Annotated in this window: 56 protein-coding genes and 1 pseudogene (2 of these 57 cut by a window edge); 36 read left to right on the top strand and 21 right to left on the bottom strand. The window is 57.8% G+C overall.

The window, feature by feature from the left end:
- The 20 genes and pseudogenes from DSL70_RS22935 to fliQ form a co-directional block, all read left to right on the top strand.
- A pseudogene (locus DSL70_RS22935) lies at positions 1-352 on the top strand (hypothetical protein); its annotated part reaches 74 nt to the left of the window's first position; the annotation flags it as partial.
- 70 nt (positions 353-422) lie between these two features.
- Positions 423-857 carry a hypothetical protein gene (locus DSL70_RS16020; RefSeq protein ID WP_119308966.1) on the top strand — a complete coding sequence of 145 codons (435 nt, stop codon included), beginning with the start codon at positions 423-425 and terminating at the stop codon, positions 855-857.
- A gap of 6 nt (positions 858-863) precedes the next feature.
- Positions 864-1,319, top strand: coding sequence for a hypothetical protein (locus DSL70_RS16015; RefSeq protein ID WP_119308965.1), 456 nt, complete (start codon positions 864-866; stop codon positions 1,317-1,319).
- Between the two features lie 138 nt (positions 1,320-1,457).
- Positions 1,458-3,551 (top strand): flagellar biosynthesis protein FlhA, encoded by a 2,094-nt coding sequence (gene flhA / locus DSL70_RS16010; protein ID WP_119308964.1) that lies wholly within the window; start codon positions 1,458-1,460, stop codon positions 3,549-3,551.
- Between the two features lie 6 nt (positions 3,552-3,557).
- Complete coding sequence (locus DSL70_RS16005; RefSeq protein ID WP_119308963.1) at positions 3,558-4,310, top strand: flagellar biosynthetic protein FliR; 753 nt, start codon at positions 3,558-3,560, stop codon at positions 4,308-4,310.
- A gap of 13 nt (positions 4,311-4,323) precedes the next feature.
- Positions 4,324-4,722 carry a hypothetical protein gene (locus tag DSL70_RS16000; RefSeq protein ID WP_119308962.1) on the top strand — a complete coding sequence of 133 codons (399 nt, stop codon included), beginning with the start codon at positions 4,324-4,326 and terminating at the stop codon, positions 4,720-4,722.
- A gap of 276 nt (positions 4,723-4,998) precedes the next feature.
- Positions 4,999-5,916 carry a flagellin N-terminal helical domain-containing protein gene (locus DSL70_RS15995; RefSeq protein WP_119308961.1) on the top strand — a complete coding sequence of 306 codons (918 nt, stop codon included), beginning with the start codon at positions 4,999-5,001 and terminating at the stop codon, positions 5,914-5,916.
- Between the two features lie 222 nt (positions 5,917-6,138).
- Positions 6,139-7,749: a flagellar basal-body MS-ring/collar protein FliF gene (gene fliF, locus DSL70_RS15990; protein WP_425359365.1), complete on the top strand. Its 1,611-nt coding sequence runs from the start codon at positions 6,139-6,141 to the stop codon at positions 7,747-7,749.
- Entirely contained in the window at positions 7,746-8,558 is an 813-nt protein-coding gene (locus tag DSL70_RS15985) for a hypothetical protein (protein WP_119308959.1), read from the top strand. The genes fliF and DSL70_RS15985 overlap by 4 nt, the downstream gene beginning before the upstream one ends.
- Positions 8,551-10,065 carry a MotB family protein gene (locus tag DSL70_RS15980; RefSeq protein WP_119308958.1) on the top strand — a complete coding sequence of 505 codons (1,515 nt, stop codon included), beginning with the start codon at positions 8,551-8,553 and terminating at the stop codon, positions 10,063-10,065. Before DSL70_RS15985 ends, DSL70_RS15980 begins: the two co-directional genes overlap by 8 nt.
- Positions 10,062-11,549: a chemotaxis protein gene (locus DSL70_RS15975; RefSeq protein WP_119308957.1), complete on the top strand. Its 1,488-nt coding sequence runs from the start codon at positions 10,062-10,064 to the stop codon at positions 11,547-11,549. The genes DSL70_RS15980 and DSL70_RS15975 overlap by 4 nt, the downstream gene beginning before the upstream one ends.
- A 5-nt stretch (positions 11,550-11,554) precedes the next feature.
- Positions 11,555-13,003 carry a flagellar hook-length control protein FliK gene (locus DSL70_RS15970; protein WP_119308956.1) on the top strand — a complete coding sequence of 483 codons (1,449 nt, stop codon included), beginning with the start codon at positions 11,555-11,557 and terminating at the stop codon, positions 13,001-13,003.
- Positions 12,957-13,544: a transglycosylase SLT domain-containing protein gene (locus DSL70_RS15965; RefSeq protein ID WP_162916784.1), complete on the top strand. Its 588-nt coding sequence runs from the start codon at positions 12,957-12,959 to the stop codon at positions 13,542-13,544. The genes DSL70_RS15970 and DSL70_RS15965 overlap by 47 nt, the downstream gene beginning before the upstream one ends.
- A gap of 266 nt (positions 13,545-13,810) precedes the next feature.
- Positions 13,811-15,115 carry a flagellar hook protein FlgE gene (locus DSL70_RS15960; RefSeq protein ID WP_119308955.1) on the top strand — a complete coding sequence of 435 codons (1,305 nt, stop codon included), beginning with the start codon at positions 13,811-13,813 and terminating at the stop codon, positions 15,113-15,115.
- Positions 15,116-15,199: 84 nt separating this feature from the next.
- On the top strand, positions 15,200-16,630 hold the full coding sequence (flgK, locus tag DSL70_RS15955; protein WP_119308954.1) for a flagellar hook-associated protein FlgK: 1,431 nt from the start codon (positions 15,200-15,202) through the stop codon (positions 16,628-16,630).
- 3 nt (positions 16,631-16,633) lie between these two features.
- Positions 16,634-17,674: a flagellar hook-associated family protein gene (locus DSL70_RS15950; protein WP_119308953.1), complete on the top strand. Its 1,041-nt coding sequence runs from the start codon at positions 16,634-16,636 to the stop codon at positions 17,672-17,674.
- 145 nt (positions 17,675-17,819) lie between these two features.
- Positions 17,820-18,170, top strand: a complete 351-nt coding sequence (locus tag DSL70_RS15945) for a flagellar biosynthesis regulator FlaF (protein WP_119308952.1) — start codon at positions 17,820-17,822, stop codon at positions 18,168-18,170.
- Positions 18,167-18,631, top strand: coding sequence for a flagellar biosynthesis repressor FlbT (gene flbT / locus DSL70_RS15940; RefSeq protein ID WP_119308951.1), 465 nt, complete (start codon positions 18,167-18,169; stop codon positions 18,629-18,631). The genes DSL70_RS15945 and flbT overlap by 4 nt, the downstream gene beginning before the upstream one ends.
- 70 nt (positions 18,632-18,701) lie before the next feature.
- Positions 18,702-19,121: a flagellar hook assembly protein FlgD gene (gene flgD, locus DSL70_RS15935; RefSeq protein WP_119308950.1), complete on the top strand. Its 420-nt coding sequence runs from the start codon at positions 18,702-18,704 to the stop codon at positions 19,119-19,121.
- On the top strand, positions 19,121-19,387 hold the full coding sequence (gene fliQ / locus DSL70_RS15930; RefSeq protein ID WP_119308949.1) for a flagellar biosynthesis protein FliQ: 267 nt from the start codon (positions 19,121-19,123) through the stop codon (positions 19,385-19,387). Before flgD ends, fliQ begins: the two co-directional genes overlap by 1 nt.
- An 813-nt stretch (positions 19,388-20,200) precedes the next feature.
- Here the strand turns inward: fliQ and DSL70_RS15925 are convergent.
- The 11 genes from DSL70_RS15925 to DSL70_RS15875 form a co-directional block, all read right to left on the bottom strand.
- On the bottom strand, positions 20,201-20,890 hold the full coding sequence (locus DSL70_RS15925) for a response regulator transcription factor (RefSeq protein ID WP_119308948.1): 690 nt from the start codon (positions 20,888-20,890) through the stop codon (positions 20,201-20,203).
- Positions 20,891-21,699: 809 nt separating this feature from the next.
- On the bottom strand, positions 21,700-22,812 hold the full coding sequence (gene flgI / locus DSL70_RS15920; protein ID WP_119308947.1) for a flagellar basal body P-ring protein FlgI: 1,113 nt from the start codon (positions 22,810-22,812) through the stop codon (positions 21,700-21,702).
- A gap of 1 nt (position 22,813) precedes the next feature.
- Positions 22,814-23,329: a flagellar basal body P-ring formation chaperone FlgA gene (flgA, locus tag DSL70_RS15915; protein ID WP_119308946.1), complete on the bottom strand. Its 516-nt coding sequence runs from the start codon at positions 23,327-23,329 to the stop codon at positions 22,814-22,816.
- A complete protein-coding gene (gene flgG, locus DSL70_RS15910) occupies positions 23,329-24,117 on the bottom strand; it encodes a flagellar basal-body rod protein FlgG (RefSeq protein WP_119308945.1) in 789 nt (262 codons plus the stop codon). Before flgG ends, flgA begins: the two co-directional genes overlap by 1 nt.
- Before the next feature lie 65 nt (positions 24,118-24,182).
- Positions 24,183-24,530, bottom strand: coding sequence for a flagellar hook-basal body complex protein FliE (fliE, locus tag DSL70_RS15905; RefSeq protein ID WP_119308944.1), 348 nt, complete (start codon positions 24,528-24,530; stop codon positions 24,183-24,185).
- 2 nt (positions 24,531-24,532) lie between these two features.
- A complete protein-coding gene (gene flgC / locus DSL70_RS15900) occupies positions 24,533-24,949 on the bottom strand; it encodes a flagellar basal body rod protein FlgC (RefSeq protein WP_119308943.1) in 417 nt (138 codons plus the stop codon).
- A complete protein-coding gene (gene flgB, locus DSL70_RS15895; RefSeq protein ID WP_119308942.1) occupies positions 24,949-25,332 on the bottom strand; it encodes a flagellar basal body rod protein FlgB in 384 nt (127 codons plus the stop codon). The genes flgC and flgB overlap by 1 nt, the downstream gene beginning before the upstream one ends.
- A gap of 264 nt (positions 25,333-25,596) precedes the next feature.
- On the bottom strand, positions 25,597-26,340 hold the full coding sequence (gene fliP, locus DSL70_RS15890) for a flagellar type III secretion system pore protein FliP (protein WP_205563294.1): 744 nt from the start codon (positions 26,338-26,340) through the stop codon (positions 25,597-25,599).
- Entirely contained in the window at positions 26,337-26,843 is a 507-nt protein-coding gene (locus tag DSL70_RS15885; protein WP_119308941.1) for a flagellar basal body-associated FliL family protein, read from the bottom strand. Before DSL70_RS15885 ends, fliP begins: the two co-directional genes overlap by 4 nt.
- Before the next feature lie 115 nt (positions 26,844-26,958).
- Positions 26,959-27,693 carry a flagellar basal body L-ring protein FlgH gene (gene flgH / locus DSL70_RS15880; protein ID WP_119308940.1) on the bottom strand — a complete coding sequence of 245 codons (735 nt, stop codon included), beginning with the start codon at positions 27,691-27,693 and terminating at the stop codon, positions 26,959-26,961.
- On the bottom strand, positions 27,690-28,268 hold the full coding sequence (locus tag DSL70_RS15875) for a MotE family protein (protein ID WP_119308939.1): 579 nt from the start codon (positions 28,266-28,268) through the stop codon (positions 27,690-27,692). Before DSL70_RS15875 ends, flgH begins: the two co-directional genes overlap by 4 nt.
- A 427-nt stretch (positions 28,269-28,695) precedes the next feature.
- On the opposite strand from DSL70_RS15875, the gene DSL70_RS15870 reads away from it, so the two are divergent.
- The 6 genes from DSL70_RS15870 (at position 28,696) to cydC (ending at position 35,646) form a co-directional block, all read left to right on the top strand.
- Positions 28,696-29,106 carry a hypothetical protein gene (locus tag DSL70_RS15870; RefSeq protein WP_119308938.1) on the top strand — a complete coding sequence of 137 codons (411 nt, stop codon included), beginning with the start codon at positions 28,696-28,698 and terminating at the stop codon, positions 29,104-29,106.
- A 117-nt stretch (positions 29,107-29,223) separates the two neighbouring features.
- On the top strand, positions 29,224-30,810 hold the full coding sequence (locus tag DSL70_RS15865) for a cytochrome ubiquinol oxidase subunit I (protein WP_119308937.1): 1,587 nt from the start codon (positions 29,224-29,226) through the stop codon (positions 30,808-30,810).
- 23 nt (positions 30,811-30,833) lie between these two features.
- Positions 30,834-31,991, top strand: a complete 1,158-nt coding sequence (gene cydB / locus DSL70_RS15860) for a cytochrome d ubiquinol oxidase subunit II (protein WP_119308936.1) — start codon at positions 30,834-30,836, stop codon at positions 31,989-31,991.
- A gap of 22 nt (positions 31,992-32,013) precedes the next feature.
- Positions 32,014-32,121: a cytochrome bd-I oxidase subunit CydX gene (gene cydX / locus DSL70_RS15855; RefSeq protein WP_119308935.1), complete on the top strand. Its 108-nt coding sequence runs from the start codon at positions 32,014-32,016 to the stop codon at positions 32,119-32,121.
- Between the two features lie 95 nt (positions 32,122-32,216).
- The gene (gene cydD, locus DSL70_RS15850) at positions 32,217-33,989 is read left to right on the top strand and encodes a thiol reductant ABC exporter subunit CydD (RefSeq protein WP_119308934.1); all 1,773 of its coding nucleotides are present in this window, start codon (positions 32,217-32,219) and stop codon (positions 33,987-33,989) included.
- The gene (gene cydC / locus DSL70_RS15845; protein WP_162916782.1) at positions 33,982-35,646 is read left to right on the top strand and encodes a thiol reductant ABC exporter subunit CydC; all 1,665 of its coding nucleotides are present in this window, start codon (positions 33,982-33,984) and stop codon (positions 35,644-35,646) included. Before cydD ends, cydC begins: the two co-directional genes overlap by 8 nt.
- Before the next feature lie 91 nt (positions 35,647-35,737).
- Here cydC and DSL70_RS15840 read toward each other — a convergent pair whose 3' ends face one another.
- From DSL70_RS15840 to DSL70_RS15825, 4 genes are all read right to left on the bottom strand, one after another.
- The gene (locus tag DSL70_RS15840) at positions 35,738-36,829 is read right to left on the bottom strand and encodes a DUF1513 domain-containing protein (protein ID WP_119308932.1); all 1,092 of its coding nucleotides are present in this window, start codon (positions 36,827-36,829) and stop codon (positions 35,738-35,740) included.
- Between the two features lies 1 nt (position 36,830).
- Complete coding sequence (locus tag DSL70_RS15835) at positions 36,831-37,832, bottom strand: imelysin family protein (protein WP_119308931.1); 1,002 nt, start codon at positions 37,830-37,832, stop codon at positions 36,831-36,833.
- Between the two features lie 2 nt (positions 37,833-37,834).
- Positions 37,835-39,349 carry a di-heme oxidoreductase family protein gene (locus DSL70_RS15830; RefSeq protein ID WP_245418239.1) on the bottom strand — a complete coding sequence of 505 codons (1,515 nt, stop codon included), beginning with the start codon at positions 39,347-39,349 and terminating at the stop codon, positions 37,835-37,837.
- 79 nt (positions 39,350-39,428) lie between these two features.
- Complete coding sequence (locus tag DSL70_RS15825) at positions 39,429-40,706, bottom strand: imelysin family protein (protein ID WP_119308930.1); 1,278 nt, start codon at positions 40,704-40,706, stop codon at positions 39,429-39,431.
- A gap of 347 nt (positions 40,707-41,053) precedes the next feature.
- Between DSL70_RS15825 and DSL70_RS15820 the strand changes: the two genes are divergently transcribed.
- The 5 genes from DSL70_RS15820 to DSL70_RS15800 all read left to right on the top strand — a co-directional run bounded on the left by DSL70_RS15820 (position 41,054) and on the right by DSL70_RS15800 (position 45,461).
- Positions 41,054-41,782, top strand: a complete 729-nt coding sequence (locus DSL70_RS15820; RefSeq protein ID WP_119308929.1) for a VIT1/CCC1 transporter family protein — start codon at positions 41,054-41,056, stop codon at positions 41,780-41,782.
- A 140-nt stretch (positions 41,783-41,922) separates the two neighbouring features.
- Positions 41,923-42,111, top strand: a complete 189-nt coding sequence (locus DSL70_RS15815; protein WP_162916752.1) for a DUF3329 domain-containing protein — start codon at positions 41,923-41,925, stop codon at positions 42,109-42,111.
- A gap of 174 nt (positions 42,112-42,285) precedes the next feature.
- A complete protein-coding gene (locus DSL70_RS15810) occupies positions 42,286-43,269 on the top strand; it encodes a threonine ammonia-lyase (protein WP_119308927.1) in 984 nt (327 codons plus the stop codon).
- Positions 43,270-43,654: 385 nt separating this feature from the next.
- Positions 43,655-44,662, top strand: a complete 1,008-nt coding sequence (locus DSL70_RS15805; RefSeq protein ID WP_162916780.1) for a LacI family transcriptional regulator — start codon at positions 43,655-43,657, stop codon at positions 44,660-44,662.
- An 85-nt stretch (positions 44,663-44,747) separates the two neighbouring features.
- Entirely contained in the window at positions 44,748-45,461 is a 714-nt protein-coding gene (locus tag DSL70_RS15800) for an HAD family hydrolase (RefSeq protein ID WP_162916778.1), read from the top strand.
- Between the two features lie 84 nt (positions 45,462-45,545).
- Here DSL70_RS15800 and mntR read toward each other — a convergent pair whose 3' ends face one another.
- Entirely contained in the window at positions 45,546-46,040 is a 495-nt protein-coding gene (gene mntR, locus DSL70_RS15795; protein ID WP_280955358.1) for a manganese-binding transcriptional regulator MntR, read from the bottom strand.
- A 206-nt stretch (positions 46,041-46,246) separates the two neighbouring features.
- Here mntR and DSL70_RS15790 point away from each other — a divergent pair, with 206 nt between their 5' ends.
- Positions 46,247-47,533: an Nramp family divalent metal transporter gene (locus DSL70_RS15790; protein ID WP_119308923.1), complete on the top strand. Its 1,287-nt coding sequence runs from the start codon at positions 46,247-46,249 to the stop codon at positions 47,531-47,533.
- 81 nt (positions 47,534-47,614) lie between these two features.
- Here DSL70_RS15790 and DSL70_RS15785 read toward each other — a convergent pair whose 3' ends face one another.
- Complete coding sequence (locus DSL70_RS15785) at positions 47,615-48,082, bottom strand: Lrp/AsnC family transcriptional regulator (protein WP_119308922.1); 468 nt, start codon at positions 48,080-48,082, stop codon at positions 47,615-47,617.
- Between the two features lie 152 nt (positions 48,083-48,234).
- Between DSL70_RS15785 and DSL70_RS15780 the strand changes: the two genes are divergently transcribed.
- From DSL70_RS15780 to DSL70_RS15765, 4 genes are all read left to right on the top strand, one after another.
- Complete coding sequence (locus DSL70_RS15780; protein WP_119308921.1) at positions 48,235-49,266, top strand: 1-aminocyclopropane-1-carboxylate deaminase; 1,032 nt, start codon at positions 48,235-48,237, stop codon at positions 49,264-49,266.
- 219 nt (positions 49,267-49,485) lie between these two features.
- On the top strand, positions 49,486-50,256 hold the full coding sequence (locus DSL70_RS15775; protein WP_119308920.1) for a DUF2161 domain-containing phosphodiesterase: 771 nt from the start codon (positions 49,486-49,488) through the stop codon (positions 50,254-50,256).
- Positions 50,257-50,493: 237 nt separating this feature from the next.
- A complete protein-coding gene (locus DSL70_RS15770; RefSeq protein WP_119308919.1) occupies positions 50,494-50,934 on the top strand; it encodes a NifB/NifX family molybdenum-iron cluster-binding protein in 441 nt (146 codons plus the stop codon).
- A gap of 427 nt (positions 50,935-51,361) precedes the next feature.
- Positions 51,362-52,501 carry a porin gene (locus DSL70_RS15765; RefSeq protein ID WP_162916776.1) on the top strand — a complete coding sequence of 380 codons (1,140 nt, stop codon included), beginning with the start codon at positions 51,362-51,364 and terminating at the stop codon, positions 52,499-52,501.
- Positions 52,502-52,729: 228 nt separating this feature from the next.
- On the opposite strand, the gene DSL70_RS15760 is transcribed toward DSL70_RS15765, so the two are convergent.
- From DSL70_RS15760 to DSL70_RS15745, 4 genes are all read right to left on the bottom strand, one after another.
- A complete protein-coding gene (locus DSL70_RS15760) occupies positions 52,730-53,305 on the bottom strand; it encodes a TetR/AcrR family transcriptional regulator (RefSeq protein ID WP_162916774.1) in 576 nt (191 codons plus the stop codon).
- Positions 53,306-54,251: 946 nt separating this feature from the next.
- Positions 54,252-55,880 carry an ABC transporter ATP-binding protein gene (locus DSL70_RS15755; RefSeq protein WP_425359364.1) on the bottom strand — a complete coding sequence of 543 codons (1,629 nt, stop codon included), beginning with the start codon at positions 55,878-55,880 and terminating at the stop codon, positions 54,252-54,254.
- Between the two features lie 4 nt (positions 55,881-55,884).
- Entirely contained in the window at positions 55,885-57,036 is a 1,152-nt protein-coding gene (locus DSL70_RS15750) for an ABC transporter permease (protein WP_119308915.1), read from the bottom strand.
- 7 nt (positions 57,037-57,043) lie between these two features.
- Positions 57,044-57,671, bottom strand: the 3' portion of a protein-coding gene (locus DSL70_RS15745) for an ABC transporter permease (RefSeq protein WP_119308914.1). Its footprint extends 296 nt past the window's final position; 628 of the gene's 924 nt are visible here — the last part of the coding sequence; the start codon falls outside the window, past its right edge; the stop codon is at positions 57,044-57,046.

Genomic DNA, 57,671 nt, shown 5'->3' with positions numbered 1-57,671 from the left:
AGCCCAAAAACTTGGCACAGCCCCCTTGCAACGCCTGCATTATGCCAGTGCAGCGACAGGGGATGGCGGCAACAGCGCAACCGATGCTGCGAGCTTTGAAAAACAGTATGCCAGCCTTGCCGAACCGGCGGTTCTGTCCGATGCCAGCATATCCCGTTATGCCAAAGGCATCGCCAGAACCACGAATCCGGTGAGCGAGAAATTCGTCGCCCTGATGCTGCACGAAATGCTGGAAACCATGCTGCCCAGAGATACCGAGGGCATCTATGGCGAAGGGCTTTCCGGCGACATGTGGCGTTCGATGCTGTCCGAACAGCTCGGCAACCAGATGGCCAAGAGCGACATGCTCGATCTTGCCTCCTATCTCGGCCTGCCCGATCAGGCCTGAGCTTTCCTGCAACTGAATGAAAACAGAGACTGACATGCAAACATCTCTTCAAAAGCGCGATGCACAAACGGTTGATCTTTCGCTGGCGCCGGGTGGCGACAATGGGGGGACCGGTCGGTTAGCCCCCATCGAGGACACCATTCTGGAAACCGTGCAACGCGCCATTCGCGTGGTGGCAAAGGAAACCCATGCCCTGCGCGAGGAACGCCACGTCAACCTGCGCTCCTACAGCGACGAGAAGTCCCGTGTGCTGCTTGATCTGAGCCGGTTGACCGACGCAGTCGATATCAAGACGCTGTCCACTTCGGTGACCAACGAACTGACCGTTCTCAAGCGCCTGCTGGCAGAGAACAGGGAGATCCTCGGCCGCCATCTCGATGCGGTTCGCGAGATCACCGAGCTGTTGTCCAAGGCCATGTTGGCAGCCGAGTCCGATGGCACCTACGCTGCCCAGATGCAGGAAAGATAAGACGCCATGCGCTATGCCCTGCTCGCTCTGTGGATCGGTGCCGTCTCGACCCTGTCGGCCTACCTGTCCGGACACTGGATGAACAACAAGAGCTTTACCGAACTGTCCGCCTCGCCGATGCAGGAAGGCATGGACTTCGAGAAGACCCGCGCCATCAGCGTGCCGATGATCACGGATGGCAAGGTGCGCGGCTACGTGGTGGCGCAGTTTGTCTACACGATCGATTCCACCACCCTGAAGGAACTGGCCATTCCGCCCAATCCGTTCGTCGTGGATGAGGCCTTCCGCGCCATCTTCACGGACAAGACGATCGATTTCGAAGACCTCAAGCATTATGACATCGATGCCCTGACCACTCTGATCAAGGACAATGTCAACGCACGCATGCAGGCGCAGCTGGTCCATGACATTCTGGTCGAGGAATTCAGCTTCTTCCCCGAATCCGCCATCAACAAGATCTGACCGACCGGGCACGACCGGCAGTCACCTGATCAGGACAGGAGCTCTCCACCCATTGCTCCTTTCCCCTTTTCACAACAAGCCCGGCGCAAGCTTGCCTTGGCATTTTGTGAAGGCACATAACGAACTACGGAGAGCGACATGTCAGACATCCAGGTCGTCGCAGCAGTCGGGTTGAACCCGGAGAAAAAAGGCAGAGACGTCGGCTTTGCGTTCGGTATCGTCATCATCCTGACGATCCTCTTCCTGCCCATCCCGCCCTTTCTCATCGACGTGGGGCTTTCCCTGTCGATCGCCCTGTCGATCCTGATCCTGATGGTTGCCCTGTGGATCCAGAAACCGCTGGAATTCTCGTCCTTCCCGACGATCCTGCTGATCGCCACCATGCTGCGCCTGTCGCTCAATATTGCAACAACGCGCATGATCCTGTCGCAGGGTCACAAGGGGCTTGATGCGGCGGGCAACATCATCAACGGCTTTTCCCAGTTCGTCATGAGTGGCGACTTCGTGATCGGTCTCATCGTTTTCACGATCCTCGTCATCGTCAATTTCCTGGTGATCACCAAAGGCGCCACCCGTATCGCCGAGGTGGGCGCCCGCTTCACCCTCGATGCCATTCCCGGCAAGCAGATGGCCATCGACGCCGACCTCAATGCCGGCCTGATCGACGACAAGGCAGCGCAGGCCCGCCGCTCCGAGCTGGAAGAAGAAAGCTCCTTCTTCGGTGCGATGGACGGTGCCTCGAAATTCGTCCGTGGCGATGCGATCGCCGGTCTCATCATCACTGCGGTCAACATTTTCGGCGGCATCGTCATCGGTGCAACCCGTCACGGCATGACCCTTGGCGAAGCCTCCGACGTCTTCACCAAACTGTCGGTGGGCGATGGTCTGGTTTCCCAGATCCCGGCGCTGATCGTTTCCCTTGCCGCCGGTCTGCTGGTCTCCAAGGGCGGCACCCGCGGCTCGGCGGACAAGGCGGTCATGGGGCAGTTGGGCAAATATCCCCGCGCCCTGTTCGTTGCCGCCAGCCTTTTGGTCATTCTGGCCATCATGCCCGGCCTGCCGGTGCTGCCGTTTGCCATTCTTGCCGGCATCATGGCCTTTACCGGTTATTCCATTCCGAAGCGCCTTGCCGAAGAGGAAGCCAACAAGGCCCGCACCGCAATGGTGGCAGCCCGCAAGAAAGAGGATCAGGAGCGCCTGAATGCCAAACCGAACCTCAAGACGCCCGAAATCGAGCTTTGCATCGGCAAGCAGCTGACTGCGCAGATCCTCACCTCGCGGGACGATCTGGCAAACCGGGTGGCCAAGATGCGCCGCAAATTTGCCGAGGACTATGGCTTCGTCGTACCCGACATCCATCTCACAGACAGTCTGGCGCTGCCGCCCAAGAGCTATCAGATCAAGATCCACGGCACGGTCATTGCCAGCCACGAGCTGCGCGTTGGCGAGCTACTGGTGCTGGCTGGCCCCGAAAAGACCGGTGGACTGCCTGGTGAGCCGACCCGCGAACCCGCCTTCGGCATGCCCGGCATCTGGGTTCCGAGCACCTATCAGAGCGAGGTGGATCGCATCGGCCTCAGCTCCGTTGACAGCACCACCATCGTTCTGACGCACCTCAGCGAAGTGATCCGCAACAACCTGCCGCAGCTGTTGTCCTACAAGGACATGCGTCACCTGATCAACCGCCTCGATCCTGAATACAAGAAGCTCATTGATGACATCTGTCCGGCCCACATATCCTTCTCCGGCCTGCAAGCCGTGTTGAAGCTGCTACTGGCCGAGCGGGTTTCCATCCGCAACCTGCATCTCATTCTGGAGGCCATCGCGGAAATCGCGCCGCATGTGCGCCGGTCCGAGGAAGTGGTGGAACATGTTCGCGTCCGGATGGGTCAGCAGATTTGTGGCGATCTGGCCAAGGGTGGCAAGCTCGCCGTCATTCGCCTTGGCAACCGCTGGGATCTGGCCTTCCACGAAGCCCTCAAGCGCGATGCCAAGGGTGACATCATCGAGATCGATCTGGCTCCGCAACTGGTCGAGCAGTTCGGCCAGCAACTGACCAAGGTTGTGCACGACCAGTCGGCCAACCAGCAAAGCTATGCCCTGCTGACAACGCCGGAAGCCCGCAGTTATGTCCGCATGATCGTTGAGCGGCTGTTCCCGACCCTACCCGTGCTCTCCCATCTGGAAGTGACCCGCGGCGTCGACCTCATCACCATCGGCAGCGTGTCCTGATCCGCCATGGCCTGGTTGCAACCGACAACACTGCTTGCCGTCTTCCTGATCCATTGCCGCATCGGCAGTTGCCTGATGGTGATGCCCGGGTTCGGCAGTGCCCGTATCCCCATGCGGATCCGGCTTTATGTATCGCTCGCCATCTCGCTGGCGCTCTCGCCGCTGTTGCTGGCGAGCGTACTGCCGAGCTTGCCTGACACAAGGCTCGACCGCATCCTGTTGATGATCGTCACGGAGGTGCTGACTGGCATCACGATCGGCTTTATCGGACGGATTTTCATGGCCGCGCTTGAAACCTTCGGCAGCTATGCCGCCAACTTCATGAGCCTTGCGGCCATGGGTGGCGCACCGCTGGAGGCAGACGAGCCCCTGCCACCGATGGTCAACATGATCATGATGGCGGCTATCGTCATGATGTTCATCTCCGGGGTCCACTGGCAGATGCTGTCCGGACTGGTGTCGTCCTTCAGCATTATCCCTCCGGGCCTGACGTTCGATGCGCAAGGATCGCTGATCCAATTTGTCGATACCCTTTCGGAGGCCTTTGTTGTCGCCCTGCGCGTGGCAAGCCCGTTCGTCATCTATTCCGTCCTTGCCAACCTCTCGCTCGGCCTTTTGAACAAGTTCACCCCCCAGATCCCGGTGTATTTTGTCTCCGTGCCGTTCGTGATCATGGGGGGACTGTTGCTGACCATGTTCATCGTCAGCGAAATGCTGGGCATTTTCATCGATGCCCTCTCGTTAGCCCTTACTCGATGAAGCAGAGAAGACCATGTCAAAAAAAACCGAAAGACTTCGCAGACTTCTGCACGCCCAGGAACAGCTCCACAAAAGCACGATGCAGGCCGTCGAGCAGACCGTTCAGCAGAAGAAGCAGCTGCGCGCCCGGGAAGCCTCTTTGGTCAAACTGATGGCTGAAGGCGACCCGGTGCTGGTCAACGCGCTGATGGCCTCCCACGCCAAGCAGCTCAAGAAGGTGGCGCGTGAACGGGCCGAGCTGGATCAGGCGCTGGAAACCTTGCAACAGCAATTGCGCAAACACGGCACGACGATGGAATCCGTCAAACGGTTTCTTTCAATGGTCGAGGCCAAGGAACGCAAGGAGCAGGAAAAGCAGGACAATCTGGATATTCTTGAAATGGTTGCCAACAAGACCGGCGACGGCTTGTGAAAACCAAGACAAAGCCGAAAGCAGGAAAAGGCCCCGTTTTGCGGGGCTTTTTTTCGTTTTGTCCCCCACACACGCCCGCTGTCGATATGCACAGGCAGAAAAATCCAGCCTGACCAGACTGGTCAGCCCCGGACAAGGTTGACCCTCTAGGGTGGAAAGCACGACAGGTTGAGCATAACTGGAAAACAAATGCTCAAAGGCATGAAGCCGCCCTGTTGTCCCGGATAAAAGCCCGGAATGTCCCCAACAACTTCAATCCTTGAAAGGGACACTATCATGTCTAACAGTATTCTTACCAATACCTCTGCAATGACCGCTTTGCAGACCCTGAATGCAACCAACAAATCCCTGGACGCTACTCAGGAACGCATTTCTACTGGTTTGCGTGTTTCCGGTGCAGAAGACAACGCTGCTTACTGGTCCATCGCTACAACCATGCGGTCAGACAATGGTGCATTGTCTGCTGTGCAGGACGCTCTTGGTCTTGGTGCCGCTACGGTTGACACCATGTACACGGCCATGAACTCGACCGTTGATGTGATGAAGGAGATCAAGAACAAGCTGGTTGCCGCCAAGGAACCAGGCCTTGATCGTGCCAAAATCCAGTCGGATATCACTGAGCTGCAGAACCAGCTGAAGTCCATTTCGGATTCTGCTGTGTTCAACTCTGAAAACTGGCTCAGCAGTGACCCGGCCACCACACCAACCAAAAGTATCGTCAGTTCGTTCAGCCGTGACAGCTCTGGTGCCGTCCAGATTGAAACCATCGACGTCGACCTTGCTGGGATCCAGCTCTTCGACACCGCTGGTGCCAATACCGGTATCCTCGATAGCAACATCACGATCGGTGCCAACGTATCCGGTGCAAATGTTTCCGACTTTGACATTTCCGCCGTTACTGACGCTGACCTGTCCGGTCTTGACTCCTTGATCGGGGACGTCGACGCCGCCCTGAGCAGCATCACCGATGCAGCAACCAATCTGGGTTCCATCAAGACCCGTATTGATTTGCAGAACGATTTCATCTCTGCCCTCACCGACGCAATTGACCGCGGTATCGGGCAGCTGGTGGATGCAGACATGAACGAAGAATCCACTCGCCTGAAAGCACTTCAGGTTCAGCAGCAGCTGGGTATCCAGGCTCTGTCGATTGCCAACTCCGGCTCTCAGAGCATTCTGTCGCTGTTCCAGTAAGCTAATCAGCAAGTGGGCTCTTGATGATTTGACAGCGGTAAAAGGCGCATCCCAACGGATGTGCCTTTTATTTTTTTGAACCGCCCCGACCGATATTCCAAGACCGGATCAACCTGCGCAGGGTTCGCGCAAGCTTGTCGGCTCATAGTCACAAGAGACAGTTTCAAACTCCTGATAGAGGTTAGAATTTCGATGCCAGGCAGTGAACAAGCCGAAAAAATATTGGCGAATCTCAAAGAGCTTGGGCCGAGGCGGCTTCTGGCTCTCGGTCTTATCGGTCTGATCACCCTTCTGCTGGTCGGGGGAGGCGCCTATTTTCTCTCAAAGCCGCAGATGACCGTTCTCTATTCCGGTCTTGACCGCGAGGACATCACCCGGATCGGGTCCGCCCTTCAGGATTCTGGTATCCGCTATGATGTCAACACGGAAAGCTCCGCGGTCCTTGTGTCCCACTCATCAGCATCGCAGGCCCGCATGCTGCTGGCCGAGCGAGGGTTGCCGCGCGGCGACAGCGCCGGTTACGAGCTGTTTGACAATCTGGGCTCGCTTGGCCTTACATCCTTCATGCAGGAGGTAACCCGGGTCAGGGCTCTTGAGGGCGAATTGGGGCGCACGATCCAGTCGATGAAGGATGTGCAGTCGGCCCGGGTGCATATCGTTCTGTCCGAAAAGGGCTCGTTCCGCAAGCAGGACCAGAAACCCTCGGCCTCCGTTGTCATCAAGGCTTCGGGCACCGGCGAGTTCCAGACCGCACAGGCCATCCGCTATCTGGTTGCTGCCGCCGTGCCGGGCATGAAGCCTGCCGAGGTCACGGTGCTGGATTCCACCGGTGCATTGCTCGCCTCCGGTCAGGGTAAGGAAGCGACTTCGGCTGGCGAGATGGCAGGTCTTGAAGAACTCGTTTCCAACCGCATTCAGGAGAATATCAGGAAGACCCTCACGCCCTATCTCGGCCTTTCCAACTTCCAGGTCTCGGTCGCAGCGACCCTCAACACCGACAAGGAGCATGTCGCCCAAACGATTTTCGATCCGGAAAGCCGCATCGAGCGGTCTGTCCAGACCGTGCGCTCTAGCGAGAGCGCGCAGAATGCCAGCTCTCAGCCGCCAACCACCGTTGAGCAGAACTTGCCGGACCAGCAGGTCAAGGACACCAACAGCGAACAGTCCGTGGAAGAAAACCAGCGGCGCGAAGAAACCGTCAACTACGAAATTTCCAGCAAGAAGGTGGAGCAGACCCGCGAGGGATATGACGTGGAGCGGCTGTCGATTGCCGTTCTGGTCAACCGGGCGCATCTTCTGGAAACGCTGGGTGACAATGCAGACGACGCCGCCATCAACAGCGCCATCAACCATCACATTGAGGAAATCAATCAGCTGGCCGCGTCCGCTGCGGGGCTTAATGCTGCGCGCGGCGATCAGATCAAGGTTGCCGTCGTCGACTTCCAGGCTGGCACCGGCGATCTGGAACCGCTGCCGCCGCTCTCGATTACGCAGGTTCTGTTGCAGCAGTCGGGCAATGTGGTCAATGCCGTCAGCATCCTGCTGGTCTCCACCCTGTTGATCTGGTTCGGCCTGCGCCCGGCGATCGGTGCGCTGGTTCCCAAGCAGGTGGCCAATGACAACGCGCCTGAAGGCATGGAGCTTGAGGGCGAACTTGATCAAGCCGTTGGCTATCCTCTTTCGGACCCGAGCACCCACGCCGGCCTCATCGAGGAGTTGTCCAAGAAGCTCGATTCCTCTCCGGTGCGCAAGCTTGAACGGGTTGTCGAGATGAACGAGGAGCAGTCTGCGGCGATCCTCAAGCAGTGGTTCTATGAATCGGAGACGGCATGATGGCTCTGGCACTCAAGGATCTGATCCCTTCCGTCAAGGCCAGTGAGCAGGACGCACCGCGTCTGCGCAAGCCTGAGTTCCAGTCGCTCGGACCGGGGGACCCAATTGGAAAGAATGGTCATGACGGTGGCGCGGGGGCGGGCAAGTCCGCCTCCCCCTCCAGCCCCATAACCGTTCCAGTGATGACGCCGCTGGCGGCATCTGCAGACCCTCAGCCCATTGTCTTTGGCGGGCTGGACAAGCTGATCCCGGTCAAGGCACAGAAGATCGTGACCATTGTGCCGGAAGAAACCCAGATCGTGCGCACCGAAGCCTGGGCTCGGGGATTGAGAGATGCCGAAATCCTCTGGCAGGAGCAGCTCTCGCAACAGCGACAGAAGCTGCATGAGGAATTCGAGAGCATGAAGCAGTTGCTGGCGGCCGAGCTGCACCGGCAGCTCAAAGGTCAGATTGCCGGACAGCTTGAGAAGATCCGCAACGATCTGGCCGATCAGGTCGCCGAGACGCTTGAACCCTTCATTGCCGAGCATGCCCATGTCCGCATCGTCAAGATGTTCGCCGATGTCGCAGAACAGGCCCTGCAGGACTCGATTGCCGACAGTCCGCTCCTGAGCGGGCCGGACCATCTCATCCGGCAACTGGGCAATGTTGTCGACTGTGAAAAGCTTACGGAAATGGTTGGCTCTGTCGAGACGACCCGCCAGCAGACCGAGGAAACGGAACTGTCCCTCAAGGTAGACAACAGCGTCTTCGAGACGCGGCTTTCCGACTATCTGACCCAACTCAAACAGGCGGTGCAAGATGACTGATCTGGAACAAGACCACGAAAAGGAACTGATCATCATCCGACGGCGGCCGGACATGACCATCGAGAAACCGCACAGCGGTGTCTGGAAGATTGCCCATGCCGACTTCATGACTGCCATGATGGCCTTCTTCATGGTGATGTGGCTCATCTCCAGCACGGATGAAGCGGCCAAGAAGCATATCGCCCGCTATTTCAACCCGGTCAATCTGTCCTCGATGACTCCCTTCCCCAAGGGTCTGGAGGATCCGGAAACCAACGCCAAGCCGGTTGGCGAGGAAGCAAGCCCGACCAAACAGGACAAGGCGAGCACCGCCTCCGGAGCTTCCACGGCGGCAGGCCGCAGCGGACAGGCTACCCCGAACGTTGCGAGCGCAGCAGCAGCCCAGCAGGCTGTTCTGGTGCAGAACAGTGGTGTTGCCCGCAGCGGCACCACCACCCGCCAGCTTCCCACCTTCACCGAAGCCGAGATCTTCTCCGATCCCTATGGCGTGCTTGATCGCATCATCATGAAAGAGGAGAAGGACAGCGGGCCGGTAGAACGGGACGATGCGTCCACCATTCTTGCCGAAAAGATTCAGGGACAGGGCGGCACAGCCATGCGTGATCCCTTTGCGCCCCTGTCCTGGGCTCTCAATCCGCTCTCTCTCGATGATATCGAGCTGACCGAGGATGCCAGCTCTGCCAATTTCTCCATCACCGGCGAAGAGCGCCCGGATGCGTCCTCCCTTGCCAACGGGTCATCAAACGACAAGATGGAAAACGGCAAGATGGAAATTGCCAAGGCAACCTTCGAGACCGTCCGTCCGGTGTCAGCTCTATTCGGCAACGATGTGGAAAAGGGCCAGAAAGCAGATCAGAAGGCCACCGGGAAGGATGCCAGTGAGCCATCCGAGCTTGTCGAGGGGCAAGCCACCGCGAGTGCGATGAAAGCCCCGCATAACAGCACCACCGAAGGCTCCAAAGAAGACTTCTCTGTCAAGGATGCTGCCAGCGGATCGGCTGAGGCCAAAGCCGGACAGTCGGCAGAGCTTTCCGACAAGATCGACGAGTTCCGCACCTTTCTTGCCAATGCCCTCAATGAAACGCCACGCCAGACCATCGGCAACGAGCTGACGGTCACAACCAGCGGCGACGACATTCTGATCAATGTTTCTGACAGCGCCGACTATGGCATGTTTGCCATCGGCTCTTCCGAACCCACGGCACGCTCCATCAAGCTGCTGGAACGCATCGCCCATAGCCTCGGCCAGATCAAGGGTGACATCATCATTCGCGGCCACACCGATAGCCGGCCCTTCCGCAGCGGTACGTCGGACAACTGGAACCTGTCGACCGCCCGTGCCCACATGGCCCGCTTCATGCTGATCCGCGGGGGGCTGGATGAACACCGGCTGCTCAGAGTGGAAGGCTATGCCGACCGGGCCCTGAAGCATCCGGACAACCCGGAGGCCGATGACAACCGCCGCATCGAGATCCTCGTACAGCCGATCAAGGAAACCCGGTCATGACAAAATGCGTTCCAGCAGGCCGTTTCCTGCTCCCCGGTTACGTTCTGTTTGCCTGCCTTGCCAGTACCCTTGCCAATACCCTTGCCAGCACCCCGGTTCTGGCGCAGGCGGATCAGACCCCGCTTCAGAAACACGCGGAACCGAAGGCTGTTCGGGTCATCCCCGGCGTATCCCCGCTGCTCGCTCCCGATTCCAGCAAGACAGGCGCCGACAGGGCTGGCAGCTCGACTGGCAGCAAGGCAGATGCGGCAACAGTCGCCCGGGAAACGGTCAATCCTGCTGATACCAACAACCCGGAAGCAGTGGAGGCAGGCGTCGCAGCAACAGAGGCAACGATCCGTCACGCGGTGGATGCTTCCGTCGATGAAATGCAGCCCTACATGCAGGTGCGCGTGGTCCAGAATCTGCAGGCACAAACCGCCAAGGGCTCTACTCAGGCGCTCAATGCACAGCACAAACTGATCATCCATCTCAACGAGCATTTTCTGGCGATCGACCCGCAGGTCTGGCATGACGAACAGAATGCCCGCGCCGCAGTCATCCATCTCTTGTCCGGCGGGCACCCTGCCGTCGGGCACCGCCTGCTCAGCCTTGATCCGCCCGCAGCGATCGACCCGGCCCTGTTGAAGGGGGCACTGGCCTATATCGAGGGGCGGAAGGCCGAGGCCCGCAGCATCCTCCAACCCATCGACCCGCTGACACTGCCGCCGACACTGGGCGGACAGGTCGCGCTCGTTCAGGCCATCCTGGCGATGCCGGACGATCTGGAAGAGGCGCTGATTTCCATTGACAAGGCCCGGCTGCTGTTGCCCGGCTCGCTGGTCGAGGAAGCAGCCCTGCGCCGTGCGGTCTCGGTTGCAGCAGCGCTCAACGACCCACGGATGTTCCAGTCCTATTCGCTGCAATATATGCGGCGGTTCAACAATTCGATCTACAATTCCGATTTCCGCCGCCGCTTCGCCATTGCCATGCGCCGGTTTGGCGAAAGCGAGGACAAGCACACCTTCGCCGAACTGGACAGCGTCATCATGGAATTCGACCTTGATGCCCGCCGCAGCCTCTATCTGCTGCTGTCCTATTCGAGCCTGATTGCAGGCAATGTCACGCTGTCCAACGAGGCGGCCAAGGCGGCTCTGCCACTGACGATGGATGATTCCGAAAGTCAGGCCCGTTCCCATCTCTATCTGGCCGGATCGATGCTGAATGCCAACACCATCGAACAATCCCTCCAGCATCTTTGGAAGGTAAAAAGAGGCAATCTGAGTGCTCGGGACCAGACACTGGCCGAAAAGATCGCTCATGTTCTGAACAACATCCGCGCCTGGCCGGAAAGCAGCGACCCAGCTCTGGGATACAGCCTGTCAACCACCGATGCCGGCAAGGGCGAACCCGGCTGGCAACTGGGAACGCTCGTCCATGGCAAACAGGCCCTTGACAAGACCGACCTCTTCCTGTCGACCGCGCAACAATCCTCACTACGGTAAAGCTTATGCCAAATCAGACCATTGCCGCTTCCGGCACGCTAGCAAATCCTCAGTCGCTTCTCTCCGGCAAATCCGCCATCAAGGGTGACAGCCAGAACAACCATCGCGCACGCGGCAACGGAACCGGGAGTGGCGATGCGGTTGATGGCGGTGCCGCAGATGTCAATGCCACTGAAACCGGCACACGGGCTGAAGACACCTCTGCAAGGGATGGACAATCACCGTTCGAGCGGTTGCTTGAGCAGGTCTCTCCGAACGCCAGCAAAAAGGCCGCAAGCAAAGAAGCAGGCGATGGAGCTTCTTCCAAGGATCGCACGTCTCAGTCGACAATAGACATGCGTTCGGCAGGCATGACCGTGCAGCAATTGCTCGCCGAAGCCGGATTTGGTCCAATGACCACGCCGGAAGCCCCATCGGCCCAGCTGGCTGGCAAGAATCAGGACGCGGCGGCGACTATGGGCAAGGCTCAGGGGCTGGCGGAGGCAGCTGAAACGGACGCAGCAAACGCCAGACAGGCCGGCGCCGCCGGAGCAAAAGAGGCCGGATCGGCTCCGTCGTCCTCAACGGGCGATCAGGTTGGTGACCAGAAGCCACAGAAAGTTGCGCTTGGCACCCTCGACCAACTGACAAAAGCCAGCCGGACCAGCAGCATAACCGCGCAGGATCGCAGGGATCAGTCCCTTGACGTGCGCGCCACATCAGCCTTCGACAAGGTGCTGCCGATCGTCAAGGAAGCCATTCTGACACCAACCCAGCAGGCGCAAAGAGACGGCTTCTCGGTGCTCAAGCAGGAAACCCATTTTGCACCGGTCGACATGGTCGAAACACTGACCGGCACGCAATCCCAGACGGGATTTTCCGTGGCAGATTCCGTCATGAAACAGATCGGAGATGCCATCAGCAAGGGCCTTGATGCCCCGGCAGCCCGATCGGAGGGTGCCCAGTCCTTCAACAGCGCGGAGCCGCAGACCAGTGCGCTACGGCTTCATCGCAGTGGCGATCTGCTGCGCGTTCTCGACATCCAGCTGCATCCGGCCGATCTGGGCAAGGTGCGCCTGTCGGTGCGTCTCAATGACAACAATGTCGAGGTGCGGATCGAGGCTTCCAAGGCCGAAACCGCCAAGATGCTCCAGAGCAATCAGGGCGAGCTCAACCGCCTGCTGCAGCGGGCGGGCTATCAGGCCGACCACATTTCTGTGGTGGCCGTGGACGACCGTGGAGCATCGCAGATCCTGCCCCCTTCGACGAGTGACAGCCTTGGTCAGCAGGCCGGCCAGGACAAATCTGCCTTTTCCGGCTTCAACAACGGCTCCGGCGCTGGCAATGGAGCGGATCAACACTCCGCTGGTGGTGATGGCGGGCTTTTTCATTTTGACGGCATGGACGAGAACAGCGATGGAGCTGACCATGAAAGCCTGTCTGGCACTCAGCCTTATCGGGGCCTTACTCTCTAGCAGCATGGCGATGGCTCCTGCGGTCGCACATGCGGAAACCGCTACGGTCGATGCCGTTTGCGAAAAGGAAATGCGCGCCGCCGCCTCAAGCGAGGGGGTGCCGCTGGGCATTCTCTATGCGGTCGGGCTGACGGAAACCGGGCGCGGCCTCAAGCTGCACCCCTTTGCCCTCAACATTGAGGGCAAGACTGTCATGACCGGCTCCAAAAAGGCGGCGCTCGATACCGTCCGGCAAGCGCGCCAGGATGGCAAGAAACTGATCGACATCGGCTGCATGCAGATCAATCACCATTATCATTCCAACCAGTTTGCCTCTCTTGATGAAATGATCGACCCGCACGCCAACGTGCGTTATGCGGCAAAATTTCTCAAGCAATTGCGTGCCAGTCAGGGTAGCTGGACCATGGCGGTTGCCCGATATCATGCGGGCCCTGACAACAATCCCGCCCAGAAACGCTATGTCTGCGCGGTGATCCGCAATCTTGTCGCCAGCAAGTTCGGGCAATGGACCGAACAGTCGCGCGCCTTCTGTGGCAAATAGCCCTTTCTCCCCTTCCTCATATGCGTCTCTCTGATGCCGAAGCGCCCGCCTCAACGCCTGTGCCAGTGCTTGCCAGCGTTTTGCGCGTTGCTGACATTGAAACTAAAAATTTAATCAATTCATGACGTTAGATAACTTTCAAGGCCAGTTTCGCGCAAGCCTCTTGTCCTATCCTCAGACCAAGGAGATCACCCGTCCCTATCTGGTCATGGAAAGCGACTGTTCCGGATTTGGGAGATATCGGACATATTTGACAGGAGAGTACCATGGGCCTTTATGGCGTAATGCGTTCCAGTGTTTCAGGCATGAATGCCCAATCGAGCAAGCTTGGCACTGTATCTGATAACATCGTCAACGCGAACACCACCGGCTACAAAAGGGCGGAAACGGAGTTCAAGTCTGTCGTGACAACCCAGAGCACGACATCCTACAACTCCGGCGGCGTTGAGGCGATCACCTCCTATGCCATCTCCACTGCCGGCAACATGGAATACACTACGAGCGTCACCGACCTTGCGATCGACGGGAATGGCTTCTTTGTTGTTGCGGACAATGACGGCACCCCGTTCCTGACCCGCGCGGGCCATTTTGTTGCGGATTCCGACGGCAATCTGGTCAACACCGCAGGCTACTATCTGCAAGGTTTCGACTTGTCCAATGGCAAACCGTCGGTGGTTGCCAACGCGCTCACGGGGCTGCAGCGGGTCAACATCAATCAGGCCCAGCTGGAAGCCAGCCCGACCACCAAAGGCTCGCTAAGCGGCAACCTGCCAGCCAATGCGGCCATTGAGACGGCCCCCTTGCCTTCCGCCAACAACGGCACACTCAGCGCCATCAACTACACCTCCAAGACCTCGCTTGTTGCCTATGATGATGTCGGCAATGAAATGCAGCTTGATATCTATTTCACCAAGACTGGCACCGACACCTGGGAAGTTTCCGTCTTCAACAATGCCGATTCAACCGACGGCAGCTTCCCTTACGCCACCCCGGTCACCACGGTGCATGGCAACACCTATGCCAACCCCCTGTCGACAACGACACTGACCTTCGAAGCCAATGGCAAGCTGTCGGCAACATCGCCAACGTCCTTCGGTTTCCATATCCCGGATCATGAACCTGCCGGTGAAGATGTTGAGATCTCGATTGAAGGCATGACCCAGCTTGCTGCTGACTTCGGTGTTGATGATCCGGTGCTCAACGGCAGTGCGCCGCAGAGTGTCGAGAGCGTCACCATCGACAAGGATGGCACGCTCTACATGGTCTATGAAGACGGCTCGCGCGAGGCAACCTACCGCATTCCGATTGCCGATGTGGCCAGTGAGGACAATCTGGCGCCGATGGGCGGTGAGGTCTACACCACCACCAATGAAAGCGGCGATGTTCAGGTCGGTTTCCCCGGTGAAAACGGCATGGGTCTGATGGTTTCCGGTGCCGTCGAGGGGTCCAACGTCGATCTGGCAGAAGAGCTGACCAACATGATCATCTCCCAGCGATCCTTCTCCGCCAACTCCAAAGTCTTTCAGACCGGCTCCGATCTGCTGAGCGAGGTTGTCAACCTCGCGCGATAGGTCCGGTTTCACGGGACTGCAAGGGATTCCCCGAAAAGATCCTCCCCACATTGCAGTCTCGTGCTCTTTCTAAGGTTAAGTGTCATGAGTCTTTCAGTCGCCCTACAGGTCGCACAATCCGCTTTGAGCACGCGGCAAAAGGAAACGGCAATCCTTTCCCGCAACATCACCAATGCCAGCCAGGCAGGCTATACGCGCAAGACTGCGCTTGTTTCCACCCTGTCCGCCAGCGATGGTTCCGGCGGAGGCATCTATGTCAACTCGATTGGCCGGGCGACCGATCAAGCTCTCTATAAAAGCCTTCTCAACGCCACATCCATCGGCGAGAAGAGCGAGGCCTATCTGGATGGCTTGACCAATCTGTCCGAAACGATTGGTGACACCAAGCAGAATATTTCTCCGGCCGCCGTGCTTGGCGAGCTGGAAACCGCCCTGCAGGCCTATGGCGCCATGCCATCGGATTCGGTTCTGGCCAGTCAGGTTCTCTCGGCAGCCCAGTCAATGGTCTCGACCCTGAACGGGGCAACGGCAACTGTTCAGGCCGAGCGGGAAAGTGCCGACACCCAGATCGCGCAGTCCGTTGAGACCATCAACAGTCTGCTCTCCCACATCGAGACACTGAACAAGGAAATCGTCCGCGGCAGCGAACTTGGCAGTGACACGTCAGATCTGATGGATTCCCGTGACCAGGCCGTGCTTGAGCTTTCCGCCGAGATGGGCATCAAGACCCAGACCCGCGAAAACAACGATCTGGTGATCACGACAGAAAGCGGCGTGATGTTGTTCGAAACCACCGCAAGAAGCGTCACCTTCGAACAGACGAACACCTTCTCGGCCTCAACTCAGGGCAATGCCGTCTATGTTGACGGGGTTGCGGTTGCCGGACCCAACGCCCGCATGGAAATCAGCACCGGGCGCATCGCCGGTCTCGTGGCCATTCGCGACGAAGCGGCGGTTACCTACCAGACCCAGCTTGATGAAATGGCACGCGGCCTCATTTCTGTCTTTCAGGAAAGCGGCACCGCAGGTCTCTTTACCAATGGTGGTTCGTCTGCTGTTCCGGGCGGGCTCGTCACGGGGCTGGCCGGTACGATCAGCGTCAACAGCGCTGTTGATACCGACCATCTCGACCTGATCCGGGACGGCATCACCACCGATTACAACCCGTCTGATCATGCCAGCTATGGCGACCGCATTCAGGAGCTGCTCGGCAACCTTGGCAACTCGATGGTGTTTGACGGCTCCACCGGAGTGGACACCACCGGCACCCTCACGGATTTCGCCGCATCGTCCGTCAGTTGGCTCGAAGCGGCACGCCAGAGCGCGGATACCGTTGCGGACAACCATTCCATAACTCTCAACCGGGTGTCGGAGTCTCTCTCCAACAAGACCGGCGTCAATATCGATGAAGAAATGCAAAGCATGCTGGAGATTGAGCGTAGCTATACGGCGACAGCAAAATTGATCAGCACCATTGACGAAATGTTGGATCAACTTCTCAAGATCGCGGGCTAAATCATGACCAGCTATATTTCGACCCTATCCCTGTCCACTGCTACGAACAAATCCATCTCCTCGCAGACCAGTACGCTGGTCAAGCTGCAGAAAGAGGTTGCCTCGGGCCGCAAGTTCGATGTCGGTCTGGACCTTGGCAGCGCAACGGGGGAAGCGGTTTCCATTCGCGCCCAATTCCAGACACTCAATGCCATTGTCGATACCAACGCGCTGCTGTCCAGCAGTCTGGACATATCGGTCAAGGCGCTGGAAAACACGTCCAAAGCCGCCTCGGATCTGCAGGCAACCCTGCTCACCACGATCGGCAGCAACTCGGCCCGCAGCGTGGTGGTCTCCAGCACCCAGGGGTATCTGAACGAACTGATCTCGACCCTTAACAGCTCGTTCAACGGAACTTTCCTGTTCTCGGGCATCAACACCGACTCGCCAGCCCTCACCAGCTATGAACCGGGCTCAACCAGCAAGGCGGCCATTGACGGATCGTTCCTGTCGACCTTCGGCTTTGCCCAGGATGACCCCGGAGTCTCGACGATTTCGGCTTCCGCCATGGAGAGCTATCTGGATGGTGACTTTGCCGACCAGTTCAACGATGCCAACTGGTCTGCCAACTGGTCTTCGGCCACCGATGAAGTCACGTCCAGCCGGATTTCGACCACCGATGTGATCAACACCTCGGTCAGCGCCAACGAAGACTCCCTGCGCAAACTGGCCATGGCCTACACCATGGTCTCCGAGCTCGGATCCTCTGACATGTCGCAGGAGGCCTTCGATGTGGTGACCACGAAGGCGACCGAACTCATCGGCTCAGCCATTCAGGGGCTGAACAACGTGATCGGCCAGGTGGGCAACGCCCAGGCGCGGGTTTCGGACGCTTCGGATCGGATTTCAATCCAGACTGACCTGCTCAACGAACGCATCATCAAGCTGGAAAATGTCGATACCACTGAAGCATCGGTGAAGCTGTCGAACGCCGTGACCCAGCTGGAGCTGACTTACATCATCACAAGCCGCATGCAGAATCTGAGCTTGTTGAACTACCTCTAGGGACTCCCGTTCCATGCACCCGTGCGGAGGCTCCGCTTTTCGGGTGCGCAACCAGCAGAATAACGGGAGATGGCGGCAGTGACCAGACCATGAGGGTCGGTGCACCGCGCATCTCTTTTGAAAGACCACAAGGGCGAGGAAAAGAATGTACACGTCTTATTATGCGGAAAGCTCCCAGCTATCGGGATCATGCCAGCGCAGTCAGGAACTACAGGCCATCAATCATGTGCTCGAAAGCCTGAGGGAAGCGAAAGTCATGGGCATCCAGTCGCCTCAGGGCGTCAAGGCGCTCTATGAGACCAGCACCCTGTGGAGCTTCCTGCTGGAAGATCTGATCAAGCCGGAAAACGCCATGCCCGAGCAGATCAAGGCCGATCTCATCTCGCTGGGGATCTTCATCCTCAAGGAAGTGGGTCGGGTACGGCTCAACCAGTCGGACGGGATCGACACCCTGATTGACCTCAACGCAATGATCAGCAGTGGATTGACACAATGAAACCGATGCGCCTCACCTTCAAATCCGGCGAACGCTTCTACATCAATGGAGCGGTTATCCGGTTCCCCAAGAAGACCACGATCGAGCTGTTGAACGAAGCGGAATTCCTGCTTGAGAACCACATCATTCAGCCTGAAGAGACGACGACGCCCCTGCGGCAGCTCTATTTCATTGCCCAGATGATGTTCACCTCCCCCACCAACCTGGTCGAGGCACACGGAACATTCCTGAAATTTGCCCGCAGCCTGACAAGCTCCGTCGATCACTATCTGCTGTGTGCGGGGATTCAGGAGATCGTCGATATCGTCAATGCCGGCAACTATTACGAAGCCATGAAGCGCATTCGCGAGCTCTATCCGCTGGAAGACAGCCTGATGAGCGATGTGGTCGATATTCGCGACAAGGCCAGCGACCCGCACGATCACAGATCCGGAGTGCATGCCGAATACCCGGCAGAATAGAACCATCGCCCATCCCAAGACAGCGGTAGCCGAGGGCTGCTGCTTTGAAGAAAAGGAAGGAAACCCGTTCATGTCCGTACCCGCCGTCAACAACAGCGCTGCCGCCAGTTCCGCCTCCTCGAGCAGAACAAGCTCAAGCACCCGCGATGCCATGACCCTCGACTATGATGCATTCCTGCAGATGATGGTCACCCAGATTCAGTATCAGGACCCGACCGACCCCACCGACATGTCCGAGCAGATGGGGCAGTTGGCCTCCTTCTCCAACGTCGAACAGAATATCCAGACCAACAGCAAGCTGGATAGCGTGCTGTCCCAGCTCTATGTCAACCAGTCGACAACCCTCGTCGGCAAGTCTCTCTCGGCCATTCAGAACGGCGAAGCCGTCAACGGCACGATTGAAAGCGTCACGATCTGCTCGGATGGAGTGGTTGCCCAGCTGGACAGCGGCAAGAATGTCATCATCGGTGCCGGAGTGACAATTTCCTGATGAATGAGGTCGATGCACTGGATCTGGTCCGGGAAGCCTTCTGGACCATCATTGTTGCCGCCAGCCCCGCGGTCGGGGCCGCCATGGTGGTGGGGATCGCTATTGCGCTGTTTCAGGCTCTGACACAGGTGCAGGAAATGACCCTCACCTTCATTCCCAAAATTCTGGTCATCTTCCTGATGCTGATCGCCAGCGGCACTTTCATCGGAGCACAGATCACCAGCTTCACTCAGGTGGTTTATGACCGGATCGAACACGGCTTCTGAAAACCGCATCTGGCTGGCGGCTCCTTGCCCCTCATGACCAGCCCGGACAAACGCCGGGCCGGGTCAGCGCGTGCCTTTTCGTGCCCAAGAGGGCTCTGCCGTCCTCTCCCCCTCTTTATATCCTCCATTCCCTGCGCTCCTTCATCCCGCGCTTGATCGCTGTGGGCCTTCTGTCGCCGATCCGCACTGACGTGTAGCATTCCCCTAAGTCAGGACGACGTCTGGCAGCGTCTTCGTGAAGCCATGGCGGCGCCGTCGCTGCACTGCCGGAGCATGGATGCCTGGCCCGAATTGCTTTCAATCGACAGCAGAGAGCAGCGGAAGCGCCGCAAGAAAAGGCATGGGGTTAAATGCGGAATGCATGGCCAACTGGCTTTCCAATGCAGCGAATGGCCCATGGTTCAACGAGCAAGGCGTTGGGTGCGCACGAGCCCGTCCAGACAACCATGCTTCAGCAGGTCCTGAAAGCCAGTTGAAAGGCATCTCAGACCATTTATGAGCAGCCATATTTATACGGCGCTGAAGGGCACCTGCCGACAGGTCCGCGTCTCAGGGGCCTCGTCTTGGTGGCGACATCTTCGGGCCGCAGATTCGACCCATGGAATCTGGAGATACTACCGGCTAAGCAGAACGCCGCCGGATGTCAGAAAAGCCTTCGCCCAGACATCATGTCTGGAAACCCGCGGTAAGTCATTCCGTGTCTTTTCGAGGCTTTGCGGTTCACAATACTGAACCAACTCAAAATGAAAAAACTGGTTCGAAAAGGAAGGTAGAAACAGATTGCAGCGCAATCGTTCGGTTCTGCAGGATCGCTTAGCCCTGTTCCGTCAGAGCGTTGAACATATAGCCGAGGTAACGCTTGGAATCGATCGGGTCATAACCCAGACGTTTCTTGAGCTTCTTGCGCAGCTTGCTGATATGGCTTTCGACGACGGTTTCCTCGACATCTTCATTAAGCAGTCCATAGACAGCGTTGTAGATCTGGGCACGGCTCACACGGCGATCCCGGTTCTTGACAAGATACTCCAGGATACGACGCTCCCTGCGTGGCAGTTCGAGGGCTTCGCCGCAGATCTCCGGGGATCTCCCGTCAAAATAGACCCGCACATCACCTTCCACTTGCTGCATTTCAGATTGCTCCCCGGAACGCCTGCTGATGACAGCCGCCCTTACCAGAATTTCCCTTACATGAATTGGTTTGCTGACCACGTCGTCAAAACCGGCGGCAAACAGATCCAGGGTCTGTTCCAGAGACGTCTTGTCATTGAGAGCAATAAGAGGCGTTTTCCGGCAGCGGCTGCGGATCAGGCTGGGATAGCGGTTTCTTTCTTCGCAATCCCCCAGCAGAAAGGCTTCCACTGAGTTGATATCCGAGTCTGAAATACTGGTCACCCAGCTGCCGAATTCCTGAGGCACAATGCCAATGGAAGGAACCCCTTCCCGCTGAAAGCCGGCGGTGTAACCATCCGAGACCAGCTCTCTGTTTTCAATCAATACGATCATCGCAATTCTCCATCCTTGATAGGTATAGAGGTATTGCAACTGCCGCCTCTCGTCACTAGAAAAGGCGACCTCCAATACAGCTTTCAAAAGGTGCGGGAAAAGAAATATAAATGGCAAGCGCGCGCTTTTAGTAGAATTATGTCTAAAAGTGGCAATAATTTTCTTATTGATTTGATTTAAGCGTCTTAATGCACTCGATTTACAAGACATTTATGCCTGAGACTGTACACAATCAAGCCTTCACATGGCCGAATGGTTAATGACTGTTTACACTTATATTCCACACAATCCAATAACACCATTGAAACAATAGCTTTTCAAATTTTACGCTTTGGATAAACTTTCACAGGGGAAATACGTATTTCAGATAAAACCGAATTGATAATTTTACATAGGACATCTATCCCAACAAAACATTCCTGTTTTTGCATACCATTTTCCCTTTTGACAGATCTGGACACAAAACAGACCTTCATAAAGGACATCTGGAGACAAAACCGCAAAGGCCCAACAGTACACCTCCGCGTTAACCTAACGCCATGAAACAGGGTGTTGCCAGAGGTCCTGCAGCCTGCGTCAGGACATGAGGAAAGGCTGCCAGGACAATCTCCATCCTTGAGATAGCTCTCCACGTCCAGATAGCAGAAAGCTGCCGCAGGCGGCCCACAGAAGGCCTTCGTTGCAGACGCAAGGAAGAGCCACCAGCAGAGGGCCTGCAACTGGACATCCGGTCTACCAAATGCAATAGAGCCCGCGTCAGGACGGCACCTGACGCGGGCTCTGCATGAATTGCAGCAAGAAGAGAGCGGCTACTGGATGACCAGCTCGGCCTGCAAGGCACCAACCGACTTGATGGTCTGGAGGATGGATATCACCCCCGATGGCCTGAGGCCAATGCGGTTGAGGCCACTGACGATGGTTTGCAGGTCGGTACCGCCAATGATCGACAGGGAGCCCCCATCCTGCGATGCAGTGATATCTGTCTGCGGCAGCACGACCGTCTGTCCGCCTCGCGAGAAGGGCTGTGGCTGGCTGGCGACGGGATTCTCGGTGATCCGCACCACCATGCTGCCGTAGGTGACGGCAACCGTCGAGATCTGCACATTGTTGCCGATGACCACCGTTCCCGTCCGTTCATCCACCACGACCTTGGCCGGGGTGTCGGGCTGGATCACCAGACCTTCTATCTGGGCAATGAAGCGGGTAGCGCTGACCCGTCCGGGCTTTTGCAGGACGACCGAGCGGAAGTCCCGCTCCTTGGCCAGCATCAGCCCGTAGCGCTCTCGTGAGAAGGCGTTGATGGCGTCGGCGATCCGCACCGCGGTGTTGAAGTCCGGGTTGGAAAGTTGCAATACGAAGGAAGGCAGATTGATGAAATCGTCATCGAGTTCCCGTTCGACAATTGCCCCGTTGGGGATCATGCCCGAGGTGGCGATGCCTTCACTGAGCGACTGGGCCTGCCCCTGCTCGGAAAAGCCGGCGACCGCGAGGCCGCCCTGGGCGACAGCATAGACCTTGCCGTCCGATCCCATCAGCGGGGTTGCGATGAGAGTGCCACCGGAAAGGGACGATGCGTCCCCCAGCGAGGACACATTGATATCTATCCGCGCGCCCTTCTTGATGAAGGCGGGAAAATTGGCCGTCACCACCACGGCGGCGACGTTGCGGGTCCGCAGGTTGGCATTGCGTACATTGACGCCCATGCTGTCGAGCATCGACTGCAGGGACTGCTCGGTGAACGGTGAGTTCCGCATGGTGTCGCCAGACCCCTTGAGGCCGACCACGAGGCCATAGCCGATGATCTGGTTGTCGCGCACCCCTTCGAGGGAGGTGACATCCTTGATGCGCACAGCGGCCGAGGCATCCCAGACAAGCGCCAGCGACCAGAGCGCGGCGACAAGGCATTTGGTGAAAGTCTTCATGTTATGGCCCTATCGAAATCGTACCATTCTCTTCAACGCGCCCGACGACGATCAGACCGGTGTCGACATTGCGGACCCGGATGATTTCGCCTGCAACCCCGTCTTCCAACGGCTCGACATGGGCGATGATTTCCAGACCCCGGTCCTGAAAGACCAACTGGGCAGGCTCACCACGCTTGACGATTTCCCGGCGGCGAACGGCAGACCGCTGGATCGGCATGCCCACGGGCAGGCGGCGGACGGCCTCCTTGCCCAGAATGTCATTGACATTGGGGATGACCGAGAAGCGATCGAAACTGGTGGCATTGAACTTGCGACTTTCCAGCACAGAAAGCGTGATCACATCCCCTGCCGCAATGGTGGCTCGTGGCACCGGCAGGGTCACCACGGAGCGGGTTGCGGCGCCAGCGATCTGGACAAGGGCAAGAGCCATCATCAGTGTGGCCCCGAGCGTCAGGACGACGCGCGCCACAGGACGCATCGGCTCGGTTTTCGCCTTTACAATCGCCTCAGTCATCACCGGATTCCCTGCGTGACGACACCAGCCATGTCATCGGCGGCCTTGATCACCTTGGAGTTCATCTCATAGCCACGCTGGGCAGCGATCAGGGCGGTGATTTCCTTGACCGGATCAACGTTGGAATCTTCCAGATAGCCCTGACGGATGGAGCCGAAACCGGTGTCTCCGGCATTGCCCTCCACGGCATCTCCCGAAGCTTCGGTTGCGACAAACAGGTTGCCGCCCTTGGCTTCGAGACCGGCGTCATTGGCAAAGACGGCAAGCTGCAACTGCCCCAGAAGCTGGGGGGCTGTCTGGCCGTCGATGGTGACATAGACCTGACCGTTTTCGTTGATCTGCACGTCGGTGGTGTCATCGGGAATGGTGATGGCCGGTTCGACCGGATAGCCATCCGATGTCACAAGACGCCCTTCGCCGTTGGTGTTGAAGGAGCCTGCGCGGGTATAGAAGGTCTCACCGTCGGCATTGCTGACCGTGAACCAGCCCTTGCCGTCAATCGCCAGATCGAAGCTATTGGAGGTATTGTTCAGGGTTCCCTGGGTGTGCAGGTTGCGGATGGCGGCGGTGCGGACACCAAGACCAAGCTGCGCTCCTTCCGGGATCGGCGCTTCGCCGGTGCGGTTGGGCACGCCCTGCACACGCTCTGCCTGATACAGCAGGTCGGTGAATTCGGCACGGGCCCGCTTGAAGCCGGTGGTGTTCATGTTGGAGATGTTGTTGGCAATCACTTCAACATTGAGCTGCTGCGCGCTCATTCCGGTCGCAGCAATGGCAAGAGCTTTCATGATATTATCCTTGATCTGAAATGGCTGATCATCCCAGCCTCAACGCAGGCACCCTCTGATCTGCATCAGATGGTCATGCGGCTGACTTCCTGATAGGCGGCGACCACCTTGTCGCGAATGGCAATGGCAGACTGCAGGGCAAGCTCGGCATTCATCACTGCATCGACGACATTCTGGACGGACTGCTTGCCCTCGATGCCGGCAATCGCGGCGGCTTCGCCATGCTTGATGGTGTCGATGGTGTTACTGGTCACGCCGGAAAAATAGTCGGCGAAGGTCCGGCCCGTTTCATCGACTTGACCGGTCAGATCGACCGGACCACTGCCGTTGCTGATGAAGCGCGTTTCGGAGACGGTGTTGAAACCGGTGCCCCCGGTGGAAAAACTGGATACGGCACTCAAACTATCTAGCATCTTCAGCTCCTGAGCAGATCAATGGTACGCAGGACCATGCTGCGTGTCTGGGTCATCACCTTGAGGTTGGCCTCATAGCTGCGGTTGGTCTCCCGCATGTCAGCCAGCTCGATCAGAGTGTTGACGTTGGGCAGCTTGACCTGGCCATTTTCGTCGGCCGCCGGGCTGGAGGGGTCATATTCAACCGTGAACGGCGCGGTGTCGGTGCCGATATTCTTGACCTTGACGAGGGAGGCTCCAGCTGCGCGGTCCATTTCCTCGGCAAAGACAATGGTCTTGCGGCGATAGGGATCGGAGCCGGGGGTCGCCCCGGTCGACTGGGCGTTGGCGAGGTTTTCGGAAATGACGCGCATGCGCTCTGCCTGCGCGGACAACCCGGTTGAAGAAATCTTGAACGTTGCGGAAAGTGGATCAATCATCACTGTGCCTTCGCTGCCATCATCATCATACCGTGTATGGATTTGATAAGGTTCGTTGTCAGAGTATGATCTCGGGCGACTTCACCGGCTTTCATCATTTCCTGTTCCAGTGATACCGAGTTTCCGGAATAGGTGATGTCCCAGCTATCGCTCTTCTCAACATCGACACTGCGGGTGGCCTGAGCCATGGCGGTCATGTGTCCCGGTTGAGTGCTGGCCATGCGAACATGGGCCTTGTCAAAGAGCGTGGAAAAGCCTTCCACGTCCTTGGCCCGATAGCCTGGGGTATTGGCGTTGGCGACGTTCTGGGCGATCGTGTTCTCGCGAACCGACAACCAGTTCTGGTGCTCCTTGGCCAATTTCATCAAATAGACAGGTTCCATTTGGGGTCTCCAGCAAATTCCGATAGACACGTTTTAAGCCTTCAAACTTGCCTGAACCTGTCGGAACCATCCTATCTCATTGATTTTATTTTATTATTTTTTGTTTTGATTCAAATTTTCGACGCTTTTTCGTCGCCTTGTCCGCAACGGATCCGCGCTCGACTGCCGCCAAGAAAAAACGCCAGCCACGGAGGATGTGACTGGCGTTGAGGTGCGGCTGTCAAATGAGGGCCAGGAGTGGACGGTGCCCGGCAGCAGGCCGGGTCAGAAGAAGGAGCGGACAAGACTTCCCACAAGGATGTTCCAGCCGTCGATCAGGACAAAGAACAGCGCCTTGAAGGGCAATGAAATAGCGGTTGGCGGCAGCATCATCATACCCATCGACATGGTGATGGTTGCAACGATCAGGTCGATGACCAGAAAAGGCAGGGCGATCAGGAAGCCCATCTCGAACCCCCGACGCAATTCGGAGATCATGAAAGAGGGAATGAGCACCCGCATTTCCACCTCGTCGGGCGACGTGGCGCGTGTCGCATTGAGATTGGCGACCGCCAGATCGGTAAACATCGAGATGTCCTCGTCGCGCACATGCTCAAGCATGAAGGAGCGGAAGGGAGCGGACACCCGCTCATAGGCCTGCACTTCGTTGATCTCGTTGTTGATAAGCGGTTGCACACCGTCGTGCCAGGCCCGGTCGAAGGTCGGCCCCATGACATAGAAAGTCATGAACAGGGCAAGACTGATCATCACCATGTTGGACGGGGTCGACTGCAACCCCATGCCCGACCGCAGGAAGGAAAAGGCGATGGAAAAGCGGATGAAACTGGTCACCATGATCAGCAGGCCCGGCGCGATGGACAGCACCGTGATCAGCGCGATCAACTGGATCATGCGCCCCGATGCCGAGGCCTCGCCCGATGGCAGCAGACTGCCAAGATCAATCGACTGGGCCAATGCCGGACTTGCGAGCAGCAGAAACAGGGGCAAACCGAATGCTAGTCTTTTCACTGGATCACCATCGTCTCAAGAATGAACTCACGGACATTGCCATCGGCCCGGACCCGGGCACGCTGATCGAGGTCCTCGCGCAGATTCTGCAGCCCGGTAGCGCCTTCCAGATCGGAAACCTTCAGCGTGCGAAGATAGGCAGCAATGTCGCTTTCGATCTGACTGGTGAGAATCTGTGACTGCTCCATGGCGTCCTTGCGGAAGACCACGCTGCCCTGCACTCGCACAAAGGCCTTTTCCACCCCGGTCAGATTGACGATGATCGGCTTGAGGGCGACGATCGAACTCGGTTCTTCGTAAAGGGCGCGGACGGGGGGAACATCCTTTTCCCTCTTTTCCTCCAGAACGATATGGCGGGTCTGGTTGACAAGCTGCATCCCGACAAGGGCTCCAATGCCGGAAGCCAGCAATGTCATGATGAGGATCGTGACAAACAGGCTCATGTCCGACTTGCCCGATCTGGCGGGAGCGCCTCCGTCCGGTATGACCACAATATTCGACATCTTGGTGGTGTATCCTTCAACTCATTGATTGATCTGGCATTGATCTGGTTGGCGTGAGGCGGAAGCAGCATCCTTTAAGGCGCAGCCCTGCCTTTGGCCCTCCCCGGGATGGCCCTTAGAAGGGCACGACCCGGTCATAGATCTGCTGTCCCCAGGCGGGTTGCTGCACTTCCGTGATGCGGCCACGGCCACCATAGGAAATGCGGGCTTCGGCAATCTTGTCGTAGGTGATCATGTTGTCCGCTGCGATATCACGGGGCCGGACAATGCCCTCGACATTGAGCACGCGCACCTCTGCGTTGACGCGGACTTCCTGACTGCCGGAAATCACCAGATTGTGGTTGGGCAGAACCTGCGTCACGACAGCGGCAACCTGAAGGTCGATCTCCTCCTTGCGGTTGATCGCGCCCTTGCCTTTCGTGGAGCTCTTGGAATCGACGCCGAACTCGGCGTCGCCATCCTCGCCAAACCCGAAGAGATTGAAGCCGAAGCCCAAGGTCTGCTTTTCAGAGCTGTCGCGGCTGCGATCTGAAGCGTTGTCCAGATTGGCCTTATCCTCAATGTTGATCATCACGGTCAGCACATCGCCGACCCGTTTGGCCCGCGGCTCCGTGAAGAACTGGTTGCGGTCATCCGACCACATGGCGTGGAAACTGCGGTTGGCAACCGGCTGGTAGCCGACAAGGGTCGGGTTGACCACCTGATGGTTGAGCCCCATGCCGACAGGGGTCAACTCGGGAGTTGCACCAATCGGCTCCTGTTTGCCAGCACAGCCGACAAGCAGGATGAGCCCCAGCACCGCCAGCAGCGGTTTGACAAAAAACGTGTTTGCTGAAAGGGGGGATGTCATTGAATCTCGTCTCCAGGCTTGATTTCTACCAGAGAGGCCATCGCCTGTGTCAGCTCCGAGGCCTTGGCCGCATCCATCTCGTTCAGAATGGCGCTGACAACACGCGGTTTCATTTTGGCGAGCAGAGCGATCGCCACGTCATCCTCCACGCTTGCCAACCGTTCGGCAGCCGCTTCCGGGCGCATGCGCTCATAGACCTGAATGATATGTTCCTTGACGTCGCTCAGCACCTTGTCGCGCTTGTCGATCCAGTCCTGAACATCCGCCCTCAGCGCTTCAAGTTTTTCAATGCGCTCATCGATGTCGTTCTGCATGGAAATCAGGTTGCGCAGCTGCCAGGCGTAGCGCTGTTCGGAGGCTAGGCTGGAAATATTCTTGCAGAAGCGATCGGCATCCACGTCTTCGACGGCCTTGGAATCCGGCTTGGCAACCGCCCCGGTGGGCATCTCGTCTGCCTCAAGCGCGTCCTGAGCCTGAACTTGGCTTTTTGCCCGGGGCAATGACTGCGTATCAGCGGCCTCGGCGCAGGCAATCTGAGCCATGATGCCAACCAGCATCAGGGCGATCGCATACACCAGGCTTGTTCCGGGATGGGAGAACAGGGGAGTCCGCCTCCGTCTCAAGCCGTCTGAGTTGATCATTTCATCCTCGCTTTGGTGCTTTCACAGCATCGGGGTGACAATTGCCCCCAATCTGACAGACCAAACTTGCGTCAGGCTGATGTTCCCAAGGCATGGAAGGATGGCACTCTCCCGTTATCCCAAGCTTTTATAATAACTGAATTATTTGCATTCCGCGTGCTCTGCGTGCTACCAATATCCCATGTGTCGCAGTGTTTTCGCAGGGCACCCCAAGGGATACAATCCTTCCCATGCGACAGGTGTGGCGAGATGCCCCATGTCAAAGCTCTTGTTTTTCAAATATGAATTACAAATGCACTTTTGACTTTTCGGCGTGCGTATACAGAACACTGACAAAGCTAGCGAATTCGAACAACAGTCGATGACCAGTAACCCAACCATGCTCAAACTGATGCGGCGCCAGAAAGCGATTACGCTGGTGGCGCTCTGTGCGATCTGGTTGCAGATTCTGGCTTTCGGGTTGCATAGCACGGCAAGTGCGCGGGCTGCGGCCGGTGTGGCCTCGAAAAGTGTATTTGCTGGCTTCATCTGCACAGCCAATGGCCTGGCTGCCGTTCCCGTCAAGGATAACGAAGCCCCCGCCAATCTGGAAAAAGACTGCGCCATTTGTGCCCTTACGGCTCTTGGCGACCTCGGCGTTCATGACTGTGCCCTGCCGTTCGTGCGCGCAAGTCACAAGGTTGCAACAGTTTTCTGGCCGTCGTCGTCTTCAGACAGTACACTGTCTCTCTCTCCTCGCGTCGGCGCCAGCCGCGCGCCGCCCCTTCTTTAACAACCATCATCCTGTCCACTCAATATCTGACCAATCGACCACACCGCAGGACCCTGACTGCTACGGGACCAAACTCTTACCTGCCTCTGGGTTGATACAGCATCAAAGAGAGCTGTCATGGAACCTATTTATGGCGATCTGTTCGTCAACCTGTCGCGCTGGCAATTTGCCGCCACCGCGCTCTACCACTTCCTGTTCGTACCCCTGACACTGGGGCTGACCTGGATGCTCGTCATCATGGAGTCGGTCTATGTGATGACCGGCAAGGAAGTCTATAAAGACATGACCAAATTCTGGGGCAAGTTGTTTGGCATCAACTTCGCTCTGGGCGTCACCACGGGCCTGACCATGGAGTTCCAGTTCGGTACCAACTGGTCCTACTATTCCCACTATGTGGGCGACGTGTTCGGTGCGCCTCTGGCCATTGAAGGCCTGATGGCATTCTTCCTTGAATCCACCTTCGTTGGTCTGTTCTTCCTTGGCTGGGACAAGCTTTCCAAGCGCCAGCATCTGGCGGTGACCTTCTTCACGGCCCTTGGCTCCAACCTCTCCGCACTATGGATTCTGGTCGCCAACGGCTGGATGCAGAACCCGGTCGGGTCAGAATTCTCCGCCGAGACCATGCGCATGGAAATGACCAACTTCGCCGAAGTGGTTCTCAACCCGGTTGCGCAGGTCAAGTTCGTTCACACGGTTGCTGCCGGCTATGTCACGGCATCGATCTTCGTGATCGGCATTTCCGCCTGGTATATCCTCAAGGGTCGCGATCTGGCCTTTGCCAAGCGCTCTTTCGCGGTTGCTGCCGGCTTCGGTCTTGCCGCTTCGCTGTCGGTTATCGTGCTGGGTGACGAATCCGGTTACGAACTGGGTGACGTGCAGAAAGTCAAGCTGGCTGCCATCGAGGCCGAGTATCACACCTCCGAAGCACCTGCCGCCTTCAACCTTATCGGCTGGCCGAATGACAAGGAAATGAAGGTCGATTACGGCATCGAGATTCCCTGGGTGATGGGCCTGATCGCAACCCGCTCGTTCGACAAGCAGGTGCTTGGCATTTCCGAGCTCAAGGAACAGCACGAAGTGCGCATCCGCTCGGGCATGATCGCCTATGACTATCTGACCAAGCTGCGCGCTGGCGACAAGTCCGAAGAAACCAAGGCTGCCTTCAATGAACACAAGGCGGATCTGGGCTATGGTCTGCTGCTCAAGCGCTATGTCGACAATCCGATGGAAGCAACCGAGGACATGATCAAGGCCGCCGTCGACGATTCGATCCCGTCCGTGCCATATCTGTTCCTGAGCTTCCGCATCATGGTGGCCTTCGGCTTTGCCATGCTCGCCCTGTTCGCCCTGTCCTTCTACTACACAGCCAAACGGCAGATCGAGGAAAAGCGCTGGCTGCTCAAGCTGCTGGTTCTTGCCATTCCTCTGCCATGGCTTTCGGTTGAGCTGGGTTGGTTTGTTGCCGAATATGGCCGTCAGCCATGGGCAATCGGCGAGGTTCTGCCGACATTCCTGGCTGCATCAAGCCTGACGATCGCCGACCTGATCTTCTCGCTCACCGGCTTCCTTGCCTTCTACACCTTCCTGTTGGTCATCGAAGTGTGGCTGATGTTCAAGTTTGCGCGTCTGGGGCCGAGCTCGCTCCACACCGGTCGCTATTACCATGAACAATCCAAGCCGTCGTCTTTGGCTCCGGCTGAATAAGACCCACTGATAGGAAAAAAGCGATGATTATCGATTATGAAATCCTGAAATTTGCCTGGTGGGCGCTCGTAGGCGTATTGCTCATCGGCTTTGCCATCACCGATGGCATGGATATGGGCGTTGGCACCCTGTTGCCATTCCTTGGCAAGAATGACCCGGAACGCCGCATCATCATCAACACGGTCGGCCCGCACTGGGACGGCAACCAGGTGTGGTTCATCACGGCAGGTGGCGCCATCTTCGCCGCATGGCCTGCAGTCTATGCTGCCGCCTTCTCGGGCTTCTATCTGGCCATGTTGCTGGTGCTGTTTGCCCTGTTCTTCCGGCCTGTCGGCTTCGACTACCGCTCCAAGATCGAGAATCCCGGCTGGCGCAATGCCTGGGACTGGGGTCTGTTCGCCGGTGGCTTCATCCCGTCCCTGATCTTCGGTGTCGCCTTTGGCAACCTGTTGCAAGGTGTGCCGTTCCACCTCGACGAGTTCCTGCGCGTCACCTATGACGCCAAGTTCCTGTGGGCGCTGTTGCCGCTGCTCAATCCGTTTGCCATTCTGGCCGGCCTCGTTTCGGTCGCCATGCTCTCCGGTCATGGCAGCACATGGTTGCAGATGCGCGCTGACGAAGTGGTTGCCGCCCGGGCTCGCCAATATGGCTTCTATGCCGGTATTGCCACGGCCGTTCTGTTCGCCCTTGCCGGTCTGTGGATCTGGGCTGGCAACTTCAACTGGTTCGTCATCGTCAGCCAGCCAGCTTATGATGCCCTGCCGAACCCGCTGGCCAAGGAAGTGGCCCGCGAGGCCGGTGGGCTGTTCAACACCTACAGCACCTATCCGATCGCCATGCTTGCTCCGGCAATCGGCATCCTCTGCCCGCTGCTGATGGCTCTGATGAGCAAGGCTGGCAAGGGTGGTTTTGCCTTCCTGTTCAGTGCATTGGGCATGACCGGCATCATCTCGACCGCAGGGCTTTCGATGTTCCCGTTCGTGATGCCCTCCACCACCGACCCACGCTCTTCGCTGACCGTATGGGATGCGACCTCCAGCCACCTGACCCTGACGGTCATGTTCTGGACCGCCGTCATCTTCGTGCCGATCGTGCTGGCCTACACCCTCTGGTGTTACTGGCGCATGTGGGGTCGGGTCACCATGGACGAAATCGAAGCACGCAGCCATTCGGCTTACTGAGTGAAGGAAAGGAAATCTGACTATGTGGTATTTTGCCTGGATCCTTGGATTGACAGCCGCCCTTTCCGTCGGCGTGATCAATGTCATGTGGTATGAAGCTCAGGACAGTTATGGCGAAAAGGATACTTGATTAGCACCTTTCAACCATTATAAACCTTCTCATGACCGGGTCCGCCCGGTCATGTCATTTGTGGGCCGGTAAAGGCCGAAAAGTCAGGGACCTCCATGTCCACGAAACACATCTCAGCCTTTCTCAAATCCCAGTCATCACGCGCCCGGCGTCCGCTCAATCTGTCGATTGTCCTGTCCTTTGCCGCCGGAATCGTCCTGATCGTCCAGATGGGCGTCATCGCCTTTGTGGTGGATGCCGTGCTGACCGACAAGGCATCGCTGACCGATCTGCTGTTCCTGTTGCCGCCGCTGGTCATCCTGTTTCTTCTGCGCGCCATCCTGTCCTATTTCTCCGAACGGCTGGCGCTGAACGCCGCCATCGATCTCAAGCACAAGCTGCGCAAGGATCTGCTCACCCGGCTGATCGCCAAAGGCCCGATCCTTGAGCGCGGCAGTGAAAACGCTGTGGGGGATCAGGTCACCATGCTGACCGAAGGCATCGAGGCGATGGAGGGCTATTTCGCCCGCTACATGCCTGCGATGGTGATGACGGTGCTGCTGCCCTTTGCCATTCTGGCCGTGACGCTCACCCGCGACTGGCTGTCGGCGATTGTCATGGTGGTCACCGCGCCGCTCATTCCGGTGTTCATGATCCTCATCGGCAAGGGCACCGAGAAGCTCAATCAGAAACAATGGCGCAAGCTGGCGCGGCTGTCGGCCCATTTCCTCGACATGATCCAGGGCCTGACGACCCTGAAGCTGTTCAACGCTTCGCGCCGGGAAGCGGAAACCGTCTCGCGCATGGCCGAAAGCTATCGCCGCACCACGATGAGTGTGTTGCGCGTGGCCTTCCTGTCTTCACTGGTGCTGGAATTCTTCGCCACCGTTTCGATCGCCATCATCGCCGTGTTGATCGGTTTTCGGCTGCTCTATGGCGACATGACCTTCTTTGACGGCTTCTATGTGCTGTTGCTGGCTCCGGATTTCTATCTGCCGCTGCGCAATATGGGCACCCATTATCACGCCCGCATGGAAGCGGTTGGCGCGGCCGAGGCGATGGTCTCGATCATGGAGATGGACGACGGCACCGCGCAAAAGAGTGCCTCAGCCGAGACGCTTCCCGACCTTGCCGGCGGCATTGCCGTTGAGTTCCGTTCCGTCTGTTTTTCCTATCCCGATGGCAGCCGCGCCCTTGAGGATGTTTCCTTCAAGCTGGACGCAGGCCAGAGTCTGGCGCTGGTCGGGCCGTCCGGCGCGGGCAAGAGCACCATCATCGACCTCATCCTTGGTCTGGCCAGACCTGGCGAAGGGCAGATCCTGATCAACGGTATCGACCTTGCCAGCCTGCCAATCGAAGCCTGGCGGGAACAGCTGGCCTATGTGCCGCAAAAGCCGACGCTGTTTTCGGGGACCATCCTTGATGCCATTCGCTATGGCCAGCCGAACGCCTCCCTTGAGGCGGTGCAAGCGGCGGCCAGACTGGCCGAGGCGCACGATTTCATCGCCGCGCTTGACAAGGGCTACAACCACCAGCTCAACGAAAAGGGCGCAGGCCTTTCGGGTGGTCAGATCCAGCGGATTGCCATTGCCCGCGCCCTGTTGCGCGATGCGCCGCTAGTGTTGCTTGATGAACCGTCAGCCCACCTCGACCGGAACAATGAGGCAAAAATCCAGACCGCCCTGCATGCATTGGAGCAGCGCTCCACCACCATCACCATCGCCCACCGGCTGCACACGATCGAGGAAGCCGACATCATTCTCGTGCTCGAGAAGGGCAAGGTCATGGAGATGGGCTCACATGACGCCCTGATGCAACAGAACGGCGCCTATGCCGCGCTGGTCCGCTCCAATTTCAACGGCACGTCCGGGGAGGCGCACAATGGCTGAGATCAGAAAACTGCTAGGGCTGATGCGCCCATGGACCGGCTGGATCATCCTCGGGGTGTTCCTCTCCCTGATCACGGCACTGGCCAACGTGACGCTGATGGCAATTTCCGGCTGGTTCATTGCCGCAATGGCGCTGGCTGGCCTTGCCGGTGTCACGATGAACTATTTCACACCCGCCGCCATCATCCGCGCCATGGCCATCACCCGCACCGTTGGCCGCTATGCCGAACGGCTGGTGACCCACGAGGCGACCCTCAGACTGGTGGCCGAGCTGCGACGCTGGTTCTATGACCGCATGGAGCCCCTTGCGCCCTCGGGGCTGCAGGACCTCAAGAGCGGCGACATTTTCTCGCGCATCGGGGCAGACATTACGACACTTGAGAATTTCTATCTGCGGGTGCTGGTGCCGAGCCTCGTGGCGGTGATCGCCGTACCGATCTTCTGTGTCTTCGCTGGCTATTTCTCGGTTGCTCTGGCGGTCGCGCTGGTGGTGCTCTATGTCTTCGGCGGCATCCTGACGCCTTGGCTGATCCTGCATTTCGGACGGCAGGCAGCCGCCGCGCAGGTGTTGCAGGCAGCTCAGATGCGATCAACCCTTGTCGAAGGCCAGCAGGCGCTGAGGGAAATGCTCGTCTATGGCCGTGACGGCGATTATCGCCAGATGGTGGAAGCCCAGTCGGAAAGCCTTTGTTCCAGTCAGGTCCGCCTCGCCAAGCTGCAGGCTGCCTCCCAGAGCGCGCTGACGCTGGCAGCGAGCCTTGCCATGTTCGCGGCCCTCTGGCTGATCATTCCGAAAGTCGATGACGGCACTTTCGACGGTCCGATCCTGCCAATGCTGATGCTGTTTGCAATGGCAAGCTTCGAGGTCATCGTGCCGCTGCCCGTTGCCATTCGCGCCTTTGTCGAGACGCAGGTTGCGGCCAAGCGCCTGTTCGGACTGACGGACCAGCCCCCCAGAGGCGCGTCCTTCTGGAGCGAAAATGCAATCTCCGACAAACCCGCCACGACGCCGACACTGGTGCTCGACAACGCCAGCCTCGTCTATGAAGAAGGCAGAAAATCCGCCTTTGATGGCCTCTCCCTCACCGTCGAGCCGGGCGAACGGGTGGCCATCGTCGGACCATCCGGGATTGGCAAATCGAGCATCATCAATGCGCTGGTCGGCTTCTGGCCGCTCTCCGGTGGCCAGATCCTCATCGATGGGCAACCGCACTGCTGCTACAGCGCCGAGAGCCTCAGGGCCCATTTTGCCGTGGCCCCCCAAAAGCCGCATCTGTTCAACTCCACCCTCAAGGGCAACCTGCTGGTGGCCAATCCGGAGGCCAGTGATGCCATGCTCCAAAAGGTGCTGGATCAGGTACAGCTCACCGACTTTGTCGCTTCCGAGCCAGATGGTCTGGAAACCTTCGTCGGCGAGGCTGGTGGCACCCTGTCCGGCGGCCAGATCCGGCGGTTGTCAATTGCCCGCGCCCTTCTCAGCCCAGCCCCTATTCTGGTGCTGGACGAACCGGGCGAAGGGCTTGACCCGCAGATGGAGAGGGAGATTCTCAACCGGATCCTTGATGACGAAACCGGGCGCTCGATCCTGCTGATCACGCACAATGACGCCGCCCTTGAACGCATGGACAAGCAGCTCGTGCTTTCGGAAAGTACCTGAGCCGAGCCTTCCCAATGGCCCAAATGCCCCATACCAGAAAGGCGGCCCGCATCGGCCGCCTTTTGTTTTGCAAGCTTAAAAGCCGCCGGACTCAGCTAATGGGGACGAGATGATTGTCCCACTGATAGCGATGGGTCACGCGCGTCTTGTCCATCTGGGTGCCTGCCATTTCCTCGGAGAAGCAAACGATGCCCATGCCGCTGGTACGTGCCAGCTTGTGGTCACGCACCGCGAGGCCACAGACGTCCTCTTCATGGATCGCGCCGAGAAACTCGCCGGTGTCGCTGTCAAACTGATGCACCACCCCACCCCTTGGTGAGGATGCGGCCAGCAATTTCTGTTCGCTGTCCAGCGCAACGCTGCCGACATAGCCCTTCAGCTCGCGCTGCTCGTCCTCGGGCGCGAGCAGGAGGCGGGGGTCTTCCCCCCTTCGGTGCAGCCCCAGCATCGCCGGGCTGTCAGAGATATCACCCTCCCACTGCATGGCAAAAGCCACCAATCCATCCTCGCCCACGCTCAGATGGCGAATGGAGTTCTTGTGCATGGCATGGGGCAATTCCACCATTTCCAGAAGCTCGCCCTTCAGCGTGACATAGGCAAGGCTTGGCTTCATGGTCGGGATATTGAGCTTTTCACGACCACTGTCAGGGTGGGTTTCGATACCGCCATTGGCGATCACCAGATGCTGCTTGTCGGGCATCAGTTTCACATCATGGGGGCCGACGCCGTGGGAGGCGAACTCGCCGATGCGCTTGTAGCCATGGGCTGCATCCCAGACGCCGATGACCCCTCTGGCGTAATCATAGTCATTCTCGGCGGTGTAGAGCAGGCTACCATCCTCGGAGAAAGCACCATGGCCCTGAAAGTGATGGCCCTTTGGCGAATGCAGCTCGCCTATCGTCTCGCCGGTGCGGCAGTCGAGCGCCAGAGCGAAGTTGCCCGGACGACGCGCAAAGGCCACCGCCTCGGGGCGGTGTGGATGGGCGGCGGCGGCGTGGCCGCGCCCCGGCAGCGCGATCTCGAAAATGGTGCGGCCCTGCTCCGAAATGCCGAACAGGGCGTAGGTGCCATCGGGCTTGCGGGCGGCGGACAGGAAGGCGGGGCTGCCTGCATCGGCCCATGTGACCGACGGGCAGAGGCCAAGGGCGAACAGTCCGGTGAGAAAGGAACGGCGATCAGGCATGTCAGTCTCCATCCAGTGCGTTGAATCCGGCGGTGATGCCCAACCTCGGGGCCAGATATTCCGCCAGAAGATCGTTGGTAAGGGTTATGGCGCCCTGCAACGCCTCCAGGCGGACGCGCCCCTGAACGGTCGCAACGCCAGCAAAGGAGGGGTCATCGATCCCCTCGACAATCCGGATAGCACGGTCAAAGCCCCGATCCACATCGGCATCCTCCTCCGACAGCAGGGACGCCAGTTGCCTGTTGGCTTCAAGCGACAGCAGCACATGGCGCAGGGACCGGCCTGAGCGCCAAGCCTCAGCACGGCTCGGGCGCGGTTTGGAGTAGCTGCCCATCGGACGGCCAAGACGGGTCTGAGCTGTGAATTGCAGCCCGGTTGTGAGAGCCGTATAGAGCTGGCGCACGGCCTCCTCCGGTTCACGATAGGTGTCATTATCCGCCTTGATCATCAACTCGGCATAGCCGCCCTGCCAGTCCTTGAGAATGGCGGCTGCGTTCTCGGCCATGTCCTTGGCCATGACAGTCAGCAGGGCACAGCGGTTAGCTGCCGGATTGCCGGTGAATGCATCGTCATAGAGCAGGAATTCCATGGGATAGAAGCCACGCGCCGCAATCGACACAGTCCTGAACTTCTCCGCGTCATGAATGACCGGATCATCGTCCCGCAAAAGGCTGGCCAATGTCTTGGGGGTGAAGCCGCGGGTATCCGGCCAGAAGGCCAGAGCAAAGGCTCGGTTTTTTTGCTCCGACGGGCCGAAGCGCAGATGACTGACCATCATCCAGGCGTCAAAGGCCTTGTTGTAGGCCCCTTTCACGGCTTCCGGGTCACGGCCACAGCTTGCCGGAACCACATCGGCGAGGGTCGCCGTTGTGGCCGCCAGGCGCTCATAGCCCGGCAGGATATGCTGATGAACAACCTTCGGGATGATCGCGGCGATATCGGCCTCGCCAGCCAGAACCGGTGATGACAGAAGGCAGAAAAGAACAAGGCAATATTTCCACATGGTTACAAGCTTTCCAGAAATGAAATCAATGCGGCGCGGTCGTCAGGCGGCATGGTGATAACAGCATCCCGCTGCGCTTCGGCTTCGCCACCGTGCCAAAGCACCGCTTCGAGCAGGGACCGCGCCCGGCCGTCGTGAAGAAAGAAGCTATGGCCAGACACCTGCTCCGTCAGCCCGATGCCCCAGAGCGGCGGAGTTCGCCATTCCCGCCCAGTAGCTCGGGCTTCGGGCTGACCATCGGCAAGCCCGTCTCCCATATCATGCAACAGAAGATCAGTATAAGGCCATATGAGCTGGAAACCCAGCTCCGGCTCATCCTCAAGGCGGTGGGTGACATAGGCAGGCCGGTGGCAGCCAGCGCAGCCGACCGTGTGAAACAGCTCTTTGCCGCGCAGCACGGTCTTGTCGTCAACGGTGCGGCGAGCCGGTACGCCCAAATGGCGGCTATAGAAAGTGACGAGGTCAAGTCCGGTCTGGTCGACCTCGGTGCCGCGCGCATCTCCATCGCCATGCGGCGCTGCGCGACAGTCGCTCTGGCTTGCCGTGCAGTCACCCCATGCCTCCGGAAACAGCGGATTGGAGAGGCCAATATCACGGAAGAAGGCCGCGGCAGACTGTTCCTCGACAGTGGGACGCCCCGCCTTGAGGCCAAAGCGGCCAAGCATCGGCATCTGGTAGCGCTCGGACCAGACGACGTTGGGGCGGCCCGAGATGCCATCGCCATCGGCGTCATCCGGGTCAGCTCCGGCAAGGATATCCTGCGCCGGAATGGCCTCCAGCAAGCCAAGCCCTATCATCTGCGGCGCGATGCGCGGGCTGAGCGTGGCATCGGGATGCAGAGGACCATAGGCAAGGTCAGTCGTCCGGTAGGTCGGCTTCCGCAAAGAAGCAGCCTCACCCCCGGCAAGCGCCACCGGAATTTCCTCATAATCGATTTGCAGACGGTACTCGGCAGGAAGTCCAGCAAGCGCAAAATCCTGCAACTGGCCGCCATAGGTGGGATCGGGCATGGTGCCGTGATAGCCCTCGATCCGCTTTGCCAGCGGGTCGGCGGCATCAGGCACGGCGACGCGCAGGAACAGCGACACAGCGCTGTCAGCATTGTCCTCTGGCGGGTGGCCGCGCCCGTCGTTGACATGACAACGCATGCAGGAGCGGGCATTGTAGAGCGGGCCCAATCCGTCGGATGCCTTTGTCGATGAGGGCGACGACACCCAGAGCTTTTCGAACATCGCCTTGCCGAGTTCGAAGTCCAGCTCGCTTTCAAGTCCCATGTTGGCCGTGGGTTTCGAGAAGGCATCCGCGTCCTTGCGAACCCGGACCGTCGCTGCACCAGCCGAAAGGGCTTCAAACTGTTGCGGGGCGGTGAAATCTTTAGGTGGGGCCGTGACAATCGCGATCCGGCTTGCCTCAGCCTCCGTGCGCGGCACGATGCGCAGATGCGGCTCATCAAGCGGCCCGGCCATGGCTGGCAAGGCTGCAATGAGAGGCAGAAGGGGCAGGACGGGACGGATCATGAGGGCAGCTTCCGGCATTTTGGCAAACGCAAAAAGCGCAGCTCATCAAGCTGCGCTTTCTGTTTTCAATTGAGATGACCTATTCGAAAACGGCTGTTGGATTGTCGAGACTGTCGGAGCCTTCGAACTCGATGTCATGCAGGTTCAGGGCCGAGACAACGCGTTCGATGGACTTGGTCTGGTCGACCAGAGCATTGACGCCGCCCATGATCAGCGCTTCGCCACCCTTGTTGCCGCGGGCCAGCATCTGGTCGTAAGAGAAGCCGGATTCGGCGGCTGACTTGATGGCACCAAGCTTGAGCATCGTGGTGTTGAGCTTGCCGGTCAGTTCGGCATCAAGATCCTTGTCCGCTGCTGCGACCAGATCGGACAGGGACGGGCCGGAAACACGGGAGCCATCAATCCGCACATACTCGCCGACATAGGCATTGCGAATGCCAAGGCCGTCATAATAGTGGCTGTTGTGGGTGTTGTCGGAGAAGCAATCGTGCTCTTCTTCCGGATCATTGAGCATCAGGCCAAGACGCATGCGTTCGCCGGCCTGTTCGCCATAGGACAGGGAGCCCATGCCGGTGACAATGGTGACAATGCCGGCATTCTCGTCAGCCAGCACGGCCGCGCGGGCATCGCCTCCCGGCTGCCACTGCTTGGCCATCCAGCCAAGATCGGACACCAGAAGATCGGTTGCCGCTGTCAGATAGGCGCCGCGACGATCACAATGACCATTGGTACAGGCCTCGCCCTTGGCATAGTCGGTCCATGCACGCTCCCCGGCACCATGATCAGTGCCATTCAGATCCTGCCCCCACAGCAGGAATTCGATGGCGTGGTAGCCGGTGGCGACGTTGGCCTCGATGCCGTCGGCTTCATGCAGGGTTTCCGACAGCAATTCGGGCGTGATGGCGGTAGCGTCGATCTCCTTGCCCGACAGGGTAAAGGTCGGGTTGGCGACAACATTGAGCGCCGCATATTCGTTTTCGTCGCTCGGGCCACCATAAGAGGCATCGACATAGTCGATCAAGCCCTCATCCAGCGGCCAGGCGTTGACCTTGCCTTCCCAGTCATCAACAATGGCGTTGCCGAAACGATAGACCTCGGTCTGCTGATAGGGCACGCGAGCAGCGAGCCAAGCGGCGCGCGCCGCCGTCAGGGTGTCTGCCGATGGCGTTGCGATCAGTGCGCCCACCGCCTTCTGCAGGGTTACGGCAGCCGTGAGGCTGTCTTCATATTTTGCCTGAGCAATGGTGGCATAGGTTTCAAGAACAGCCTTCTTGCTCACCGGCTCCGCAGCAGCAGCGACTGCGCTGGCACCAAGCAAACAGGCGACAGAATATCCAAGCAATAGATTCATTTTCATCGAATTGTCTTCCCCAATTCCATTTGTATCCCAACGAGGCCCGGGCGGCTGGCGTCAGACTGCCACCCATGGACCATGCAAATGGACGCCGCGAGCCGGTGTTGCCCCGACTTCCCAACGTGCGTCCGCTCTCCTTCGCAGGGCTCAAAACCTGAATGAAAAATTCATCTTTGTAAAGTTGATTATGATATTCATAATAAAAACCTGTTGAGAGGGCTTTGTAAAGCCCTGTCACTCTTCAACTTTTTGACTCGCGGACCGGGGAAAGTCGAATTCCCGCCGGTGGCGGATCTATGCTATGGGAAAGGGAAGTCTGATTTCATGCGTATGCAGGGGGAAGCAACACCATGACGATTGACTGGGCACATCATCGCAGGGAAGTCCACAACCTCGGCCAGGTGCAGGATTTTCTCAAACAGCTGGTGTTTGGCGGCAATGACGGCATCGTCACGACATTCGCCATCGTCGCCGGGTTTGCCGGTGCACAGGCGGAAGGCGTCACCCATGTCGGCGCCATTGCCGTTCTGGTGTTCGGGCTGGCCAATCTGTTTGCCGACGCCGTGTCCATGGGGCTTGGCGAATTTCTATCCACCCGCTCCAAGAAAGACCTCTATTTCAAGCAACGTCAGTTCGTTTTCGAGGAATTTGTCAATCATCCCAAGCAGGAATATGCCGAGCTGATCCAGATGATGACCGAGCGTGGCCTGCCCTTGTCCTCGGCCCGCAAGATCGCCGACGAGGTCATGAAGAGCCCGGAGCTGGTTGCCGACCTGATGATGAGCTACGAGCTGGAAATGCATGACATGCGACAGGTATCGCCAGCGCTTGACGGGCTGGTGACATTCCTGTCCTTTGTCACTTTCGGGGTCATCCCGCTGGTTCCCTATCTGATGCTCCCTCCAACAGACACCACTTTCCTGCTGTCCGTTCTGTCCACTTTTCTGGCGCTCGTCGGACTGGGGCTTCTGCGCTGGTGGTCAACGCGGGAAAAGGTCTCGCGCTGCGTTGGCGAGACGATCCTCGTCGGCGGGGCCTGTGCGCTTGTCGCTTTCGCAGTCGGTGCCATTGTCGGCTGAAGGCCGGGAATGGGGCCGGGAATGGGGATGGGAGCTGACTGACTTCTGGCCTTTGCTGGCAAAAAGCGATAGACAGAAGTGTCAGCGCGCAAGAAATGCGCATTGCGAGGGAGGCCAATTTGTTCGACACATCACACCCAATGCTCAGACCCCTATGGGTCCGCCTGCTCATCTGTGGCGTCACCCTGCTCTGGGGATGCTTTGAATTGTTCATGGGCAGCGTCACCTGGGCGGTCATCTTTGGCGTCGTCGGACTGATCTGCGTCTATCATCTGCTGATCGACTATGTGCCGCCTGAAGAGCGCCCCGACAACAAGCGCCCGTCCTGAAAGATCGATCTGCCCCAGAGAGCATAACGCGGAGCTGTGATCCCTGCCATTTCCGATCTGGCAAATTGCGCAAGGCAGTCTATAGTGATGGCATTTCCCGCCAGTGGACACGCGCGTTCCTCCTGTGACCGCCGATGGTCCATATTTCAAGACTGCACCACGCAAGAGTGACCAATGACGACAGATCCAGCCATTTCATTTGACGATATTCTCAAAGCAGCCCAGCGCCTTGCCGGCCATGCGGTCCGGACGCCCCTACTGGAAAACAGCACACTCAGCGACAAGCTGGGCAGACGGGTTCTGATCAAGTTCGAAGGCGCCCAGCATACTGGGTCTTTCAAGTTTCGCGGCGCGTTCAACCGCATTTCCGTGATCGAACCGTCCGCCCGCGCTGCCGGTGTGGTGGCCTGGTCTTCCGGCAACCACGCTCAGGGCATCGCGGCAGCTGCCAGCATGAATGGCATTCCGGCAACCATAGTGATGCCGAGTGACGCCCCCAAGATCAAGGTCAACAACACCCGCGCCCTTGGTGCTGACATCATTTTCTATGACCGTTACACCGAATCCCGCGAAGAGATTGCCATGGCGCTCGTCAACGAACGGGGAGCCATTCTGGTGCCGTCCTATGACGATCCCTATATCATCGCCGGTCAGGGCACCGTGGGGCTGGAAATTCTGCAGCAAGCTGAAGAGATCGGTGCCGAGGTCGGGGCAGCCATTGCCCCTTGCGGTGGTGGCGGCCTTATTTCCGGTCTCGCAACTGCGATCAAGACACAAAAGCCGGACGCTCTTGTCTATGCGGCGGAACCGGTCGGGTTCGACACCACCGGACGCTCGCTTGCCAGTGAGACTCTGGCCAAGAATGACCCGGACGCCCGTTCGATCTGCGATGCCCTGCAGTCGCCCTACCCGGGATCGATGACCCTGCCGATCAACAAGCACCTGCTGGCGGGCGGGTTGGCCGTGAGCGACGAGGAAGTCCGAACGGCGGTGCGGTTTGCCTTCGAGAAGCTGAAGCTAGTGGCCGAGCCGGGCGGTTCTGCCGGATTGGCTGCAGCCCTTGCAGGCAAGATCCCCGCCAACGACGGCGCTCTGGCAATCGTCATCTCCGGTGCCAACGTCGACCCGGACCTCTATTGCGACATCCTGTCCAACTAAGCCAGTCGCAGTCCTAATAATGCCGCTCAAGTCGGCCCTATACAACCATCCCCTCGGCCAGACACCTGCCCCGAGGGGATTTTGCGTTGGTCGCAAGTCATCATCGGCCTCATGACCATTCAGAACATAGCTGGCGCGAAGTATTATTGCCGTGTGGGCGTAAACTGTAATCGTTCTATCCCGATATTTGCCCGTCGAGGGACAGGCAAAGGAAACGTTACCTGAAGTAAAAGCCCCAATCCTGCCATCTTTTTTGCCACTCCTTGCGCCTCTGAGGATGTCATCTTGGCAAGATCTCGCTTTTTCTTGGGAAACATCATCGTCGTCCCTATTGCGAATAGACAAAAGTTGGCAATATAACCTCACCAAGCCCAAGGTGTTGATGATGCCCTTTAAAAGACCGACCCTTAAGACCATTTCCGAGTTGAGCGGCTTCGCTGTCACGACAGTTTCCCGTGCACTCAATGACGGGCCAGAGATTGGTGCCGAGACGAAGGAAAAGGTCAAGAAGATAGCCGAGGAAATCGGCTATGTCCGCAATCGCTCGGGGTTGGGGCTGGTCACAGGACGGACCAACGTCATCTCTCTGGTGCTGTCGGCAGATCATGACGTGATCGATGACCACACCGGTCGGCTCATATCGGCGATCGCGCACAGTCTTTCGGGCTCCATCTACCACATGAATATCGTGACCTTTTCCTCCGATGCCGACCGACTGGCGGTTATCCGTCATGTGGTGGAAACCCGGGCCGCAGACGCCATCATCCTCAATCAGACCAAACCGGAAGATGAGCGCATCGCCTATCTGATGGAGCGCAGTTTCCCCTTTGCCGCCTATGGCCGCACCAACTGGCAGGCGCAGCATCGCTATTTCGATTTCGATACCGAGGCCTTCGGGGAAATGGCTGTTCGGCGCCTTTATGAGAAGGGGCGCCGCCATTTTCTGGTTGTCTCGCCACCTGCCGATCTCAGTTACAGCCAGCATCTGATTGCCGGTCTGGAGCGGGTCCACAAGGATCACGATTACACTCTGGAGGTGCTTGAAGGCGCAACCAGCCACGACACCGGCGAAGTGTTGCTGCGCACCCTGCTTGACCGGCTTCAAAGCGCCGAGCCGGTTGATGCGATCATCGCTCCGTCGACGGCGACCGCCGTGTTGTCCCTTGCCGCCATCGAACAGAGCGGCAAACGGCTCGGCACCGACATCGACGTGTTTGCCAAGGAGGCAAGCCCCTATCTGAAATTCATCCGCAGCGAAATTCTCTCCGTCTATCAGGACCTCACCGAAGCTGGTGATTTTCTGGCCAAGGCCGCCGTTCAGGCAATAGAACATCCTGAAAGCCCGCTGATGCAGAGACTGGAGCCAACCACAGAAGACTACAAGAGCCACTAGGCGCCAGCCTTGCCGCGCCCCATCTTTTCAAAGGAAGCCAACTCCATCCCCCTTTCCCGGCTTCCAGACCAAACAGGACATCATCTTGGTTTCTACCCCCGCATCCGGCCTGTTATCCGGTCCTCTTTCCGGTATCAAGGCCGTCATTTTCGATTTCGACGGCGTCATTGTCGACAGTGAACCCATTTCTCTCGGCGAGCTTCAGAACACCTTCCACAAACACGGCATTCCCATGGACTGGAGTACTCTGGTCAAGGACTTCCTGGGCACATCCCCCAAGGACATCGGCCGCTTCATGCAGAAACAGACCGGTGAAGACCTCACCGGCATTTTCCCGGAAGAATGGCATACCCGCGTTCTTGAACGCATCAAGCAGGGCCTGACCACCATCGACGGGGCCAGCGAATTGCTGGACCTGCTCGACGCCAACGGCATCCCCTATTGTCTGGCATCCGGCAGCACGCCCGACAGGCTGCACCTGTCACTGACCAAGATTGGCGAGGACCATCGCTTCGAAGGCCGCTCCTTCAGCACCGACATGGTGCCAAATGGCAAGCCGGCGCCGGATATCTTTATCTATGCCGCAGAAGCGCTGAATGTCGATCCCAAGGACTGCATGGTCGTTGAGGACGGCATTGCCGGAACGGTTGGAGCCAAGGCTGCAGGCGTCGGTCGCATCGTCGGTCTGGTCGGAGGCAGCCATCTGCGCGACCCCGAGCTCAAGGCGCTGCACCGCAAGGCACTGACCGGGGCAGGATCAAACCTGATCATTGAAACGCTGAGAGAGCTGATCGGCTAGAGCCTGACTGCATGGCCGGGGTGTGCGGATCAGCCCCCCGGCTGACAACGGCAGCGAACGAATGAGGACAGCGGGCAGGCGACGTCAGTCCTTGCCTTCCTTTGCCTCATTGGCCAGAAACTTGTTGAAGGCCTCGAGTGACCGGTCGGAGACATGATGCTCGATCCCTTCGGCATCAAGCTCGGCCGTTTCCCGCGGCACACCGACCGCCACCAGCAGTTCCACCACCGAGCGATGGCGTGCCCGGACCCGGTTGGCCAGCGCCTCACCTTCGTCCGTCAGAAACACACCGCGATAGGGACGCGAGACCGCAAGGCCTTCGCGCTTGAGACGCGTGATGGCCTTGGTTGCCGTCGGATGGGCAACGCCCATGCGTTCGGCGATGTCTGCAGTGCGCGCTTCGCCCAGATCCCGGATGAGATCCCCGATCATTTCAACATAGTCTTCCATCACCGCACAGGCCTGCGCTTCCCTCGCCCGGATGAAACGAACGCTTTGCTTGGATGGTCGACTGGATGTTTCCGGCATTTTCTTCTTCTTTTTCGGTTTTGTTCGGTTGGCAGACGGCCCTCGATACAGGGCGTGATTCTTTAAAGCCTTGGGTATAGAATGAACCTTCTTTTTTCAATTGGCAAATTGGCCGCAACCCCGATGACGTCTTGAACATGGATATCTTGTTCATTATTTAATGTATAGCCAAGGCTAAATCTTGCATTTTTTTTAGCCTTGGCTATACTTCAGTCATTGAAGAAGAAAATATTCACCTATTCCTATCGAGACCGTCCATGTTTGCAACTGAACAAACGCAATTGAAAATGAGTGCCGTCCTGTCGGGCGAACGTCGCGGATGGAGCAGCAAACTGCTGTTTGCCGGCCCTGCCATCATTGCGTCCGTCGCCTATATGGATCCGGGCAACTATGCCACCAACATTCAGGCGGGCGCCGGATATGGCTATGGTCTGCTCTGGATCGTGCTGATGGCCAATCTGATTGCCATGCTGTTTCAGGCGCTCTCGGCCCGGCTCGGCATCGTGACGGGCAAGAATCTCGCCGAGCTGTGCCGCGATAATTTCTCCTCGCCGGTTGTCTGGGTCATGTGGGCTGTGAGCGAGATTGCCGCCATGGCAACCGACCTTGCCGAGTTTCTTGGTGGGGCGATCGGGCTGGCGCTGTTGTTCAACATGCCGCTCATTGCTGGCATGGGCGTAACGGCCATCGTGACCTACGGCATTCTGCTGTTCGAGAGCAAGGGCTTCCGGCCGATGGAACTGATCATCGGGGCGATGGTCGGCGTGATCGGCCTGTGCTATCTGACGGAAATCTTCATTGCACCGATTGCCTGGGGCGATGCTGCTACGGGGCTGGTTACGCCTGAGCTGGCAGACGCAGCCGCACTGACGATCGCGGTTGGCATCATCGGTGCGACGGTCATGCCGCATGCCATCTATCTGCACTCCGGCCTGACCCAGTCCCGCGCCGTGATCCGCACGGAATGCGAACGCAAGCGGGTGCTGAAATATTCCAACTGGGAAGTCGTCATCGCGCTGGCCGTTGCCGGGATGGTCAACATGGCCATGGTGATGATGGCCGCCAGTGCCTTCCACAATGGCCATAGCGAAGTGGCCGAAATCGAGACGGCCTATCATACGCTGACCCCGTTGCTGGGTGTGTTTGCAGCCGGTGCCTTTCTGGTCTCGCTGATTGCGTCGGGCATTTCCAGCTCTGTCGTCGGCACGATGGCCGGTCAGATGATCATGCAGGGTTTCCTGCACTTCAGAGTTCCGGTCTGGCTGCGCCGTCTGGTCACCATGGTGCCTGCCTTTGCCGTTGTTGCGATGGGGGTCAATGCGACGCAGGCGCTGGTCGTCAGTCAGGTCATCCTCAGCATCTCGCTGCCAGTTCCGATGATCGCCTTGATCATTTTCACCTCGCGCAAGGACATCATGGGCCCCTATGCTTCGGGCAAGATCATCCGCACCCTTGCCGCGCTTGGTGCCACGGTGGTGCTGGTTCTGAACTTCGTGCTGCTGGCTGACACCTTCGGCATTCCGGTTCCGTTTCTGGCAAGCTGAACCGTCCCAAATCCAGAAAGCGTCCGGCTCTCCTTTTGTGGCTCTTGAGAAGGATCGGATGCTCTCCAACCGGGCCGCTGTCTAGAAAGGCAGCGGCTCGTTGTTTTTAACCTCCTTCATGACAAAGAAGGTCCGCGTCTGCCGAACTCCGGGCAATGCGATGAGCTGCTCACCATGCAGGGTGTTGAAGTCACTCATGTCCTTCACCCGTATGGTCAGCAGATAGTCATAGTCTCCTGCCACCAGATTGCAGTTGAGGACAACAGGCATCGAGAGGATGGCCTCCTCGAAGGCGCGGAAGCTCTCCGGCGTCGAGTGATCAAGCACCACACCGACCATGACCAGCGCCCCGAGGCCAACCGGCTTGGGGTTGATGTCTGCATGCACCCCCAGAATATAGCCTTCCTCGAACAGTCGCTGCGTCCGGCGATGGCATGTCGCGGCGCTGACATTGACCTTCTGGGCAAGGTCGGCATTGCTGAGCCGTCCGTCTTTTTGCAAGTGGCGCAATATGTTCCTGTCGATGCGATCGAGACCGGATTCACTCATATGAAAGAATCTTCCATAAATCCATTGACTACTGATTATTCCTTTAAATCTTTATCCAATTCATATCGTAAATACAAATATTTTAGGCAATCTTTCGAAGCACCTTTCATGAAAGTTTTGCTAGTCTTGGAATTACTAAAAACAATCTCCAGATCAAGCGAGGCCTTCCAGTGCTCGAGAAATTTGAACGATATCCCCTCACCTTCGGCCCGACGCCGATCGAAAAGCTCCCTCGCCTGTCGGAGGCACTCGGCGGCAAGGTCGAGATCTATGCCAAGCGCGAAGACTGCAACTCCGGCCTCGCGATGGGCGGTAACAAGCTGCGCAAGCTCGAATATATCATTCCCGACGCCATCGCTTCCGGCGCTGACACTCTGGTCTCCATCGGCGGCGTCCAGTCCAACCATACCCGCATGGTCGCAGCAGCGGCCGCCAAGATCGGCATGAAATGCGTTGTGGTGCAGGAAAAATGGGTGCCCCACTATGATGCGGTCTACGATCGCGTCGGCAACATTCTGATGACGCGCCTGATGGGTGCCGACAGCCGACTGGTTGACGATGGCTTCGACATCGGCATTCGCCAGAGCTGGGAAAATGCCATTCAGTCGGTCAAGGATGCAGGCGGCGTGCCCTATGCCATTCCGGCTGGCGCATCGGTGCATAAATATGGTGCTCTGGGCTACATCGGCTTTGCCGAGGAAGTGGCACAGCAGGAAGAAGAGCTGGGCTTCAAGTTCGACTATATCGTCGTTTGTGTCGTGACTGGCTCTACGCAGGGCGGCATGATTGTCGGCTTTGCCGCTCAGGACCGCGCCGACCGGGTGATCGGCATCGACGCATCAGCGACCCCTGAGCAGACCCGCGCTCAGGTGCGCTCCATCGTCGACGATACCGCCGAGCTTGTCGAGCTTGGCCGCAAGGTGCGCGAAGACGAGATCGTCATTCTGGAAGACTATGCCTATCCGGCCTATGGCGTACCGTCTGAAGAAACCAACGACGCCATCCGCCTTGCTGCCCGCACCGAGGCGATGATGACCGATCCGGTGTATGAAGGCAAAAGCATGCAGGGTCTGATCGACCTGACCAAGAAGGGCTTCTTCCCTGAAGGCTCCAAGGTGCTCTATGCCCATCTGGGCGGCGCTCCGGCGCTCAACGGTTACAGCTACTATTACAAGGACGGCTAAGGTTCTGGTGCCAACCCGTCCGGGGTCCGCTCTTTTCAGTCCCCCCCAATGTCTGAAGAGCGGACCCTCTTCCCATTCTTGTCCCTCTCTGTTTGTCCTTTCTCTTTTATCCTTCCTCAAGGCAAATCCGCTAGCCTCACTCCAGTCAGGACGCGATGATTCGGCGACAGGCCGCAACGCGTGTTTGCCTGAGTCGAATTCTCAAGGAAGGACATCAGCATGGCCACCGCTGCCATTCGCGAAACCGATCTATACCTGCCGATCAAGCGCTATCTGGAAGAGCAGGGATATGACGTCAAGGGCGAGGTGGGCGCGGTCGATATCATGGCTGCGCGTGAGAATGACGATCCGCTGATCGTCGAGCTGAAAGTCGGCTTCTCGCTGACCCTGTTCCATCAGGCCATCACGCGACAGAGCGTGACAGACGCGGTCTATATCGCCGTCCCCCACAGTTCCAGCCGCCCTTTCCAGAAGTCCCTCAAGAACAATATCGCCCTGTGCCGACGGCTCGGGCTCGGATTGATCACCGTCCGCCTCAAGGATGATTTCGTCACGCCCCATCTTGACCCTGCTCCTTACGTCGCCCGCAAGATGAAACCCCGCAAGAGCCGACTGTTGCGGGAGTTTGCCCGCCGGGTGGGCGACCCGAATGCCGGCGGCTCCTCCCGACACAAGGGGCTGGTGACCGCCTATCGACAGGATGCCCTCAGGTGTCTTCAACATCTGGCCACATCAGGTCCGACCAAGGCGGCGCTGATCGCCCGCGCCACGGGCGTCGAGAACGCCAGACGCATCATGTCCGATGATCATTATGGCTGGTTCGAGCGGGTCACCACCGGCATCTATCAGATTACCCCGAAAGGCACGGCGGCCCTTGACGACTATGCCGACGATCTGGCGCGACTGGCTAAGCCCCCTGTTGCCGAGGCTCAGGACAACGCCACAGAGGACGATGGCACCTCGGGGCCTCGCCAAACGGGCAGCGCATAACAGTGCCATCGGGCAATGACATCCTTGATAGTTGGTGCAAGCTTGCTTATTGCTTGAGCTATTGTTGTGTAGCACCGGACAGGTGCGTCTTCTTCCGGACCGGGGATCAAGAGCAGCGGTAGCGATTGCAACAGGGCCCACAACAAGGCCTTGCGGCAATGGCTTCATTCATTTTCAAGTCTGGCCGGGCGGCAGCCTGATGCCAGAAGACCAGCATCACGAGATTTGGAGCGTGACATGAAAATTGCTGTATCCTCCCAGAATTTCCGCACGGTAACCAACCACGCAGGCAAAGCCCGACGCTTCCTCGTCTATACGGTGGGCGAAGACCTTCAGCCGGTGGAAACCAATCGACTCGACATGCCTAAGGAAATGAGCATGCATGAGTTTGGCAACAGCAGCGAAACCCATCCGCTCGATGCGGTAGACGTCGTGCTCTCCGCTTCCTTTGGCGCGGGGTTTGCCCGCCGCATGCAGGCGCGCGGCGTGATTGCCAGCATCACCGACAAGACCGAACCGCTGGATGCGGTCAGGGACTTCATGATGAACGGCCAGAAGCTGCCCCAGCTTTGCGAGTGCAATCATGATCACGGGCATGATCACGGGCATGATCACGGGCATAGCCACGACCATGGGCACGATCATGGCCATGGTGGCGGGTGCGGCTGCGGCCACTGATCACCCGTCTCACCTTGAACTTCCTGCCCCGAATAGTGTGCAGGAATTGTCAGATTATTGAGATCAAACACACCAGAGGGCTCGAGCAGGTCTCTGGTGTTTGTTTTTTTGCTTAAACCAAGCAACTGGCGACCCAGGCAACAGGCGTTTCACGACTCTCTGCAAAGCCTTTACCCCTTCCCCCGAAGCAAGCAAATTCGTGCTGTTTTTATCGGTGTCGCAAGATGCCCACACGCGTTAAAGCTCTTTTTGCCCTTTCTCATCACTCCAAAAGTGGCTGAAATGCGGGACCCCCCGACCCCTTTGTGTTTTTTTTGCAACATCAAATTTGAATTGACAAATGGACTCTGAAAGTATGTTTGCGATTTACAATTTAACGAGTATTGTCTCTTTGTCGCAAGCTTATACAAATACTAGGGTCAGAATTATGAACATCAAGAGCCTCATCCTCGGTTCTGCAGCAGCTCTCGTAGCTGGCGGTGCCGCTCAGGCAGCCGATCTGCCGGTAGCAGAACCTGTAGATTACGTAAAAGTTTGCGACGCATACGGCGCTGGCTATTTCTTCATCCCAGGCACCGATACCTGCCTGAAGATCAGCGGTTATGCTCGTACTGAAGCAACCTTCAACGAAGGCGACCGCGCTACCCAGAAATTCGACCTCTGGGCTCGTGGCCAGGTTAACTTCGAAGCTAAAGAAGAAACCGAATTTGGAACCCTGTCTTCCCACGTTCGCTTTGAAGGCGACGTTGGCAAGGGCGAAGATGGCAACATCGACCTGAAGCGTGCATACATGACCCTCGGCGGTTTCTATGCTGGTTACCTGACCACTGCAGGCATTGTTGACTACGCTGGCGACATGTACGGCGGCGACTATGACCTCGGCGATACCGAAGCTGGCCAGATCGGCTACAACATGGCTCTGGGCAATGGCGTAACCGCCACCCTCGGCATCGCAAACAACAAGCACCTCGGCGACGTGAACGGTATCCTTCCTGGCAACGGCTTTGCTGGCCAGACCCTGCCTACCCTGGTTGCTCGCTTGAAAGTTGACCAGGCTTGGGGTTCTGTGTCTGTTGGCGGTCTGGTTTCCCAGGCTCGTTATGACTCTGCAATCTACGACAACGAAGTTGCCTATTCCGTAGCAGCTGGTGGTCTCTTCAACCTCGACATGCTGTCTGAAGGCTCCAACCTTGCCCTGAACGGTTTCTACACCAAAGGCGCAATGGCATGGAACGGCGTTGGCAACAGCACCTACATGTCCGACGCTTCCATGGACGGCACCGACTACGAGCTCAACGAACTGTATGGTGTATCCGCAAGCTTGAAATACGCTTTTGCTGACAACCTGTGGGCAATCGTTGCTGGTGGCTATGGCGAATATGACGACAAAGGCACGACCGACTACGACTATGACTTCTACACCGTATCTGGTGAAGTTGGCTACAAGCCGGTTAAAAACCTGAAGATCATCGCTGGTATCCAGTACACCGACCGCGACTTCGACTATGCAACCTCTGCAGACACCGAAGTATGGGAAGGCAAACTGCGTCTGCAGCGCGACTTCTAAGAACAGTTTCCAACTGTTTGAGATACAGATCCCGGGAGCTCATGCTTCCGGGATTTTTCGTTCTGGAAGCGGCAGCCCCGGAAACGCGGATAACATCGACGAACAGAAGATACAGAAAAGGCCGAACCCTGCGGTCCAGCCTTCAAGCTTTGACAATCTTGGCACAGCCGCCCCTGAAATCCTCACCAGATCATGTCTGCGGCCCCCACGTCGGACCATTGCCGTTCATCATGCAGCTTCGCCGGGCGAGGCCAACGCCAGAACGGACGCCGTCAGCGTATCCAGAAGCTTGCGCAATTCTTCAAGCGAAGAGGCCTTGCCACATTTCATTTCGCGGCAGGTCATGATGATAAAGTCCGCCATATGTGCCGGACATTGACCGGACGCGCCGATATATTTGGTGTAGGGAACAAGGAGCTCGGCCAGAAACTGGCGATGCTCCTGCTTCAACTTGGTGATGGCCGGATGATTGTTCATCGACTCATCTGCCCAGAGCGTTCTGGCTTCCGGATGCTTCTGCAGAAACAGAAACGGGCCAATGACAAGATGCTCGAAATAGATCTGCAACTGATCGCGCAGAGACGAGCAATGGGTAATATCTTCACGAACCTTTGTCAGGTGCTTCTTGAAAACATAGTAAGACGTTTCCGCATAAAGATCCTCCTTGTTGGCAAACACGGCATAAACAGTCTGCCTGGACAAACCGGCCTGTTTTGCAACGTCTGTCATGGAGGTACGGTTATATCCGTAGCGAGAAATCAGTTCTTCAGCAGCCTGTATAACTTTTTCTTTTGTATCTACCATTCGCTTGCGACACATCCTGCGACGGGAATGTGCTTCCTCTGTTTGCAATAAAAGGCGTTGTCACTCTTCGATCAATTTTTGTTGATCGCGATGACGTTTTTTTCTGGAATAACACTAAACGAAAAGCGGATTTCTGTAAATTTCTTTCACCTGAAAGATTGACAGTTGCTGTAATTTTGTCTATTTTGATCTTACAAAGTCGGTGAGTTAGTAATGTCTTTTTAGTCAGATCGATTGGTGTTGAATAGGGCGAAGCCCAAGGCATCAGTTCAGATCAGAAAAGCGGAGCACTCATCGGAAAGCACAAATAAAAATACGTGCCGCATCAAATGATACGTCACCAAGTATTTGAAATTGTGTGGGAAAATGAATTCTATGTGTGATGTGCTGAAACTGCGAATTTCAGACACATCACATCAAAGAGATACCGCTCTAATACCGCGTCAACGGATTGGATCGGTTACAGTCTGTCCATCGAACTGCTTGCGACACATGATGGACGCTGCCGTCACGGGGCGAGTTGGATTACCTGTCTAAGCTTTACTGCTTGCGACACCTGACAGGTAGTGCTTGCTCCGTGACGGAATTTATATCATTGGTTTTTCCGGTTGAAAAGAGGCGTGACAGTCTTTCAATCGATGTAACTGTGTAAATTAGTCGTATCCACCTCAAATCTGTTCCTTATGGCTGTGTTTTCCACAGTGCGAAGCGCTGAAATCGAGACTTTAAGATTGATTCGCCGAGTTACTGTTTCCTGTTGCCGACTCGCTTCTTCCTTTCGCCCCCCTTTCCCCATCCGCAGCCGCGTAGCAAACCTCCTCTAACTGCATCATTCAGACCTATCAAACGGCGAAGAGAATGCCCGGGCTCCCTTCCTCAGCCTCAAGAAAAAAGGGCGTCTGATTTAACGCCCTTTTTCCAGTATCTTGATCGGAGAGGAAAACGATCAGGCCGAGATCGGCTCCAGATCAAACGCTGCCGCCATCAGCTGCTTGGTATAAAGCTCCCGAGGCGCATCGAAAATCTGCTCCGTCAGCCCTTCCTCGACAATCACCCCCTGCTTCATCACCATGACGTAATCCGACATGGCACGAACCACAGAAAGGTCATGCGAGATGAAGAGATAGGACAGATTGTTCTTCTCCTGCAAATCGCGCAGCAACTCGACGATCTGCTTCTGCACCGACCGGTCAAGGGCCGATGTTGGCTCATCCAGCACCACGATGCGCGGTTTGAGCACCATGGCGCGGGCAATTGCGATACGCTGGCGCTGACCACCCGAGAATTCATGCGGATAGCGGTTGCGCATGGACGGGTCAAGTTGCACTTCCTCCAGAGCCTCAATGGCCCGCAGGTCGCGCTCCCTTGCCGACAGTTCCGGATGATGGACAAGCAACCCCTCGGTGATGATCTGGCCGACCATCATGCGCGGGGAAAGCGAGCCGAACGGATCCTGAAATACCAACTGCAGGCGTTTTCTGTGTTCCCGCATGGCTTCCTTGGAAATATGGCTCATATCCTCGCCATCAAGCATCACTTCGCCGCTGACATTGGTCAGTCGCAACAGGGCGCGACCGAGAGTGGACTTGCCTGATCCGGATTCCCCAACAATGCCAATGGTCTGGCCCTGATGCAGGCGGAGATCGACATTGTTGACGGCGCGCAACTCGTGCTTCTGGGTACCAAAGGCGCCTGAAGTGATGTTGAAGGTCACGTTGACGCCCTTACCCTCAAGCAGGATGGGAGCATCGGCAGCGGGAGCGGGCTTCCGGCCCTCCGGCTCGGCCGACAACAGCATTTGCGTATATTCATGCTGCGGGTTGTCGAAGATGGTCTTGGTATTGCCTTCCTCGACCACTTCACCGGTCTTCATGACATAGACGCGGTCGGCAAAGCGTCGCACGATGTTGAGATCGTGGGTGATGAAGAGAATGGCCATACCCAGTTTCTTTTGCAGTTCGGCGAGCAGCTGCAGAATCTGGGCCTGAATGGTCACATCAAGGGCCGTCGTCGGCTCGTCGGCGATCAGCAGGTCCGGGTTGTTGGCCAAAGCCATGGCGATCATGACGCGCTGGCGCTGGCCGCCGGACATTTCATGCGGATAGGACTTGAGCCGGTTTTTCGGATCCGGAATGCCAACCAGTTCAAGAAGCTCCAGTGCCCGCGCCATTGCGCGCTTGCGATCCATTTTCTGGTGCACCTGCAACGGTTCGCAGATCTGGCGGCCGATCGTGTAGAGCGGGTCGAGCGAGGTCATCGGCTCCTGGAAGATCATCGTCATCTTCGAACCGCGGTAGCTGTTGAGCTTGCGCCGGGAGAGACCCAGGATCTCCTGGCCTTCATATCGGACCGAACCCGTCGCCCAGCCATTGTCGGCCAGAAGGCCCATTGCGGACATCATCACCTGGCTCTTGCCAGAGCCGGATTCGCCCACCACGGCAACGGTTTCGCCCTTTTCGATATGCATGTGGATGCCGCGCACCGCATGAATATCCTTGTCGGAGTTGGTGCTGAAATGCACGTTGAGATCATTGATGTCGAGCAGAGGTGTTCTGGTATCTGTCATGGTTCCCATCCTCCTATCGATCTTTCGGGTCCAGCGCATCGCGCAGGCCGTCACCAATGAAGTTCAGAGCAAAAAGGGTGGCTGTGAGGAAGATGGACGGGAAGATCAGCATCCAGCTCGCCCCCTGCAGGTTGCGGGCGCCTTCCGAAATCAGCACGCCCCAGGAGGTCATCGGTTCCTGAACGCCCAGCCCGAGGAAGGACAGGAAGCTTTCAAGCAGAATGACCTTGGGCACCAGAAGAGTGACGAAGATCACCACCGGTCCCAGCGTGTTGGGAATGATGTGACGCTTGAGGATCCCCCCTGCCCCGACGCCCATAGCCTCGGCGGCCAGCACATATTCCTGCCGCTTGATCGACAGGGTCTGGCCACGCACAATGCGAGCCATGTCGAGCCACTCGACGGCTCCGACGGCGATGAACATCAGGATGAAGTTTCGCCCGAAGAAGACCACCAGCAGGATGACGAAGAAGATGAAGGGCAGCGAATAGAGCACGTCGACAACACGCATCATGATGAGGTCGACCCGGCCGCCGAAATAGCCAGACAGTGAGCCGTAGGTGACGCCGATGAGCAGGGCCACGCCGGAGGCCAGAAGCCCGATAATCAGCGAGATGCGCCCGGCAATCAGGGTGCGGGTCAAGAGGTCGCGGCCATTGGCGTCAGTGCCGAAATAGAAATGCATCCGATCAATCTTGGCGGTAACGGTGGCGCTTTTCCCATCTTCGGAAAAGTCCGAGAAGGCCGCATCCTTGAACAGGTCGGAGCGATCGAAATAGCGCACGGCCTTTTCGTTGATTTCCCGCTTGGAACTGACCTTGACGACCACCTGCTTTTCAGCAATCTCGACAGAGTCTGCCGTAAAGCGCGCCTGTTTCAACACCTTTTCCAGCGCGGGGGCGATTTCGTCATCGCGCGGGTAGGCCGTAAGGGAACTTGGCACCTTTACATAATTTCGATAGACGGTGTCATACTGGTGACCGGTCAACATAGGCCCGAAGAAGCAGGCCATGGCGATAAGGAAGAGCACGACAAAGGAAGCCATTGCCGCGCGGTTTGCCTTGAGGCGTGCCCATGCGTCATCCCAAAGCGACCGGCCAATCTGCGCCTGAACAATCTTCTCGGCGGCCTGTCCGGCTTGCGTTTTCATAGTTTTGTCAGTCATTGTTTCCTCAATCGTACCGCACGCGTGGATCAAGCAGGGCATAGAGCAGGTCGACGATCAGGTTGAAAACCATGATGAACACCGCAATGACGATCACCGTTCCCATCACCAGAGGATAGTCGCGGTTGAGCGCCCCTTGCACGAAATAGCGGCCAATGCCGGGAATGCCGAAGACGGTTTCGATGACGACCGAGCCAGTCAGCAGGGCAGCAGCCGCAGGGCCGGCATAGGAAACCACCGGCAGCAGCGCGCCACGCAGGGCATGCACCACGACAATCATCCAGCCGGGCAGGCCATTGGCACGGGCCGTTCGGATATGATGGGAGCGCAGAGCCTCGATCATGGCGCCACGGGTGAGGCGCGCAACAACGGCCACCTGCGGCAGCCCGAGCGTGATGATCGGCAGGATCTTGTTGGCCCAGGCGCCATTGTTCCAGCTGCCAACCGGCAGCCAGCCCAGCATCACCCCGAACAACAGCGTCAGGATGGGGGCCACCACGAAGTTCGGGATGGTAATGCCCATCGTCGCAACGGTCATGACAGCGTAATCCGGCACTTCATTCTGCTTGAGAGCAGCCCAGACGCCGAGCATACCGCCGACGAGAATGGCCATCAGCAGCGCATAGCCGCCAATT

Origin of the sequence: Cohaesibacter haloalkalitolerans (assembly GCF_003574655.1) — a bacterium.
GTDB classification, from domain to species: Bacteria; Pseudomonadota; Alphaproteobacteria; order Rhizobiales; family Cohaesibacteraceae; genus Cohaesibacter; species Cohaesibacter haloalkalitolerans.
The sequence above is the reverse complement of the archived record's forward strand: the minus strand, read 5'-3'. Positions and strand labels throughout refer to the sequence as shown.

Coding starts and splice junctions, on each gene's coding strand:
- cydD (WP_119308934.1), top strand. CDS start 32,217: ATGTCCACGAAACACATCTCAGCCTTTCTCAAATCCCAGTCATCACGC.
- DSL70_RS16020 (WP_119308966.1), top strand. CDS start 423: ATGCAAACATCTCTTCAAAAGCGCGATGCACAAACGGTTGATCTTTCG.
- DSL70_RS15970 (WP_119308956.1), top strand. CDS start 11,555: ATGCCAAATCAGACCATTGCCGCTTCCGGCACGCTAGCAAATCCTCAG.
- flgA (WP_119308946.1), bottom strand. CDS start 23,329: ATGACTGAGGCGATTGTAAAGGCGAAAACCGAGCCGATGCGTCCTGTG.
- DSL70_RS15945 (WP_119308952.1), top strand. CDS start 17,820: ATGTACACGTCTTATTATGCGGAAAGCTCCCAGCTATCGGGATCATGC.
- DSL70_RS15810 (WP_119308927.1), top strand. CDS start 42,286: ATGACGACAGATCCAGCCATTTCATTTGACGATATTCTCAAAGCAGCC.
- DSL70_RS15925 (WP_119308948.1), bottom strand. CDS start 20,890: ATGATCGTATTGATTGAAAACAGAGAGCTGGTCTCGGATGGTTACACC.
- DSL70_RS15815 (WP_162916752.1), top strand. CDS start 41,923: ATGCTCAGACCCCTATGGGTCCGCCTGCTCATCTGTGGCGTCACCCTG.
- DSL70_RS15775 (WP_119308920.1), top strand. CDS start 49,486: ATGGCCACCGCTGCCATTCGCGAAACCGATCTATACCTGCCGATCAAG.
- cydX (WP_119308935.1), top strand. CDS start 32,014: ATGTGGTATTTTGCCTGGATCCTTGGATTGACAGCCGCCCTTTCCGTC.
- DSL70_RS16000 (WP_119308962.1), top strand. CDS start 4,324: ATGTCAAAAAAAACCGAAAGACTTCGCAGACTTCTGCACGCCCAGGAA.
- flgC (WP_119308943.1), bottom strand. CDS start 24,949: ATGATTGATCCACTTTCCGCAACGTTCAAGATTTCTTCAACCGGGTTG.
- flgB (WP_119308942.1), bottom strand. CDS start 25,332: ATGGAACCTGTCTATTTGATGAAATTGGCCAAGGAGCACCAGAACTGG.
- DSL70_RS15985 (WP_119308959.1), top strand. CDS start 7,746: ATGATGGCTCTGGCACTCAAGGATCTGATCCCTTCCGTCAAGGCCAGT.
- DSL70_RS15790 (WP_119308923.1), top strand. CDS start 46,247: ATGTTTGCAACTGAACAAACGCAATTGAAAATGAGTGCCGTCCTGTCG.
- DSL70_RS15885 (WP_119308941.1), bottom strand. CDS start 26,843: ATGTCGAATATTGTGGTCATACCGGACGGAGGCGCTCCCGCCAGATCG.
- DSL70_RS15805 (WP_162916780.1), top strand. CDS start 43,655: ATGCCCTTTAAAAGACCGACCCTTAAGACCATTTCCGAGTTGAGCGGC.
- DSL70_RS16015 (WP_119308965.1), top strand. CDS start 864: ATGCGCTATGCCCTGCTCGCTCTGTGGATCGGTGCCGTCTCGACCCTG.
- fliE (WP_119308944.1), bottom strand. CDS start 24,530: ATGCTAGATAGTTTGAGTGCCGTATCCAGTTTTTCCACCGGGGGCACC.
- flgI (WP_119308947.1), bottom strand. CDS start 22,812: ATGAAGACTTTCACCAAATGCCTTGTCGCCGCGCTCTGGTCGCTGGCG.
- flbT (WP_119308951.1), top strand. CDS start 18,167: ATGAAACCGATGCGCCTCACCTTCAAATCCGGCGAACGCTTCTACATC.
- DSL70_RS15820 (WP_119308929.1), top strand. CDS start 41,054: ATGACGATTGACTGGGCACATCATCGCAGGGAAGTCCACAACCTCGGC.
- flgK (WP_119308954.1), top strand. CDS start 15,200: ATGAGTCTTTCAGTCGCCCTACAGGTCGCACAATCCGCTTTGAGCACG.
- fliQ (WP_119308949.1), top strand. CDS start 19,121: ATGAATGAGGTCGATGCACTGGATCTGGTCCGGGAAGCCTTCTGGACC.
- DSL70_RS15765 (WP_162916776.1), top strand. CDS start 51,362: ATGAACATCAAGAGCCTCATCCTCGGTTCTGCAGCAGCTCTCGTAGCT.
- DSL70_RS15960 (WP_119308955.1), top strand. CDS start 13,811: ATGGGCCTTTATGGCGTAATGCGTTCCAGTGTTTCAGGCATGAATGCC.
- cydB (WP_119308936.1), top strand. CDS start 30,834: ATGATTATCGATTATGAAATCCTGAAATTTGCCTGGTGGGCGCTCGTA.
- DSL70_RS15980 (WP_119308958.1), top strand. CDS start 8,551: ATGACTGATCTGGAACAAGACCACGAAAAGGAACTGATCATCATCCGA.
- DSL70_RS15870 (WP_119308938.1), top strand. CDS start 28,696: ATGACCAGTAACCCAACCATGCTCAAACTGATGCGGCGCCAGAAAGCG.
- cydC (WP_162916782.1), top strand. CDS start 33,982: ATGGCTGAGATCAGAAAACTGCTAGGGCTGATGCGCCCATGGACCGGC.
- DSL70_RS15835 (WP_119308931.1), bottom strand. CDS start 37,832: ATGTGGAAATATTGCCTTGTTCTTTTCTGCCTTCTGTCATCACCGGTT.
- DSL70_RS15785 (WP_119308922.1), bottom strand. CDS start 48,082: ATGAGTGAATCCGGTCTCGATCGCATCGACAGGAACATATTGCGCCAC.
- DSL70_RS15755 (WP_425359364.1), bottom strand. CDS start 55,880: ATGGGAACCATGACAGATACCAGAACACCTCTGCTCGACATCAATGAT.
- flgD (WP_119308950.1), top strand. CDS start 18,702: ATGTCCGTACCCGCCGTCAACAACAGCGCTGCCGCCAGTTCCGCCTCC.
- DSL70_RS16005 (WP_119308963.1), top strand. CDS start 3,558: ATGGCCTGGTTGCAACCGACAACACTGCTTGCCGTCTTCCTGATCCAT.
- flgH (WP_119308940.1), bottom strand. CDS start 27,693: ATGACATCCCCCCTTTCAGCAAACACGTTTTTTGTCAAACCGCTGCTG.
- DSL70_RS15750 (WP_119308915.1), bottom strand. CDS start 57,036: ATGACTGACAAAACTATGAAAACGCAAGCCGGACAGGCCGCCGAGAAG.
- DSL70_RS15840 (WP_119308932.1), bottom strand. CDS start 36,829: ATGCCTGATCGCCGTTCCTTTCTCACCGGACTGTTCGCCCTTGGCCTC.
- DSL70_RS15865 (WP_119308937.1), top strand. CDS start 29,224: ATGGAACCTATTTATGGCGATCTGTTCGTCAACCTGTCGCGCTGGCAA.
- DSL70_RS15995 (WP_119308961.1), top strand. CDS start 4,999: ATGTCTAACAGTATTCTTACCAATACCTCTGCAATGACCGCTTTGCAG.
- DSL70_RS15830 (WP_245418239.1), bottom strand. CDS start 39,349: ATGATCCGTCCCGTCCTGCCCCTTCTGCCTCTCATTGCAGCCTTGCCA.
- flhA (WP_119308964.1), top strand. CDS start 1,458: ATGTCAGACATCCAGGTCGTCGCAGCAGTCGGGTTGAACCCGGAGAAA.
- DSL70_RS15825 (WP_119308930.1), bottom strand. CDS start 40,706: ATGAAAATGAATCTATTGCTTGGATATTCTGTCGCCTGTTTGCTTGGT.
- DSL70_RS15965 (WP_162916784.1), top strand. CDS start 12,957: ATGAAAGCCTGTCTGGCACTCAGCCTTATCGGGGCCTTACTCTCTAGC.
- DSL70_RS15770 (WP_119308919.1), top strand. CDS start 50,494: ATGAAAATTGCTGTATCCTCCCAGAATTTCCGCACGGTAACCAACCAC.
- DSL70_RS15975 (WP_119308957.1), top strand. CDS start 10,062: ATGACAAAATGCGTTCCAGCAGGCCGTTTCCTGCTCCCCGGTTACGTT.
- flgG (WP_119308945.1), bottom strand. CDS start 24,117: ATGAAAGCTCTTGCCATTGCTGCGACCGGAATGAGCGCGCAGCAGCTC.
- DSL70_RS15760 (WP_162916774.1), bottom strand. CDS start 53,305: ATGGTAGATACAAAAGAAAAAGTTATACAGGCTGCTGAAGAACTGATT.
- DSL70_RS15950 (WP_119308953.1), top strand. CDS start 16,634: ATGACCAGCTATATTTCGACCCTATCCCTGTCCACTGCTACGAACAAA.